The organism is Streptomyces sp. NPDC005393 (genome assembly GCF_040606675.1).
In the GTDB taxonomy this organism is placed as follows: Bacteria; Actinomycetota; Actinomycetes; order Streptomycetales; family Streptomycetaceae; genus Streptomyces.
This window is the reverse complement of sequence record NZ_JBEXFG010000004.1, coordinates 207,421-262,576: the sequence shown is the minus strand read 5'-3', so window position 1 is coordinate 262,576 and position 55,156 is coordinate 207,421. Positions and strand designations below refer to the sequence as shown.

55 protein-coding genes and 2 pseudogenes (1 of these 57 cut by a window edge) are annotated in these 55,156 nt (G+C 71.3%); 32 read left to right on the top strand and 25 right to left on the bottom strand.

The features are described 5' to 3' along the window. Window positions 1–25, top strand: partial view of an oxidoreductase gene (locus tag ABZS71_RS07160; protein ID WP_356208130.1) — the end only. The gene continues 905 nt to the left of window position 1, outside the view; only the last 25 of its 930 coding nucleotides appear in the window; its start codon lies beyond the left edge, outside the window; the stop codon is at window positions 23–25. Between the two features lie 232 nt (window positions 26–257). After that, window positions 258–1,076 (top strand): putative protein N(5)-glutamine methyltransferase, encoded by an 819-nt coding sequence (locus tag ABZS71_RS07155; protein ID WP_356208128.1) that lies wholly within the window; start codon window positions 258–260, stop codon window positions 1,074–1,076. A 205-nt stretch (window positions 1,077–1,281) separates the two neighbouring features. On the opposite strand, the gene ABZS71_RS07150 is transcribed toward ABZS71_RS07155, so the two are convergent. After that, window positions 1,282–1,722: a MarR family winged helix-turn-helix transcriptional regulator gene (locus ABZS71_RS07150; protein ID WP_355855675.1), complete on the bottom strand. Its 441-nt coding sequence runs from the start codon at window positions 1,720–1,722 to the stop codon at window positions 1,282–1,284. 200 nt (window positions 1,723–1,922) lie between these two features. Here ABZS71_RS07150 and ABZS71_RS07145 point away from each other — a divergent pair, with 200 nt between their 5' ends. From ABZS71_RS07145 to ABZS71_RS07095, 11 genes are all read left to right on the top strand, one after another. Continuing rightward, window positions 1,923–2,750, top strand: a complete 828-nt coding sequence (locus ABZS71_RS07145) for a CoA-transferase (protein ID WP_356208127.1) — start codon at window positions 1,923–1,925, stop codon at window positions 2,748–2,750. Continuing rightward, a complete protein-coding gene (locus ABZS71_RS07140; RefSeq protein ID WP_356208125.1) occupies window positions 2,750–3,532 on the top strand; it encodes a CoA-transferase in 783 nt (260 codons plus the stop codon). The genes ABZS71_RS07145 and ABZS71_RS07140 overlap by 1 nt, the downstream gene beginning before the upstream one ends. Then, window positions 3,533–4,729 carry a thiolase family protein gene (locus ABZS71_RS07135; protein WP_356208124.1) on the top strand — a complete coding sequence of 399 codons (1,197 nt, stop codon included), beginning with the start codon at window positions 3,533–3,535 and terminating at the stop codon, window positions 4,727–4,729. A 14-nt stretch (window positions 4,730–4,743) separates the two neighbouring features. Next, the gene (pcaH, locus tag ABZS71_RS07130; protein WP_356208122.1) at window positions 4,744–5,511 is read left to right on the top strand and encodes a protocatechuate 3,4-dioxygenase subunit beta; all 768 of its coding nucleotides are present in this window, start codon (window positions 4,744–4,746) and stop codon (window positions 5,509–5,511) included. Beyond that, entirely contained in the window at window positions 5,511–6,089 is a 579-nt protein-coding gene (gene pcaG / locus ABZS71_RS07125; RefSeq protein WP_356208120.1) for a protocatechuate 3,4-dioxygenase subunit alpha, read from the top strand. Before pcaH ends, pcaG begins: the two co-directional genes overlap by 1 nt. Before the next feature lie 211 nt (window positions 6,090–6,300). Then, a complete protein-coding gene (pcaB, locus tag ABZS71_RS07120) occupies window positions 6,301–7,680 on the top strand; it encodes a 3-carboxy-cis,cis-muconate cycloisomerase (protein ID WP_356208161.1) in 1,380 nt (459 codons plus the stop codon). Continuing rightward, complete coding sequence (gene pcaC, locus ABZS71_RS07115) at window positions 7,673–8,881, top strand: 4-carboxymuconolactone decarboxylase (protein WP_356208118.1); 1,209 nt, start codon at window positions 7,673–7,675, stop codon at window positions 8,879–8,881. Before pcaB ends, pcaC begins: the two co-directional genes overlap by 8 nt. A gap of 94 nt (window positions 8,882–8,975) precedes the next feature. Next, window positions 8,976–10,241 (top strand): sugar ABC transporter substrate-binding protein, encoded by a 1,266-nt coding sequence (locus tag ABZS71_RS07110; protein WP_356208116.1) that lies wholly within the window; start codon window positions 8,976–8,978, stop codon window positions 10,239–10,241. Continuing rightward, window positions 10,241–11,167 (top strand): sugar ABC transporter permease, encoded by a 927-nt coding sequence (locus tag ABZS71_RS07105; protein ID WP_355855651.1) that lies wholly within the window; start codon window positions 10,241–10,243, stop codon window positions 11,165–11,167. Before ABZS71_RS07110 ends, ABZS71_RS07105 begins: the two co-directional genes overlap by 1 nt. Window positions 11,168–11,199: 32 nt before the next feature. Beyond that, entirely contained in the window at window positions 11,200–12,036 is an 837-nt protein-coding gene (locus ABZS71_RS07100) for a carbohydrate ABC transporter permease (RefSeq protein WP_356208159.1), read from the top strand. A 30-nt stretch (window positions 12,037–12,066) separates the two neighbouring features. Then, window positions 12,067–13,239 carry an aminotransferase class V-fold PLP-dependent enzyme gene (locus ABZS71_RS07095; protein ID WP_356208114.1) on the top strand — a complete coding sequence of 391 codons (1,173 nt, stop codon included), beginning with the start codon at window positions 12,067–12,069 and terminating at the stop codon, window positions 13,237–13,239. 1 nt (window position 13,240) lies between these two features. Here ABZS71_RS07095 and ABZS71_RS07090 read toward each other — a convergent pair whose 3' ends face one another. Continuing rightward, the gene (locus tag ABZS71_RS07090; protein ID WP_356208113.1) at window positions 13,241–14,311 is read right to left on the bottom strand and encodes a helix-turn-helix domain-containing protein; all 1,071 of its coding nucleotides are present in this window, start codon (window positions 14,309–14,311) and stop codon (window positions 13,241–13,243) included. Window positions 14,312–14,742: 431 nt separating this feature from the next. Next, the gene (gene ppdK, locus ABZS71_RS07085) at window positions 14,743–17,469 is read right to left on the bottom strand and encodes a pyruvate, phosphate dikinase (protein ID WP_356208112.1); all 2,727 of its coding nucleotides are present in this window, start codon (window positions 17,467–17,469) and stop codon (window positions 14,743–14,745) included. 586 nt (window positions 17,470–18,055) lie between these two features. On the opposite strand from ppdK, the gene ABZS71_RS07080 reads away from it, so the two are divergent. Further along, on the top strand, window positions 18,056–19,381 hold the full coding sequence (locus ABZS71_RS07080) for a trehalase family glycosidase (RefSeq protein ID WP_356208110.1): 1,326 nt from the start codon (window positions 18,056–18,058) through the stop codon (window positions 19,379–19,381). A gap of 84 nt (window positions 19,382–19,465) precedes the next feature. Here the strand turns inward: ABZS71_RS07080 and dusB are convergent, their stop codons facing one another. Then, a complete protein-coding gene (gene dusB, locus ABZS71_RS07075; RefSeq protein ID WP_355855636.1) occupies window positions 19,466–20,602 on the bottom strand; it encodes a tRNA dihydrouridine synthase DusB in 1,137 nt (378 codons plus the stop codon). 131 nt (window positions 20,603–20,733) lie between these two features. Between dusB and ABZS71_RS07070 the strand changes: the two genes are divergently transcribed. After that, on the top strand, window positions 20,734–22,227 hold the full coding sequence (locus tag ABZS71_RS07070) for an MFS transporter (protein ID WP_355855633.1): 1,494 nt from the start codon (window positions 20,734–20,736) through the stop codon (window positions 22,225–22,227). A 39-nt stretch (window positions 22,228–22,266) separates the two neighbouring features. On the opposite strand, the gene ABZS71_RS07065 is transcribed toward ABZS71_RS07070, so the two are convergent. Next, window positions 22,267–23,151 carry a helix-turn-helix transcriptional regulator gene (locus tag ABZS71_RS07065; protein WP_355855630.1) on the bottom strand — a complete coding sequence of 295 codons (885 nt, stop codon included), beginning with the start codon at window positions 23,149–23,151 and terminating at the stop codon, window positions 22,267–22,269. A 177-nt stretch (window positions 23,152–23,328) separates the two neighbouring features. On the opposite strand from ABZS71_RS07065, the gene ABZS71_RS07060 reads away from it, so the two are divergent. Next, complete coding sequence (locus ABZS71_RS07060; RefSeq protein WP_356208158.1) at window positions 23,329–24,702, top strand: MFS transporter; 1,374 nt, start codon at window positions 23,329–23,331, stop codon at window positions 24,700–24,702. A gap of 114 nt (window positions 24,703–24,816) precedes the next feature. Here ABZS71_RS07060 and ABZS71_RS07055 read toward each other — a convergent pair whose 3' ends face one another. Together ABZS71_RS07055 and ABZS71_RS07050 are read right to left on the bottom strand one after the other, a co-directional pair. Beyond that, complete coding sequence (locus ABZS71_RS07055) at window positions 24,817–25,461, bottom strand: response regulator transcription factor (RefSeq protein ID WP_356208108.1); 645 nt, start codon at window positions 25,459–25,461, stop codon at window positions 24,817–24,819. Continuing rightward, window positions 25,449–26,672, bottom strand: a complete 1,224-nt coding sequence (locus tag ABZS71_RS07050) for a sensor histidine kinase (RefSeq protein ID WP_355855624.1) — start codon at window positions 26,670–26,672, stop codon at window positions 25,449–25,451. Before ABZS71_RS07050 ends, ABZS71_RS07055 begins: the two co-directional genes overlap by 13 nt. Before the next feature lie 172 nt (window positions 26,673–26,844). Between ABZS71_RS07050 and ABZS71_RS07045 the strand changes: the two genes are divergently transcribed. Beyond that, window positions 26,845–27,345, top strand: a complete 501-nt coding sequence (locus tag ABZS71_RS07045) for a hypothetical protein (protein WP_355855621.1) — start codon at window positions 26,845–26,847, stop codon at window positions 27,343–27,345. Here ABZS71_RS07045 and ABZS71_RS07040 read toward each other — a convergent pair. Continuing rightward, window positions 27,284–27,574, bottom strand: a complete 291-nt coding sequence (locus ABZS71_RS07040) for a hypothetical protein (RefSeq protein WP_355855618.1) — start codon at window positions 27,572–27,574, stop codon at window positions 27,284–27,286. The two genes, ABZS71_RS07045 and ABZS71_RS07040, sit on opposite strands and share 62 nt — an antisense overlap. A gap of 129 nt (window positions 27,575–27,703) precedes the next feature. Beyond that, a complete protein-coding gene (locus ABZS71_RS07035; RefSeq protein ID WP_355857980.1) occupies window positions 27,704–29,086 on the bottom strand; it encodes a glycine--tRNA ligase in 1,383 nt (460 codons plus the stop codon). 152 nt (window positions 29,087–29,238) lie between these two features. Between ABZS71_RS07035 and ABZS71_RS07030 the strand changes: the two genes are divergently transcribed. The 4 genes from ABZS71_RS07030 (at window position 29,239) to ABZS71_RS07015 (ending at window position 32,408) form a co-directional block, all read left to right on the top strand. Beyond that, window positions 29,239–30,204 (top strand): metal ABC transporter substrate-binding protein, encoded by a 966-nt coding sequence (locus tag ABZS71_RS07030; protein ID WP_356208106.1) that lies wholly within the window; start codon window positions 29,239–29,241, stop codon window positions 30,202–30,204. Window positions 30,205–30,215: 11 nt separating this feature from the next. Continuing rightward, window positions 30,216–31,028 (top strand): metal ABC transporter ATP-binding protein, encoded by an 813-nt coding sequence (locus ABZS71_RS07025; protein ID WP_356208105.1) that lies wholly within the window; start codon window positions 30,216–30,218, stop codon window positions 31,026–31,028. Between the two features lies 1 nt (window position 31,029). After that, window positions 31,030–31,908: a metal ABC transporter permease gene (locus ABZS71_RS07020; RefSeq protein WP_356208103.1), complete on the top strand. Its 879-nt coding sequence runs from the start codon at window positions 31,030–31,032 to the stop codon at window positions 31,906–31,908. Window positions 31,909–31,985: 77 nt separating this feature from the next. After that, window positions 31,986–32,408 carry a Fur family transcriptional regulator gene (locus tag ABZS71_RS07015; protein ID WP_355857968.1) on the top strand — a complete coding sequence of 141 codons (423 nt, stop codon included), beginning with the start codon at window positions 31,986–31,988 and terminating at the stop codon, window positions 32,406–32,408. A 43-nt stretch (window positions 32,409–32,451) separates the two neighbouring features. Here the strand turns inward: ABZS71_RS07015 and ABZS71_RS07010 are convergent, their stop codons facing one another. Genes ABZS71_RS07010 through ABZS71_RS06995 form a run of 4 tightly spaced genes read right to left on the bottom strand, consistent with a single transcriptional unit; the run spans window position 32,452 to window position 35,160 of the window. Further along, window positions 32,452–33,288, bottom strand: coding sequence for an isoprenyl transferase (locus tag ABZS71_RS07010; protein ID WP_355857965.1), 837 nt, complete (start codon window positions 33,286–33,288; stop codon window positions 32,452–32,454). Window positions 33,289–33,333: 45 nt separating this feature from the next. Continuing rightward, window positions 33,334–34,080, bottom strand: coding sequence for a DNA repair protein RecO (gene recO / locus ABZS71_RS07005; protein WP_355857962.1), 747 nt, complete (start codon window positions 34,078–34,080; stop codon window positions 33,334–33,336). A 14-nt stretch (window positions 34,081–34,094) separates the two neighbouring features. Then, window positions 34,095–34,301, bottom strand: coding sequence for a DUF397 domain-containing protein (locus ABZS71_RS07000; RefSeq protein WP_356208102.1), 207 nt, complete (start codon window positions 34,299–34,301; stop codon window positions 34,095–34,097). Window positions 34,302–34,311: 10 nt separating this feature from the next. Further along, the gene (locus tag ABZS71_RS06995) at window positions 34,312–35,160 is read right to left on the bottom strand and encodes a Scr1 family TA system antitoxin-like transcriptional regulator (RefSeq protein WP_356208100.1); all 849 of its coding nucleotides are present in this window, start codon (window positions 35,158–35,160) and stop codon (window positions 34,312–34,314) included. A 164-nt stretch (window positions 35,161–35,324) separates the two neighbouring features. Here ABZS71_RS06995 and ABZS71_RS06990 point away from each other — a divergent pair, with 164 nt between their 5' ends. Continuing rightward, window positions 35,325–35,744 (top strand): ATP-binding protein, encoded by a 420-nt coding sequence (locus ABZS71_RS06990; protein ID WP_356208099.1) that lies wholly within the window; start codon window positions 35,325–35,327, stop codon window positions 35,742–35,744. A 276-nt stretch (window positions 35,745–36,020) separates the two neighbouring features. Further along, on the top strand, window positions 36,021–37,172 hold the full coding sequence (locus ABZS71_RS06985) for a methyltransferase domain-containing protein (protein WP_356208098.1): 1,152 nt from the start codon (window positions 36,021–36,023) through the stop codon (window positions 37,170–37,172). 63 nt (window positions 37,173–37,235) lie between these two features. On the opposite strand, the gene ABZS71_RS06980 is transcribed toward ABZS71_RS06985, so the two are convergent. After that, window positions 37,236–37,892 carry a hypothetical protein gene (locus ABZS71_RS06980; protein ID WP_356208097.1) on the bottom strand — a complete coding sequence of 219 codons (657 nt, stop codon included), beginning with the start codon at window positions 37,890–37,892 and terminating at the stop codon, window positions 37,236–37,238. 262 nt (window positions 37,893–38,154) lie between these two features. On the opposite strand from ABZS71_RS06980, the gene ABZS71_RS06975 reads away from it, so the two are divergent. The 3 genes from ABZS71_RS06975 (at window position 38,155) to ABZS71_RS06965 (ending at window position 41,165) form a co-directional block, all read left to right on the top strand. After that, entirely contained in the window at window positions 38,155–39,498 is a 1,344-nt protein-coding gene (locus tag ABZS71_RS06975; RefSeq protein ID WP_356208095.1) for a S8 family serine peptidase, read from the top strand. Continuing rightward, window positions 39,495–39,761: a hypothetical protein gene (locus tag ABZS71_RS06970; protein ID WP_356208094.1), complete on the top strand. Its 267-nt coding sequence runs from the start codon at window positions 39,495–39,497 to the stop codon at window positions 39,759–39,761. The genes ABZS71_RS06975 and ABZS71_RS06970 overlap by 4 nt, the downstream gene beginning before the upstream one ends. A gap of 162 nt (window positions 39,762–39,923) precedes the next feature. Then, window positions 39,924–41,165 carry a serine hydrolase domain-containing protein gene (locus tag ABZS71_RS06965; RefSeq protein ID WP_356208092.1) on the top strand — a complete coding sequence of 414 codons (1,242 nt, stop codon included), beginning with the start codon at window positions 39,924–39,926 and terminating at the stop codon, window positions 41,163–41,165. Here the strand turns inward: ABZS71_RS06965 and ABZS71_RS06960 are convergent. The 3 genes from ABZS71_RS06960 to ABZS71_RS06950 all read right to left on the bottom strand — a co-directional run bounded on the left by ABZS71_RS06960 (window position 41,138) and on the right by ABZS71_RS06950 (window position 42,538). Next, a complete protein-coding gene (locus tag ABZS71_RS06960; protein ID WP_356208090.1) occupies window positions 41,138–41,659 on the bottom strand; it encodes an N-acetyltransferase in 522 nt (173 codons plus the stop codon). The genes ABZS71_RS06965 and ABZS71_RS06960 overlap by 28 nt on opposite strands. Before the next feature lie 103 nt (window positions 41,660–41,762). Next, entirely contained in the window at window positions 41,763–42,329 is a 567-nt protein-coding gene (locus ABZS71_RS06955; protein WP_356208089.1) for a Clp protease N-terminal domain-containing protein, read from the bottom strand. After that, a complete protein-coding gene (locus tag ABZS71_RS06950; protein WP_030081114.1) occupies window positions 42,329–42,538 on the bottom strand; it encodes a helix-turn-helix domain-containing protein in 210 nt (69 codons plus the stop codon). The genes ABZS71_RS06955 and ABZS71_RS06950 overlap by 1 nt, the downstream gene beginning before the upstream one ends. 101 nt (window positions 42,539–42,639) lie before the next feature. Here ABZS71_RS06950 and ABZS71_RS06945 point away from each other — a divergent pair. The 3 genes and pseudogenes from ABZS71_RS06945 to ABZS71_RS06935 all read left to right on the top strand — a co-directional run bounded on the left by ABZS71_RS06945 (window position 42,640) and on the right by ABZS71_RS06935 (window position 45,206). Further along, window positions 42,640–43,286, top strand: a pseudogene (locus tag ABZS71_RS06945) (GNAT family protein). 41 nt (window positions 43,287–43,327) lie between these two features. After that, window positions 43,328–44,086, top strand: a complete 759-nt coding sequence (locus tag ABZS71_RS06940) for a hypothetical protein (protein WP_356208088.1) — start codon at window positions 43,328–43,330, stop codon at window positions 44,084–44,086. A 127-nt stretch (window positions 44,087–44,213) separates the two neighbouring features. Then, a complete protein-coding gene (locus ABZS71_RS06935) occupies window positions 44,214–45,206 on the top strand; it encodes a hypothetical protein (RefSeq protein ID WP_356208157.1) in 993 nt (330 codons plus the stop codon). Window positions 45,207–45,252: 46 nt separating this feature from the next. Here ABZS71_RS06935 and ABZS71_RS06930 read toward each other — a convergent pair whose 3' ends face one another. Continuing rightward, window positions 45,253–45,720 carry a MarR family transcriptional regulator gene (locus ABZS71_RS06930; protein WP_356208087.1) on the bottom strand — a complete coding sequence of 156 codons (468 nt, stop codon included), beginning with the start codon at window positions 45,718–45,720 and terminating at the stop codon, window positions 45,253–45,255. Window positions 45,721–45,821: 101 nt separating this feature from the next. Here ABZS71_RS06930 and ABZS71_RS06925 point away from each other — a divergent pair, with 101 nt between their 5' ends. Then, window positions 45,822–46,376 (top strand): carboxymuconolactone decarboxylase family protein, encoded by a 555-nt coding sequence (locus tag ABZS71_RS06925; RefSeq protein ID WP_356208086.1) that lies wholly within the window; start codon window positions 45,822–45,824, stop codon window positions 46,374–46,376. Here the strand turns inward: ABZS71_RS06925 and ABZS71_RS06920 are convergent. The 3 genes and pseudogenes from ABZS71_RS06920 to leuA all read right to left on the bottom strand — a co-directional run. Continuing rightward, window positions 46,377–46,557, bottom strand: a pseudogene (locus tag ABZS71_RS06920) (LuxR C-terminal-related transcriptional regulator); the annotation flags it as partial. A 136-nt stretch (window positions 46,558–46,693) separates the two neighbouring features. After that, entirely contained in the window at window positions 46,694–47,407 is a 714-nt protein-coding gene (locus tag ABZS71_RS06915) for a TerB family tellurite resistance protein (protein ID WP_356208085.1), read from the bottom strand. A 164-nt stretch (window positions 47,408–47,571) separates the two neighbouring features. After that, window positions 47,572–49,347, bottom strand: coding sequence for a 2-isopropylmalate synthase (gene leuA / locus ABZS71_RS06910; protein ID WP_355857927.1), 1,776 nt, complete (start codon window positions 49,345–49,347; stop codon window positions 47,572–47,574). A 324-nt stretch (window positions 49,348–49,671) separates the two neighbouring features. Here leuA and ABZS71_RS06905 point away from each other — a divergent pair, with 324 nt between their 5' ends. After that, window positions 49,672–50,772, top strand: a complete 1,101-nt coding sequence (locus tag ABZS71_RS06905; protein ID WP_355857924.1) for a M4 family metallopeptidase — start codon at window positions 49,672–49,674, stop codon at window positions 50,770–50,772. 27 nt (window positions 50,773–50,799) lie between these two features. Beyond that, window positions 50,800–51,066, top strand: a complete 267-nt coding sequence (locus tag ABZS71_RS06900) for a protealysin inhibitor emfourin (RefSeq protein WP_356208084.1) — start codon at window positions 50,800–50,802, stop codon at window positions 51,064–51,066. A gap of 59 nt (window positions 51,067–51,125) precedes the next feature. Here ABZS71_RS06900 and era read toward each other — a convergent pair whose 3' ends face one another. The 4 genes from era to ABZS71_RS06880 form a co-directional block, all read right to left on the bottom strand. Next, window positions 51,126–52,082, bottom strand: a complete 957-nt coding sequence (era, locus tag ABZS71_RS06895; RefSeq protein ID WP_355857918.1) for a GTPase Era — start codon at window positions 52,080–52,082, stop codon at window positions 51,126–51,128. Between the two features lie 65 nt (window positions 52,083–52,147). Continuing rightward, window positions 52,148–52,573, bottom strand: coding sequence for a nitroreductase family deazaflavin-dependent oxidoreductase (locus ABZS71_RS06890; RefSeq protein ID WP_356208083.1), 426 nt, complete (start codon window positions 52,571–52,573; stop codon window positions 52,148–52,150). Window positions 52,574–52,762: 189 nt separating this feature from the next. Continuing rightward, window positions 52,763–53,125, bottom strand: coding sequence for a cytidine deaminase (locus ABZS71_RS06885; RefSeq protein WP_356208082.1), 363 nt, complete (start codon window positions 53,123–53,125; stop codon window positions 52,763–52,765). A gap of 436 nt (window positions 53,126–53,561) precedes the next feature. Further along, window positions 53,562–55,031 (bottom strand): Ig-like domain-containing protein, encoded by a 1,470-nt coding sequence (locus tag ABZS71_RS06880; RefSeq protein ID WP_356208156.1) that lies wholly within the window; start codon window positions 55,029–55,031, stop codon window positions 53,562–53,564. Between the last annotated feature and the right edge of the window lie 125 nt (window positions 55,032–55,156).

Genomic DNA, 55,156 nt, shown 5'->3' with positions numbered 1-55,156 from the left:
GCGGTTCGCGGCGCTGGAGACATGATCGGTTTGTGCGGTCCTCACCGCTGGGGGCACGGGCTCTCGGGCCGTATGCGATGTGGGGACCTGAGCCGTCGGGGGCGTCGGTGGAATCGGGTAGTGTTGCCGTCACCCGTACGGATCGAGGAGGCGAGACTCATTAACGCCAGGTCAGGCTGGGTGCTCTCATCTCATGGCTGTGCGGTCGAACCGGCATAGGTGACCGCGGGAGCGCCCCAGGCATCCCGGAAGGCTCCATGTCGACTTCACCGTCATCATCTTCTCCTCTCTCTTTTTCCGCCGTCGTCGGCAGGCTGCGCGCCGCAGGGTGCGTTTTCGCCGAGGACGAGGCGGAGTTGCTCATCACCACCGCAGGAAGCCCGGCCGAGCTCGACCGGATGGTGGATCGGCGTGTCGCCGGTGTGCCGTTGGAACATGTGCTCGGCTGGGCGGAGTTCTGCGGGCGGCGGATAGCCGTGGATCCGGGGGTTTTCGTACCCAGGCGGCGCACCGAGTTCCTGGTCCGGCAGGCCGCGGGGCTCGCGCCCGCGGGGGCGGGGGCGGTAGTCGTGGATCTGTGCTGCGGATCGGGGGCGCTCGGGGCCGCGCTGGGCGCCGCGCTGGACCGGGTCGAGCTGTACGCGGCCGATATCGACCCGGCCGCGGTGCGGTGCGCGCGCCGCAATGTGGGCGCGGCCGGCGGCCGGGTGTACGAGGGCGATCTCTATGAGCCACTGCCGGCCCCGCTGCGCGGACGCGTCGACTTACTGCTCGCCAATGTGCCGTACGTACCCACCGAGGAGGTGGGGCTGCTGCCGCCGGAGGCCCGGGTCCATGAGGCGCGGGTGGCGCTGGACGGCGGGGCGGACGGGCTCGATGTGCTGCGCAGGGTGACCGCCGCGGCGGCCGGGTGGCTGGCGCCGGGCGGCTGTCTGCTGTTCGAGACCAGTGAGCGGCAGGCGCCGTCGGCCGTCGATATCGTCGCCCGCGACGGGCTGGTCCCACGGGTGGCGGAGTGCGATGAGCTGGACGCCACGGTCGTCATCGGGCGCGGGGCACGGCTCTTGTCGACGTAGTGCCGTCCGCCCGCGGGGCGGGCCCCACGCAGGGCGGAGGGTCGCACGCGTGGCGGAGGGTCGTCCTCGTGGTGGGCCGTACGAGCGAGCCACCGAGGCAACTCAGCCCGGACAACCCCACCGTGAGGGCAAGCCCCCGAGCAGGGCGGCGTTACGGTGGGGGGTCACCTCCCCTTCCTTATCTCCTGTCCCGCCCGGCGGGCCCCTACGCGCGCAGCTCTTCGGCCGCGTCCGCCACCCGTCCGAGCAGCCGCAGCAGCGTCTCGCGCTCGCCTTCGTCGAGCGGCGCCAGGAAGACCCTGTTCATCCGCGCCGTCCGCGTGACCAGCTTCCGGTGCACCCGTACGCCCTCGTCCGTCAGCTTGAGGACATTGCGCCGGCCGTCCCGCGGATCCCGCACCCGCTCCAGCAGGCCGCGCCGGCCCAGCCGGGCGACCAGGTCGGCGATGGTCGACCGGTCGAGGTGGACGTGCTCGCCCAGCGTCCGCTGGTCGATGTCCGGCTTCTCCACCAGCGCGTTGACCACCGCGAACTGCGGCGACGTGGTCTCCTCCGAGACCATCGCGCCCCACAGCACGGAGTGCGCCTGCTGGAACCGGCGGGCCAGATGCCCCGGGTGGGTGCTCAGATCGACCGCGCCGCCCATGCCGTTGACCTCCCTGTCACCGACGACCCATTGATTCGTGTACTGAGCGATTCTGCCCTGTGGAAGCACCGGTGTCGAGCGGCAAACATTCGTCCTACACTCGCTTGACGAGCGCACCCTGCGATGGCAGCGTTCGGGAACGGCAGAAAATAATCAGTACACTGAGCATCTTCGAAAACGAAGATCACCGCGGAGTGACGATGGCCGACATCCGTAGCCTGCACGACGCCGTGGCGGACCTCATCCACGACGGGGACACCGTCGCGATGGAGGGTTTCACCCACCTGATCCCGTACGCGGCCGCGCACGAGATCATCCGCCGGGGCGTCACCGACCTCACCCTCGTCCGGATGACCCCGGATGTCATCTACGACCAGCTCATCGGCGCCGGGCTGGTGCGGAAGCTGGTCTTCTCCTGGGGCGGCAACCCCGGCGTCGGCTCGCTGCACCGCTTCCGTGACGCCGTCGAGAACGGCTGGCCGCGCCCGCTGGAGCTGGATGAGCACAGCCACGCGGGTATGGCCAACCGCTATGTGGCGGGGGCGTCCAAGCTGCCGTTCGCCGTGTTGCGCGGCTATCGCGGAAGCGACATCCCGACCCGTACGGACACCGTCTCCACCGTCGTCTGCCCCTTCACCGGGGAGGAGCTGGCCGCGGTCGCCGCGCTCAACCCCGATGTCACCGTCATCCATGCCCAGCAGGCCGACCGCGCCGGCAATGTCCAGCTGTGGGGTCTGACCGGCGTCCAGAAGGAGGCGGCGCTCGCGGCGGACCGGGTGCTGGTGACCGTGGAGGAGGTCGTCGAGGAGCTGGAGCCGCGGCCGGGCGGGATCGTTCTGCCGACGTGGGTCATCGACGCGGTGTCCGTCGTCCCCGGCGGTGCGCACCCCTCCTACGCCACCGGGTACTCGGTCCGCGCCAACGGATTCTACCAGGCATGGGACCCGATCGCCCGCGACCGCGAGGCGTTCACGCGATGGATCGAGGAGAACGTGCGGACCGTGCGCGACGGAAAGGCCGCGGTGTGATGACCGCCCACGCCGCGACCCCAGGCTTCACCCGCGACGAGCTGATGGAGGTCAACGCGGCCCGTGCCCTCGCCGGCGCCAAGACCTGCTTCGTCGGCATCGGACTGCCCAGCACCGCCGCCAACCTCGCCCGCAATACGGTCAACCCGGGTCTCGTCCTGATCTACGAGTCGGGCACCATCGGCTCCAAGCCCATCCGGCTCCCCCTCTCCATCGGTGACGGCGAGCTCGCCGAGACCGCCGACGCGGTCGTCCCGGTGCCCGAGATGTTCAACTACTGGCTGCAGGGCGGCCGGATCGACGTCGGCTTTCTCGGCGCCGCCCAGGTCGACCGCTACGCCAACATCAACACCACCGTCGTGGGCCGCGGCCCGGACAAGCCCGAGGCCCGCCTCCCCGGCGCCGGCGGGGCCCCCGAGATCGCTTCGAACTGCGGCAAGGTACTGATGGTGCTCCGCCACTCCACCCGCAACTTCGTGGAGCGGCTCGACTTCGTGACCACCCTGGGCCACGGCAGCGGCCCCGGCGACCGTAAGAAGCTCGGGATGCCCGGCGCCGGCCCGGTCGCCGTCATCACCGACCTCGGCGTCCTCCGCCCCGACCCGGCCACCGCCGAGCTGGTGCTGACGGAGCTGCACCCGGGTGTCAGCGTCGAGCAGGTCCGGGCCGCCACCGGCTGGGAATTGACGGTGAGCGACGAACTCGGCGCCACCGAGCCGCCGACGCCCGAGGAACTGGCCGCCCTGCGCGCCCTCAAGGCCGCCGGAAAGAAGGATGACTGAATGAGCCACAACAGCCTGCGTGACGTCTATATTGTCGACGCCGTCCGCACCCCCGTCGGCAAGTACGGCGGCGCGCTCGCGGGCGTCCGCCCCGACGACCTCGCCGCCCATGTCGTCCGCGGCCTCCTCGCCCGTACGCCCGGCCTCGACCCGTCCCGTATCGACGACGTGTACTTCGGCAACGCCAACGGCGCCGGCGAGGACAATCGCGACGTCGCCCGGATGGCCGTACTGCTCGCCGGGCTTCCCGTCACCGTGCCCGGCGCCACCGTCAACCGGCTCTGCGCCTCGGGCCTGGAGGCCGTCCTCCAGGCCGCCCGCGCCATCGCCACCGGCGACGCGCATATCGCCCTCGCGGGCGGCGTCGAGTCGATGAGCCGCGCCCCCTGGGTGCTCCAGAAGCCCGAGCGCTCCTTCCCCGCCGGGCATCAGCAGCTGTACTCCACGACCCTCGGCTGGCGGATGACCAACCCCGACATGCCGCCCGAGTGGACCGTCGCCCTCGGCGAGGGCGCCGAGCTGATCGCCGACAAGCACGGCATCACCCGCGAGGCGCAGGACGCGTTCGCGCTCGCCAGCCATGAGAAGGCGGCGCGGGCGTGGAAGGACGGGGCATACGACGCCGAGGTCCTGCCGTACGAGGGAGTCGACCTCGTCCGCGACGAGACCATCCGCGACACGACGTCGATGGAGTCCCTCGCCAAGCTGAAGCCCGCCTTCCGGAAGGACGGCGGTACGGTCACCGCCGGCAACTCCTCGCCCCTCAACGACGGCGCGGCGGCGCTGCTGCTCGTCGACGAGGAGGGCCTCAAGGCCACCGGGCGCGAGCCGCTGGCCCGGATCGGCGCCTCCGCCGTCACCGGCATCGAGCCGCAGTACTTCGGGCTCGGCCCGGTCGAGGCCGTGCGCCGCGCCCTCGCCAAGGCGGGCCGTACCTTCGCCGGTCTGGCCACCCTGGAGCTGAACGAGGCGTTCGCCGCCCAGACCCTGGGCTGCCTCGCCGAATGGCCGGACCTCGACCCCGCCATCGTCAACCCGCGCGGCGGCGCCATCGCCATCGGCCACCCGCTCGGCTGCTCCGGCGCCCGCCTCACCGGAGCCGTCGCCCACCAGCTGGCCGCCCGCGGCTCGGGGACCGGCCTCGCCACCCTGTGCATCGGCGTCGGACAGGGCCTCGCCCTCGTCCTCGAAAGGTAAGGCTGACGACAGACATGGCGCTCACCCAGGCCGACATCGACCGCGAACTCGCCGTGATCCGCGAAACCTACGACACGGCGCGTTCCGCCGGCGCCCCCGCCGCCGATCACCCCCCGCGCGACTTCCCGCCCTACCGCAGCAGTGTCCTGCGCCATCCGCGGCAGCCGCTGGTCGCGGTCCACGGCGACCCGGAGACCGTCGAGCTGCACACCCCCGTCTTCGGCCGCACCGATATCACCGACACCGACAACGACCTCACGGTGCAGCACCAGGGCGAGCCGCTCGGCGAGCGCATCACCGTCTCCGGGCGGCTCCTGGACAGCCGGGGGCGGGCGATCCGGGGGCAGCTCATCGAGCTGTGGCAGGCCAACGCGGCCGGCCGCTACGCCCATCTGCGCGATCAGCACCCCGCGCCGCTCGACCCCAACTTCACCGGGGTGGGGCGCGTGTTGACCGGCGACGACGGCTCGTACAGCTTCACCACCATCAAGCCGGGCGCCTATCCCTGGCGCAACCACGAGAACGCCTGGCGGCCCGCGCACATCCACTTCTCCCTCTTCGGCACGGCCTTCACCCAGCGCCTCGTCACCCAGATGTACTTCCCCGGCGACCCGCTCTTCGCCCACGACCCGATCCTGCAGTCGGTGACGGACGAGTCGGCTCGGCAGCGGCTGATCGCCCGTTACGACCCCACGCTGTCGAAGCCAGAGTGGTCGCTGGGCTACCGGTGGGACATCGTGCTGGACGGACCGTCGGCGACGTGGACAGAGGAAGGCCGCTGATGACCGAGCTGTCCCCCACCCCCTCCCACACCGTGGGCCCCTTCTACGGCTATGCGCTGCCCTTCCCCGGCGGCGGCGAGATGGCCCCGGCGGGGCACGCAGACGCCATCACCCTGCACGGGTATGTGTACGACGGCGCGGGCGCGCCGGTGCCGGACGCCCTCGTCGAGCTGTGGCAGGCGGCCCCGGACGGATCGCTGGCCGGCGCCCCCGGCTCGATGCGGCGCTCCCCGGTGACCGGCGGCTTCCTCGGCCGCAACGGGGTGGACTTCACCGGCTTCGGCCGCGTCGCCACGGACGCGGACGGCCACTGGTCGGCGCGCACGCTGCCGCCGGGCGCCCCCGCCGCTCCGTATGTGAGCGTGTGTCTGCACGCCCGCGGGTTGCTGCACCACCTGTTCACGCGCGTCTACTTCCCCGAGAACGCCGAGGCCAACGCCACCGACCCGCTCCTCGCCTCGCTGGACCCATCCCGACGGGAGACCCTGGTGGCGAGGCCGGGGTCCCAGCCGGGGACGTACCGCTTCGACATCCGCCTGCAGGGCGAGGGAGAGACGGTCTTCCTTGAGTTCCGGTAGCCCCCACGATGACCCGGCCTGCCACACGCGGCCGGCGGGCGGCGCGGAGTCGGCCCGTGCGGCGAGCACGGGCGACTCGGCGGGCGCGAGTGGCGCCGCCGATGTGGGTGGCGCCGCCGGCACGGGTGCCGTCGCAGGGGTAGGCGGCCCCGCAGGCGCCGGTGCCGCAGGCGCGAGTGGCACCGGTGGCGCGCGCGGCGCCGACGTCGGGCTGCTGGCGCCCGTTCGGGCCGGGACGGCGGTCGAGGACGCCACCGGGGATGTCGCCTTCCTTCAGGGCATGCTCGACGCCGAGGCCGCGCTGACCCGGACGTTGGTCGCGGTCGGGCAGGCCCCCGCGGGCGCGGCCGAGGCCGTGGGGGCGGCGGCTCGCGCCAAGCTGTACGACGTACGCGATCTCGCCCTGCGCGCCCGTTCCGGCGGCAACCCGGTCATCCCGCTGGTCACCGACCTCACCGCGGCGGTGGCCCGTACGGACGGCGACGCCGCGCCGTACGTCCACCGGGGCGCGACCAGCCAGGACATCCTCGATACGGCCGCGATGCTGGTTACCGCCCGCACCCTGCCGCTGATCGTGGCCGACCTCGACCGTACGGCGGCGGCCCTGACGCGGCTCGCCGCCGCGCACCGCGGCACCCCGATGCCCGGCCGTACCCTCACCCAGCACGCCGTCCCCACCACCTTCGGGCTGAAGGCGGCGGGGTGGCGGGCGCTCACGCTCGACGCCCACGACCGGCTCGCGGCGCTGCGGCCTCCCGCCCAACTGGGCGGTGCGGCAGGCACGTTGGCCGCGTTCGACGAGGGGATCGCGCTCCTGTCCCGCTTCGCCGACGAGACCGGGCTCGCCGAACCCGCCCTCCCCTGGCACACCCTGCGCACCCCCGTCGCCGACCTCGGCACCGCGCTCGCCTTCGCCGTGGGCGCGCTCGGGAAGGTGGCGGCGGATGTGCTGGTGCTCTCGCGTACGGAGATCGGCGAGGTCGCGGAGGGCAGCGGGGGCGGCTCGTCCGCCATGCCGCACAAGAGCAACCCCGTGCGTGCCACGCTCATCGCGGCCGCGGCCCGCCAGGCACCGCTGCTCGCCGCCACCTTGCTCGGGTCGCTGGTCGCGGAGGACGAGCGCCCGGCCGGGGCCTGGCACGCCGAGTGGCAGACGCTACGGGAGCTGCTGCGGCTGGCCGGCGGGGCGGCGCGGGACGCGGCCGAGCTGACGGAGGGCCTGAGGGTCTTCCCGGACCGGATGGCCGAACACCTCCAGCTCACGGATGGCCTGATCGTCAGCGAGCGCATCGCCGCCGCCCTCGCCCCCCTCGTGGGCCGCGCCCGCGCGAAGGAGCTGCTGACGGAGGCGTCGCGGCGGGCGGCGGAGAAGGGCGTCGGGCTGGCCGATGCCCTGGCCGCGGAGGAGCAGGTGGCCGAGGCGCTGCCGAGTGAGCGGCTGCGCGAGCTGACGGACCCCACCCAGTACGTGGGCTCGGCCCCCGCCTTGGTGGACCGCGCCCTGACCCGCCGGGGCTCCGCCCCGCACCCCGCTCCTCGATCGCCGGAGGCGCTGGGTTTCCCACCCACCGGAGAGCCCACCCGTGACTGACGAGCAACTCCACCACGACCTCACCGGCCCCACCACCGCCCCGCCCCTCATCCTCGGCCCCTCCCTCGGCACGTCGCTCGCCGTCTGGGAGCCGCAACTGCCCGCCCTCGCCCGTGCCCACCGCGTGCTGCGCTGGGATCTGCCGGGGCACGGCGGGTCCCCCGCCGCGCTGCTCCCCTCCGACGGCAGCGCCACCGTCGCCGATCTCGCCACCCTCGTGCTGCGCCTCGCCGACGCCCATCAGTGGGACCGGTTCGCGTACGCGGGTATCTCGATCGGCGGGGCGGTCGGGCTGTATCTGGCCGCGCACCAGCCCGACCGCGTCACATCCCTCGCCGTCGTCTGCTCCTCGGCCCACTTCGCGGAGCCCGCCGTCTGGCGTGAGCGAGCGAAGCTCGTACGGGAGGAGGGGACGGAGGCGATGGCGGCGAGCCGCCCCGGGCTGTGGTTCTCACACGACTTCGCCGCCACACCGCGCGGTCGCGCGCTCCTCCAGGACCTCCGCGACACCGACCGCGCGGGCTATGCCGCCTGCTGCGACGTCCTCGCCGACTACGACCTACGGGACGAGCTGGCCTCCATCGCCGCCCCCACCCTGGTCGTGGCGGGCCGCGACGACCCCGCCACCCCGCCCCCGCACGCCCGCGAGATCGCGGACGCCGTCCTGGGCGCCAGTCTGCTGGAGCTCGCGGGGGCGGCGCATCTCGCGGGGGTGGAGCGGCCGGAGGCCGTGACCCCCGCGCTGCTCGCGCACTTCACCCGGACGTCAGCGGACTCCCCCGACGACGCCTCCCGCCACGCCGCCGGAATGACGGTGCGCCGCGCCGTCCTCGGGGACACCCATGTGGACCGCGCGGCGGCCCGTACGACGCCGTTCACCGCCCGCTTCCAGGACTTCATCACCCGCTACGCCTGGGGCGAGATCTGGACCGGGGACGGCCTGGACCGGCGGATGCGCAGCGCCATCACCCTCACCGCGCTCATCGCCCACGGCCACGACGCCGAACTGGCCATGCACATCCGGGCCGCCCTCACCAACGGTCTGACCCGCGAGGAGATCGGCGAGGTGCTGCTGCAGAGCGCGATCTACTGCGGCGTCCCGGCGGCCAACGCCGCCTTCGCCACCGCCCAGCGCGTCTTCGACGAGATCGACGAGACGGACGAGACCGACCCGGCGTCACATTCCGATACCGACAGCTGACATACCGCAGCAATACCCCTGTCGCAATCCGCCCCCATCGTTGATCGTTAGGTCTACGGTGACCCAACGACGAGGGAGCGAGGGGGCGCACACCATGTCCATCAGCCGCAGAAGACTGCTGGGTACGGGCGGAGGGCTCGCCCTGACCGGGGCGCTGGCCGCCGCGTGCGGGTCCAATACCGGTCGCGATGACGGGGATTCGGGCGGTGAGCCGGTCATCTCGCAGTGGTACCACCAGTACGGCGAGCCGGGCACCGAGCAGGCCGTGAAGCGGTACGCCGACGCGTACGACAAGGCCGACGTCAACGTCCAGTGGCGGCCGGGGGCCTACGACCAGCAGACCGCCGCCGCGCTGCTCACCGCGTCCGGCCCCGATGTCTTCGAGGTCAACGGCCCGACGCTGGACCAGATCCGGGGCGGTCAGGTCGTCGATCTCTCCGACCTCCTCAGCGAGGCGAAGGACGACATCAACCCGGCCGTGCTCGCCCCGAAGACGTATCAGGGCAAGATCTGGGCCATTCCGCAGGTCGTCGACATGCAGCTGCTCTACTACCGCATCAGCATGCTGAAGGACGCGGGGGTCGAGCCGCCCCGGACGCTCGACGCGCTGGTCGACGCGGCGAAGAAGCTCACCACGAAGAACGTCAAGGGGCTCTTCCTCGGCAATGACGGCGGTCCCGGCGTCCTCGGCGGCACCCCGCTCAATGCCGCCGGCCTCGACCTGGTCACCGAGGACGGCAAGGCCGGCTTCGACGATCCGGTCGCCGCCCGGACGCTCGGCAAGCTGCGTCAGCTCTACGCCGAGAAGTCCCTGCTGCTCGGGGCGCCCTCCGACTGGTCGGATCCGGCCGCGTTCACCCAGGGGCTCACCGCCATGCAGTGGTCGGGGCTGTGGGCGCTGCCGCAGATCACGAAGGCGCTGGGGGACGACTTCGGGGTGCTGCCGTTCCCCAAGGACGGGGCGGACGGCAGGCCCGCGGTGCCGGTCGGCGCGTACGGGGCGGCGGTCAGCGCCCGCAGCAAGCACAAGGACGCGGCGAAGGCGTATGTGAAGTGGCTGTGGGTGGAGAAGACGGAGTATCAGGAGGACTTCGCGCTGACCTACGGCTTCCATATCCCGGCCCGGATCTCGCTCGCGAAGAAGGCCGCCAAGCTGCGGGAGGGCGCGGCCGGTGAGGCGGTGCGCTACGCCACGGACTACGGGCATGCCGAGCCGCTGTTGTGGACCCCCGCGAGCAAGTCCGCCTACCAGGACGCGCTGAGCCGCATCATCAAGAGCGGCGCCAACCCGGAGAGCGAGCTGAAGGCGGTCGTGCGCAAGACCAATGCGGAGCTGCGGCGCGTACAGAAGAAGAGCTGATGCGACGGCCGCTGATGCGCAGTCCGCTGGGCCCGCAGAACCGGACCCTCTGGTTCTGGATCTTTGTCGGCCCCTTTGTCGTCGGCCTCACCCTCTTCACCTACGTGCCGCTGGCCTGGAGCGCCTATCTCAGCTTCTTCGACGCGCACAACACCGTGTCGCCGACGGAGTTCGTCGGGCTGGACAACTACACGGCGATGCTGGGCGACGACGCCTTCACCGACTCCCTGCTGACCTTCCTGGTGTTCACGGCGTTCATCGTCCCGGCGACCTATGTGCTCTCGCTCGCGCTCGCGCTGATGGTCAACCGGCTGCGCTGGGCGCAGGCGTTCTTCCGGTCGGTGTTCTTTCTGCCCGTGGCGTGCTCGTATGTCGTGGCCGCGCTGATCTGGAAGATGTCGATCTTCAACGGGGTGCGCTTCGGGCTGGCCAACACCGTCCTCGGCTGGTTCGGCGCCGATCAGATCGCCTGGCTGTCGACGACCGATCCGCCCTGGTACTGGCTGGTCATCGTGACCGTACGGCTGTGGCTGCAAGCGGGCTTCTACATGGTGCTCTTCCTGGCCGGGCTGCAGCGCATCTCACCACGGCTCTATGAGGCGGCGGCCGTGGACGGGGCGCGGCCGGGGTGGCAGGTCTTCCGGCACATCACCTTTCCGCAGCTGCGGGCGGTCTCGGTCGCCGTCGTCCTGCTGCTGGTGATCAACGCCTTCCAGGCATTCGACGAGTTCTACAACCTGCTGTCCGACTCGCGGGGCTATCCGCCGTACGCCCGCCCGCCGCTGGTCTACCTCTACTACACGGCGCTGGGGCAGGGGCAGAACCTCGGCCTCGGCAGCGCGGGCGCGGTGATCCTGGCGCTGATCATCGCCGTGGTGACGGTGGTGCAGGCGCGCTGGTTCGGCCTCGGCCGGAAGGAGGAGTGAGCCGGATGCGGGACTCCCGGAAGCCGGGTGATGTGCGGGACGCTCTGGTCGCCGTCGGGCGCGCGGTGCGGCTGGTGTTGCTGATCGCGCTCGCGCTGCTCTTTCTCATCCCCTTCTATCTCCTCGTACGCAACGGGCTGTCGAGCGAGGCGGACATCACCTCGCCCGAGTGGACCTTCTTCCCGAGCGAGCTGCACTGGTCGCACATCGGCGAGCTGTTCGACGACCCCAATGTGCCGATGGCGCACGCGCTGCTCAACTCCTCGCTGATCGCCGTCCTCACCACGCTCGGCACGCTGCTGCCGGCCTCGCTCGCCGGCTACGGGCTGGCCCGCATTCCGTACCGCCACGCCAATGTGGTCTTCTACTGGATCCTCGGCACCCTCATGGTCCCGGCGGCGGTCACCTTCGTGCCCAGCTTTGTGCTGGTCAGCTCGCTCGGCTGGATCTCCACACTGCGCGGTCTGGTGGTGCCCACGCTCTTCAGCTCGGTCGCGGCGTTCATCTTCCGCCAGTACTTCCTGGGCTTCCCCCGAGAGCTGGAGGACGCGGCGCGGGTGGACGGGCTCGGCTACTGGCGTACGTACTGGCGGGTCGTGGTGCCGAACTCGCGCCCGGTCTTCGCGGCGGTCGGCACCATCGTCTTCATCGGCGCCTGGAACGCCTTTCTGTGGCCGCTGGTCATCGGCCAGGACCGGGACGCGTGGACGGTCCAGGTCGCGCTGTCGACGTTCACCACCGCCCAGAGCGTCAACATCCATGAGCTGTTCGTGGCGTCGGCGGTGTCGATCGTGCCGCTGCTGGTGGTCTTCCTCTTCCTGCAGCGCTATATCGTCGCGGGCGTCGAGCGCTCGGGCATCGACGACTGACCTTGAGGCACACACGGGAACGAGGGGCCTATGACTGACCAGCCGCTGACCGACCAGCCACACTGGACCTTGGACCCCTCCGTCGTCCATCTCAACCACGGCTCGTTCGGCGCGGTCCCCCGCACCGTCCAGGCCGCCCAGCGGGCGCTGCGCGAGGAGATGGAGGCCAACCCGGACACGTGGTTCCGGGAGCTGCCCGGGCGGGTGGGGCGCGCGCGGGCCGCCGTGGGGCGCTTTCTGCGGGTCCCGGCGGACCGCACCGCCCTGGTGCCCAACGCCAGCGCCGGGGTGAGCACCGTCCTGGCCGGCCTCGCGCTGCCGCGCGGCGGCGAGGTGCTGCTGACCGACCATGCGTACGGCGCCGTGGCCATGGGCGCGGCGCGGGCCGCCGAGCGGGCGGGCGCCCGGGTCCGTACGCTCCACATCCCGCTGGAGGCGACCGCCGGGGAGATCGCGGCCGTCTTCGACGGCGCGCTGTCCGGCGCCACCGCGCTGGTCGTCGTCGACCAGATCACCTCGGCCACCGCCCGGCTCTTCCCGGTCGCGGAGATCACCCGGCTCGCCCACGCCGCCGGGGCGCGGGTCCTGGTGGACGGCGCGCACGCGCCCGGCATGCTGGCCGACCCGGTCGGCCTGGCCGGGGGTGCCGACTTCTGGGTCGGCAATCTGCACAAGTGGTGCTGTGCCCCGCGCGGTACGGCGGCGCTGGTGGCGCGCGGGCCGGAGGCCCAGAGTCTGTGGCCGCTCACCGACTCCTGGGGCTTCCCGCACCCCTTCCCGCGCCGCTTCGACGAGCAGGGCACCGGGGACCACACCGCCTGGCTCGCGGCGCCGCGCTCGCTGGAGTTCATCGACGAGGCCTACGGCTGGGACGCGGCGCGCGACCGGATGACGAAGCTGGCCGAGGTGGCGCAGGGGCTGCTGGCCGACGCCCTGCACGCGGACCTCACCGCGGTCGGGGGCAGTGAGGCCCCGGCGATGCGGCTGGTCCCGCTGCCGGCGGGTCTCGCCACCGACCACCCGACGGCCCAAGCGCTGCAGCGCCGTATCGCGGCCGGGACCGGCTGCGAGACGGCGATCACCTCCTGGAACGGGCGCGGCTTTCTGCGGCTCTCGGCCCATCTCTATAACACCGTCACCGACTACGCGCACCTGGCCGAGCGCCTCCCGGGCGTGCTCACGGCGGCCTCGCCCCCGCGCTGACTCAGCCACGGGCCGACGGCCCCCGCCCGCTCGTGGCGACCACCGGGAATGCCGTCGGCGTGCCGAAGACCCGCTCCCCCGGCGCGGCGCCACCACGCAGCAGGGCGGCGCCCAGCGGGGTCAGGGTGTGCAGTACGGCGCTGCCCTGGCGCAGGGTGTGCACCAGGCCCGCCTCGCGCAGCACGCTGGCGTGCTGGCTGGCCGAGGCGAGCGAGACGCCGACCCGGCGGGCGAGTTCGCTGGTCGTACAGCCGCCGCCGACCTCCAGCAGCACCTCCGAGCGGGTCTGCCCGACGAGCTTGCCGAGCGAGCGGGGGCAGCCGGAGGCGGCGGCGGGCCGCTGCTGGGGGCGCGGCGGGGCGCCGCGCCGGGCGTGTTCGACCGGGTAGACCAGCACCGGGGCAAGTTCCGGGTTCCGGAAGGTCACCGGGGTCCCCCGGCAGAAGAAGGACGGCAGGAGCAGCAGCCCCCGTCCGCGCAGATGCAGATCGCGGTCGACCGGGTAGTCCACCTCCAGCACGGGCGACCGCCAGCGCATCGTCGGCGGCAGCGAGGCCAGCAGCCCGTCGGCTCCCCCGTCCAGCAGGGCGCGGCCCCGGGCGGCCCGGTCGGCCTCGATCCGGGCCTGGATATGCGCCCAGTACGGGGCGACGGCGGCCCGGTGGTAGGCGCGCAGGGTGGTGATGAGCCGGTCCAGGGGCCGCGCCTCGCCCTGTGCCAGCTCGCGTATCCAGCCCGGGAGCGAGCGGGCCGCCGGGAGCCGGGATATCTCGGAGTGCAAGCGCTCTCCCGGGGTGGCGCGCAGCGCGTCCATGGCACTGTCGCAACCGATTACCCCTTCTGCGGGTGTCAGGAAGTCCGGGAAATAGCCGCGCGAGGGAATGAGCGGCGCGAGCAGCCGCGCCTCGCCGTTGAGCCGGTTACGCGCTTCCGAACGCCATTCCCCGTATACGTTCTCCGCTCGGTTCTCGCGTAGGCGATGGAAACTTAAAACGGTTTCCCAGAGCACATCCGGGCGGATAGCCATCCGCAGCCGGGCCAGATCGAGTTCACTGAAATGAACACGTAGCACCAGACCCTCACAAGTGACATGCTGATCGCCCCCCGATCACCGATGAGTATGCACGCTTACACCGTCAGTCACCACGCCCTTTTGGCCAGATGTGAAACGGGGCGCGATGCGGGGGGCAGAAGAGGAAAGCTGTTCAACGTGAAAGCCGGGGGCCGCCGGTAAAGACTTACGGGGGCCGTCCGGAATTCAACAGGCGGTGCTCAGAGCCCGATTGCTCGTTCCCGTGGGGGGTGACGAGTACGTTACGGCGACTGGGCACCTGTGTTGCCGCGCGTAGCCGATGCGAGCGGCAACAGCTCCCGTGGGGGGAGTGAGAGGGGGCGGCACCTCCGCACAAGGTGCCGCCCCCTTTGAGAGCCGGAGCCGCTGCCGGGCTGAGGGTCGGGGTTCCCGGCTGCGCCCCCGGTGGCCTTATCGGCTGGCGATCGTCCTCATCCGCCGTTCACGGCCGCGCGGCCGGCCTCCAGGCGCGCGACGGGGATGCGGAACGGGGAGCAGGAGACGTAGTCCAGCCCCACCTCGTGGAAGAAGTGGACGGACTCCGGGTCGCCGCCGTGTTCGCCGCAGACCCCGAGCTTGAGGTCGGGGCGGGTGGCGCGACCGGCCTGTGCGGCGTCGCGCACGAGGGCGCCGACGCCGTCCCTGTCGATGGTCTCGAACGGGCTGACGCCGAAGATGCCCTTCTCCAGGTACGCGGTGAAGAAGCTTGCCTCCACATCGTCGCGGGAGAAGCCCCAGACCGTCTGGGTGAGGTCGTTGGTGCCGAAGGAGAAGAAGTCGGCGGATTCGGCGATCTGAGCGGCGGTCAGGGCGGCCCTGGGCAGCTCGATCATGGTGCCGAGGGTGAGCTTGAGGTCCACGCCCCGGGCCCGCTCGACCTCCTCGATAATCTGCTCGGCCTCCTCGCGGACGATCTCCAGCTCCTGGACCGTTCCGACCAGCGGAATCATGATCTCGGCACGCGGATCGGCCTTGGCGTTCATGCGCTCGGCGGCGGCCTCGGCGATGGCCCGTACCTGCATGGCGAACAGGCCGGGGATGACGAGCCCGAGGCGCACTCCGCGCAGACCCAGCATCGGGTTCTGCTCATGCAGCCGGTGCACGGCCTGGAGCAGCCGCAGATCGTTCTCGTTGTGGTCCTTGCGGGACTCGGCGAGCGCGACCCGCACCGACAGCTCGGTGATGTCGGGCAGGAACTCGTGCAGCGGCGGGTCGAGCAGCCGTACGGTGACGGGCAGCCCGTCCATCGCCTCGAACAGCTCCACGAAGTCGTTCTTCTGCAGCGGCAGCAGCTGGTCGAGGGCGGCCTCGCGCTCCTCGTCGGTGTGAGCGAGGATCAGGTGCTCGACCATCTCGCGGCGCTCGCCGAGGAACATGTGCTCGGTGCGGCACAGGCCGATGCCCTGCGCCCCGAACCGCCGGGCGCGGGCCGCGTCCTCGGCGTTGTCCGCGTTGGCCCTGACCCGCAGCCGGCGCACGCGGTCCGCGTACGCCATGATCCGGTGCACGGCGCCCACCAGCTCGTCGGCGTCGTCGGCACCCGCGTGCATCCGGCCCTCGAAGTACTCGACGACCGGGGACGGCACGACCGGGACCTCGCCGAGGTAGACCTTGCCGGAGGAGCCGTCGATCGAGACGACGTCGCCCTCCTCGATCACCAGCCCGTCCTTGCCGTCCCGGCCGGGCACCGTCATCCGGCGCCGCTTGGTGTCGACTTCGAGCTCCTCGGCGCCGCATACGCACGTCTTGCCCATGCCGCGGGCGACGACGGCGGCGTGCGAGGTCTTGCCGCCGCGGGAGGTCAGAATGCCCTCGGCCGCGATCATGCCGTCGAGGTCGTCGGGGTTGGTCTCGCGGCGGATGAGAATGACCTTCTCACCGGACCGGGACCACTTGACGGCGGTGTACGAGTCGAAGACGGCCTTGCCGACGGCGGCGCCCGGGGAGGCGGCGATGCCCCGCCCGATCTTCCGCACGGAGTCGCCCGCGGCCGCCTCCTCGTCGAAGCGCGGGAACATCAGCTGCGCGAGCTGCGCCCCGTTGACCCGGCGCAGCGCCTCGGCCTCGTCGATCAGACCCTGGTCGACCAGCTGGGTGGCGATCCGGAAGGCGGCACCGGCGGTGCGCTTGCCGACGCGGGTCTGCAGCATCCACAGCTTGCCGCGCTCGATGGTGAACTCGATGTCGCACAGGTCCTTGTAGTGCGTCTCGAGGGTTTCCATGATCTGCATCAGTTGGTCGTACGACTGCTTGTCGATCCGCTCGAGCTCGGCCAGCGGGACCGTGTTGCGGATGCCCGCGACGACGTCCTCGCCCTGGGCGTTCTGCAGGTAGTCGCCGTAGACGCCCTGGTGGCCGCTGGCGGGGTCGCGGGTGAAGGCCACACCGGTGCCCGAGTCGGGGCCGAGGTTGCCGAAGACCATGGAGCAGATGTTGACCGCGGTGCCGAGGTCGTGGGGGATGCGCTCCTGACGGCGGTAGAGCTTGGCGCGGTCGCCGTTCCAGGAGTCGAACACGGCCCGGATCGCGAGGTCCATCTGCTCGCGCGGCTCCTGCGGGAAGGTCCGGCCGGTCTCCTCGGCGACGATCTCCTTGAACTCGCCGACCAGCCGCTTGAGGTCGTCCGCGTCCAGATCCACATCGACGGTGACGCCCTTGGCGCGCTTGGCCTCCTCGATCGCCTCCTCGAAGAGATCGCCGTCCACGCCCAGCACGGTCTTGCCGAACATCTGGATGAGGCGGCGGTAGGAGTCCCAGGCGAACCGGTCGTCACCCGCCTGCGCGGCGAGCCCCGCCACGGAGTCGTCGGAGAGGCCGATGTTGAGGACGGTGTCCATCATCCCGGGCATCGAGAACTTGGCGCCGGAGCGTACGGATACCAGCAGTGGATCGTCCGGCTGGCCCAGCTTTTTGCCCATCTTCCCTTCGAGGGCTTCGAGGTGCGCGCTCACCTCGTCGCGCAGGGCAGGGGGCTCCACACCGCTGTCGAGGTAGACCTTGCATGCCTCGGTGGTGATCGTGAAGCCCGGTGGCACGGGGAGACCGAGGTTGGTCATCTCGGCGAGATTGGCCCCCTTCCCGCCGAGCAGGTCCTTGAGATCCTTGTTGCCCTCGGTGAAGTCGTAAACGAACTTCCGATGATCTTGTGTTTCCGGCACGGGACTCGATCTCCTCGGCTCGGCTGCCCTGACGGCGGGGAGCGTACCCAGATCAAAGGCGCCTGAGCATGTCCACTCCACCGTCATTCGGCTGTAACCACCCGCCTGCCACGTGTTCGAAAGTGCGGCGCCCGAGTGAGGACATTTCGGCAACCCTTCAAGACTCGAACGCACACCCACCCTCCGCCCTCGGACACCTCGGAATTCTCACCCTGCGTAACCGATGGTTCGAGGTGTCGAACATCAAGGGCGTGGCACTGAGTGTCACGCATTGGAGAGGTGAGTGCAGCTCCAGCGTGGAGGGCCAGGCCTTGGCGTGTGCTCATCTGAGCGAGGGGCTGATCAGAGTGGCGAGAATCACGCCCATATGGAGGACACCATCTCGCCTTTTGGATACAACGAGAGGCCTTCCGCTCAGATGAGCGAAGCGCAGGTGGGCGACCTCGGGGGTACCCGGCTCGCACGGGTGCGGCCGGGACGGTGCCCGCGCCTGCCGTCGGCCTCGGCGCCGGTTCCCGCCCACGCCCGCCGTGGACACCGTGCGGTGCGGGTATGTTGACGTCGCATGCCATCAGGAGGAGGGCTCTTGACCAGCGCACGGCCCGCGTCGGCCACCTGGGCGAGCGACGCGCGGCGGGTCCTCGACGAAAACTGGACCGGCTCCTCCACGGTCCCCTCCCGCGGCCTGTACCCCCACCAGTGGAGCTGGGATTCGGCGTTCATCGCGATCGGATCGCGCCATCTTTCGGTGCGGCGCGCCCAGCGGGAGCTGGAAACCCTGCTCGCGGCCCAGTGGGGCGACGGCCGGATCCCGCATATCGTCTTCAACCCCTCGCTGCCGCAGGGCGCGTACTTCCCGAGCCCCGACTTCTGGCGCTCCTCCACCGCAGGCGCGCCCGCCGGCGCCCCGGCGGGGATCGAGACCTCGGGGATCGTCCAGCCCCCGGTCCACGCGCTCGCCGCTCTGCTGGTGCACCAGGCCGATCCGGCCGCCTCGGCACGCCATGGCTTCCTCACCCGGACGTACCCACGGCTCGCCGCCTGGCACCGCTATCTGACCGATGCCCGTGACCTGGGCGGGCAAGGTCTGGTGTCCGTGGTCCACCCCTGGGAGCCCGGCATGGACAACAGCCCCTGCTGGGACGCCCCGCTGGCGCGCGTCGAGCCGGTGGCGCCGGGGACGTTCCAGCGCGCCGACCTCGACCACGGCGCGGCCTCCGACCGGCCGACCGACCTGGACTACGGGCGGTACGTACGGCTCGCGGCGGACTACCGGGACGGTGGCTACCGGGACCAGTGGGACACGCTGGCCTTTGTGGTGGAGGACCCGGGCGTCAACGCGCTGCTGATCGCCTCCGAGCACGCCCTGGCCGAGATCGCGGCGCTGGTCGGCGCCGACCCGTCGCCCCATCGGGCACGCGCCGCCCGCCTCACGGCCACCCTGGTGGACAGGTTGTGGGACCCCACCGCCGGGCTGTTCCTGTGCCGCGACGTACGCGCCGACACGCTGGTGCCCGAGCTCAGCGCGGCGGGCCTGCTGCCCCTGCTCGTCCCGGACCTGCCTCCCGAGACCGCCGCCGCGCTCATCCGTACGGCCTGCGGTGAGCACTTCGGGCTGGGGTCCGCCGTACGGCTGGTGCCCAGCTACGACCTGCTGGGCCCCGCCTTCGACCCGTCCCGCTACTGGCGCGGTCCCGCCTGGCTCAACGTCAACTGGCTGCTGGAGCGCGGCCTGCGGCTCCACGGCGAGGCGTCCCGGGCCGACGCGCTACGCTCCGCCGCCCTGGAGACGGCGGCCTCCTCGGACTTCGCCGAGTACGTCGACCCGTACACGGGCGAGGCGCGCGGCACCCGCGACTTCAGCTGGACGGCGGCGCTGGCGCTGGACCTGGCGGTGGCGGCGGGTCACTGAGGACGCGGCGCGACCCGATCAGCCGAACCCCGATCAGCCGAAGACTCCGATCAGCCGAAGACCCCGATCAGCCGAACGCCGCGCTCAGCCGCCCGAGGTGTCCAGCTCCGCGTCCGCGCTCACGCCCGCGCAGTCGTTCGGGTCGTCCAGCCAGCCGTCCGGCAGGACCACGCGGTTGCGGCCCGAGGTGCGGCCGCGGGGGCCGTCGGCGCCGGGGGGCCACTCCTGGTCCAGGTCCAGCTCGGCCAGCAGGGCGTCCAACTCGGCCAGGGACGAGGTGATCGCGAGCCGCTTGCGCATCTCGGAGCCGACCGAGAAGCCCTTGGTGTACCAGGCGACATGCTTACGGAAGTCGATCACGCCGCGCTCCTCGTCCTCCAGCCACTGGGCGAGCAGCTCGGCGTGGCGGCGCATGACGGCCGCGACGTCCCGCAGGGTCGGCCGGGCGCAGGCGGCGGGGCCCGGCTCGAACGCGGCCACCAGGTCGCCGAAGAGCCACGGCCGCCCCAGGCAGCCGCGCCCCACGACCACGCCGTCGCAGCCGGTCTCGCGCATCATCCGCACCGCGTCGTCGGCCGACCAGATGTCGCCGTTGCCCAGCACCGGGATCTCGGGGACGGTCTCCTTCAGCCGCGCGATCGCGTCCCAGTCGGCGGTGCCGCCGTAGTGCTGGGCCGCCGTGCGCCCGTGCAGTGCGATCGCGGTCACGCCCTCCTCGGCGGCGATCCGGCCGGCGTCCAGATAGGTGATGTGATCGTCGTCGATGCCCTTGCGCATCTTCATGGTCACCGGCAGCGGCCCCGCGCCCGTCACGGCCTCGCGCAGGATCGAGCGCAGCAGGTTCCGCTTGTACGGGAGGGCCGAGCCGCCGCCCTTACGGGTCACCTTGGGCACCGGGCAGCCGAAATTGAGGTCGATGTGGTCGGCCAGATCCTCGTCCACGATCATCCGGACGGCCTTGCCGACGGTCACCGGATCGACCCCGTAGAGCTGAATGGAGCGCGGCTTCTCGGTGCCGTCGAAATGGATCAGCCGCATGGTCTTGGCGTCGCGCTCGACCAGCGCCCGCGTGGTGATCATCTCGCTGACGAACAGCCCCTTGCCCCCGCTGAACTCCCGGCAGAGGGTGCGGAACGGCGCGTTGGTGATCCCGGCCATCGGTGCCAGGACGACCGGTGGCTGAACCGTATGCGGTCCGATCTGCAGCTGCGTCTGCGTCATGGAGTGAGCTTCCTTGGGGTATGGCGTGGTGCGTGCGTGGGGGCCGACCTCTTATTGTCCCGCACTCGCGAGGGGGAACCGACAGAGCGGTTCTCACAGCCGCGCGGACGATATCGATGTAGCGTTCAACCATGCCTGAGCTCAGCCATCGGCGGCGCATGCTCGTGCTGGCGATCTGCTGCATGAGCCTGCTGCTCGTCAGCCTCGACAACACCGTCCTCAATGTCGCCCTGCCCTCGATGCGGAGCGATCTGCACGCCTCCGTCTCCGGGATGCAGTGGACGATCGACGCGTACACCCTCGTCCTCGCCGCGCTGCTGATGCTCGCGGGCTCGACGGCCGACCGGGTCGGGCGCAAACGCACCTTCCAGACCGGCCTGGTGATCTTCACCCTCGGCTCGGCGCTGTGCAGCCTCGCGCCCAATCTCGAAGCGCTCGTCGGCTTCCGTATGGTGCAGGCGATCGGCGGGTCGATGCTCAACCCCGTCGCCATGTCGATCATCACCAACACCTTCACCGAGCCCAGGGAGCGGGCCCGGGCGATCGGGGTGTGGGGCGGGGTCGTCGGCATCAGCATGGCGGCCGGGCCGATCGTCGGCGGGGTGCTGGTGGAGTCGGTCGGCTGGCGTTCGATCTTCTGGATAAACCTTCCGGTCGGGATCGCGGCGCTGGCGCTGACCGCGCGCTACGTACCGGAGTCGCGGGCTCCGAGGCCGCGCCGGGCCGACCCCGTCGGTCAGCTGCTGGTCATCGCGGTGCTCGGCTCCCTCACGTACGCGATCATCGAGGCGCCGGACCGGGGCTGGGGCTCACCGCTGATCGCGGCCTGCACGGCGGTCGCCGTCGTCGCGCTCGCCGGGCTGATCCGCTACGAGCGCCGGCGCGTCGAACCGCTGATCGATCTGCGCTTCTTCCACAGCGCGCCGTTCAGCGGGGCGACGGTCGTCGCGATGAGCGCCTTCGCGGCGCTCGGCGGCTTCCTCTTCATGAACACGCTGTATCTGCAGGACGTGCGGGGGCTCAGCGCGCTGCACGCCGGGCTGTGGATGCTGCCCATGGCGCTGATGTGCTTCGTGTGCGCGCCGCTGTCGGGGCGGCTGGTCGGCGCCCGGGGGCCACGGCTGCCGCTCCTGCTCGCCGGGGTGATGATGACGGCCAGCGGGGTGCTGTTCGCGGTTTTCGACGCCCAGTCCACCAATGCGCTGCTGCTGATCGGCTATGTGCTGTTCGGCATCGGCTTCGGCCTGGTCAATGCCCCGATCACCAATACGGCCGTCTCGGGGATGCCCCGCTCCCAGGCCGGGGTCGCGTCGGCCGTCGCCTCGACCAGCCGCCAGGTCGGCCAGTCGCTCGGCGTCGCGGTCATCGGCGCGGTGCTGGCGGGAGGCGCCGCGTCGGCGGCGGGGGCGGGGGCGGCCGGGCACGCCGCCTCGGCCGGGGCCGCGGCGGCCTTCATCGACTCCGCCCGCCCCGCGTGGTGGATCATCGCCGGATGCGGTGCCGTCATCCTGCTGCTGGGGCTGGGGACCACCGGCCGCTGGGCGCAGCGCACCACACGCCATGCGGCCGCCCTCTTCGAGGAGGGAGCGCCGAGCGGTCAGACATCCGCGACCGCCAAGGCGTGAGCCGTGTGAGGGAGGGGGCGCCGACCAGTCAGGCCCCGGCTACCGCTGGGAGGTGCCCCCGGCGAGCGCCAAGGCGTGAAGCCTCTCCAGGCGCTCGCGGGTCTCCGCGTCCGCCGGGGTGTAGGTGAGCAGCTTGGGCCCCTGGTTCGGACCCGTCCACAGCCCGGTGGAGGTCAGCCTGACGATGCCCACGTGCGACTGGCGGAAGACCTTGATCTTGTCGCCGGGCCGTACCACCTCATGCCGCGCCCAGATCTCCCGGAACTCCGGTGAGGCGTCCTCAAGCCGCTTCACCAGCGCCTTCCAGGCGGGCTCGGCGACATGCTGGGCCATCGCGGCGCGGAACTTGGCCGCCATCAGCCGGATCGTCTCCTCCCGTTCGACGAGGCTCGCGCGCCAGTCGTCGTCGGTGAAGGCCAGCCACAGGCAGTTGCGGTCCTCCGGCGGCAGCGCGTCCAGATCGCACATCAGCAGCCGGTAGGTGCGGTTGTAGGCGAGGATGTCGAACCGGCTGTTCTGGACGCAGGCCGGGAACGGCTCCAGCTGGTCGAGCATGAGCTGCAGCGCCTGCGGAACGCCGGTGCACTCGCTCCCGGGGCTCGGATCGACGGTCCCGGCGAGCGCGAAGAGATGGGCGCGCTCGCTGCGGTCCAGCAGCAGGGCGCGGGCGATGGCGTCGAGGACCTGCGCCGAGACATGGATGTCGCGGGCCTGCTCCAGCCAGGTGTACCAGGTGACGCCGACGGTCGAGAGATGGGCGACCTCCTCGCGGCGCAGACCGGGCGTACGCCGACGGCGGCCACGGACCAGCCCGACCTGCTCGGGGGTGATCCGCTCGCGTCGGCTGCGCAGAAACGCGGCCAGTTCGCTCCGTCTGATCTCGGCCCCGGTACCGGCCGCGGCATCCCGCACCATCGTGGTCATGGGTCCAGAGTGCCCCAGCGGCTCAGCCAGTTGCCAGGTACTTCTTGTACCAGGATAAAGACACTCTGGTACCCGTCTGAGCCGGCCGCGATCGTCGTTACCGTGACCGAAACCGAGATACGAACCAGAGCCGCCGCCCCGGAGACCGCGGGCCGGCCGACGGCCGCCGAACGGGCGCTGAGCCCGCTCGGGCTGTTCACCGTACTGCTGGGTGCGGCGCTTCCCCTGATCGACTTCTTTATCGTCAACGTCGCCCTGCCCACCATGGATCGCGATCTGAACGCGGGCCCGGCCGTGCTGGAACTCATCGTCGCCGGATACGGCGTGGCGTACGCCGTACTGCTGGTGCTCGGCGGCCGGCTGGGCGACTCCTTCGGACGGCGCCGGCTCTTCCTCGCCGGGATGGCGGCCTTCGGGCTGACGTCGCTGGCCTGCGGGCTCGCGCCGACCGCGTGGAGCCTGGTCGGCGCCCGGGTGGCGCAGGGCGCCGCCGCCGCGCTGATGCTCCCCCAGGTGCTCGCCACCATCCACTCCGCCACCACCGGCGCGCGCCGCGCCCGCGCGCTGAGCATGTACGGCGCGACGGCCGGTCTGTCCATGGTGGCGGGCCAGATCCTGGGCGGTGTGCTGGTGGCCGCCGATATCGCGGGCACCGGATGGCGCGCGGTCTTCCTGGTCAATGTGCCGGTCGCGCTGATCGGGCTGGCCCTCGCGGTGCGTACGGTCCCGGAGACCCGCTCGGAGCGGCCCGCCCCGGTGGATGTGCCGGGCACCGTGCTGCTGGCGCTCTCGCTGATCACCCTGATGGTGCCGCTGACCGAGGGGCGGGCGGCGGGCTGGCCGCTGTGGACCTGGCTGCTGCTGGGCGCGTTCCCGTTCGTGGCCGCCGCGTTCTACGCGGTGGAGCGGCGCGCCGACCGGGCAGGCCGCACCCCGCTGCTGCCGCCGAGTCTGTTCGCGCTGCGCGGGCTGCGGCGCGGGCTGCCGATGGTGGTGCCGTTCTCGATCGGCTTCGGCGGATTCATGTTCGTCATCGCGGTCGCGCTGCAGCAGGGGCTGGGGTACGGGCCGATCGCGGCCGGAACGGCGCTGGTGCCGATGGCCGCCGCGTTCTTCGTGGCGTCGCTGATGGGGCCGCGGCTGGTGGGCCGGTACGGCAGCCGTGTGGTCACCGCCGGCGGGGTGGTGCAGGCGGTGGGCCTCGCGCTGCTGATGCCGGCCGTGTGGCGCGACTGGCCGGACCTGTCCCTGGCGGGGCTGCTGCCCGGGGTTGCGCTGGCCGGTTTCGGGCAGGGACTGCAACTGCCCGTGCTGTTCCGGATCGTGCTGGCCGATGTGCCGACCGACCGGGCCGGAGTGGGGAGCGGTGTGATGGTCACGACCCAGCAGTCCTCGCTGGCGCTGGGCGTGGCGACGCTCGGGACGCTCTTCCTGTCCCTGGCGCCGTCGGTGGGGATGGGTCATGCGCTGGTCATCACGCTCGCGGCGCAGCTGGCCGCGGTGGCGGTGACCCTGCTGCTGAGTCTGCGGCTGCCGCGCGTGGTGGTGTGAGCGGGGGAAGCGAGGGGACGCGGGGGGTGACAGGTATCGCGTAGCGGGTCCCTGGGCGCCCTTCTCGCGTGTTCTCGTGAACGCCGGGGTCCGCGGCGGAGCCCGAGCGCGGGGTCAGCGCACGCCGAGGAAGCGCAACACCGCCAGCACCCTCCGGTGGTCCGCGTCAGCGACCGGCAGGTCCAGCTTCACGAAGAGGGAGTTGATGTGCTTCGCCACCGCGCTCTCGCTGATCACCAGCGCGCCCGCGATCCCCGCGTTCGACCGCCCGCCGGCCATCAGCTCCAGCACATCCCGCTCCCGCGGCGTCAGCCGGTCCAGCGGGTCGCTGTGCCGCCGTACCAGCAGCTGGGCGACGACCTGCGGATCCAGCGCCGTACCGCCGCCCGCCACCCTCCGCAGCGCGTCGATGAACTCCTCCACGTCCGCGACCCGCTGCTTGAGCAGATACCCGATCCCGCTCGTGTGCGCCGTCAGCAGATCCGCCGCGTACCGCTCCTCCACGTACTGCGAGAGCAGCAGCACCGCCGTGTCCGGCCACTGCTGCCGGATGAGCAGCGCGGCCCGTACCCCCTCATCGGTGAAGCCCGGCGGCATCCGGACGTCCACCACCGCGACATCCGGGCGGTGTTCCTCCACCGCCGTCAGCAGACCGTCCGCGTCGGCGGTCTCCGCCACGACCTCGAACCCCGCGGTCTGCACGACTTTGACGAGGCCGATCCGCAGCAGGACCGAATCCTCGGCGATCACAGCACGCACGGCAGCTCCACGGTGATGACGGTCGGGCCCCCGCGGGGGCTGCGGATGTCGAACGTGCCGTCCACCGAGCCCGCCCGCTTCGCGAGCCCGGTCAGGCCGCTCCCCCGGGACGCGTCGGCGCCGCCGACCCCGTCGTCGGAGATGACGACCCGCAGCGAGTCCCCGGTCCGTACGACCGTGACGTCGGCGCGCGTCGCCTGCGCGTGCTTGGCGATGTTGGCGAGGGCTTCGGAGACCACGAAGTAGGCGACCGCCTCGACGGTCGGGGCGGCACGTTCGGGCAGATGGACATGCAGCCGCACCGGCAGCGGCGCGCGCGCCGCGATGCCGGAGAGGGCGGCGTCCAGGCCGAGTTCGTCGAGAACGGCCGGGTGCAGACCGCGCACCAGATTGCTCAGCTCCTCCATGGCTCCCTTGGCCTCGCGGTGCGCCTCGTCGATGACCTGGCGCACCTCGTCCGGCACATCCTTGAGGGTCGCCTTGGCCAGGCCCAGGTTGACCGCCATGGAGACGAGCCGCTGCTGTGCGCCGTCGTGCAGATCGCGCTCGATACGGCGTCGTTCGGCGTCTGCCACGTCGACCGCGCCCGCGCGGCTCTCGGTCAGGTCCTCGACCCGGCGCTCCAGCTCCTTGGCGGGTACGGGCCCGAGCAGCACGGTGGCGGCGTAGGTGTCGAGGCGTACGAGGGCTCCGGTGAGCCAGTAGGCGAGGGCCAGCGCGAGCAGACCGCCGGCGGTGACGTACGCGGCCTTGGTCGAGTAGCCGACGTGATCCAGCCGCCAGGACAGCGGCAGGCCCCAGACCCAGATGTACACGGTCGTGGCCGCGAGACCGGCGAGCGCCAACGTGCCGGCCAGCATCCCGCCCCAGGCCACGGCCGGCCCCGCCAGCAGGTGGTACCACAGCTGCCGCCACGCCCTCGTGGGCCCGGTGATCCCGACGTCCAGCAGCGCGTCGAAACGGCGCCGCTGGACGCGCGTCAGCAGCGGCGTGGCCACGGCCGGGACGGCGAGGGGGACGGTGAGGGCAAGGACGACCTCCACCAGGGACGAGGAGTCTTCGTATATCAGCCACGGCACCGTCATCGGCGATAACCAGGCCACGAACTGCACCGCCATGCCCGCGACGCCGAAAACGAGATCGCGCCGCAGCCGCCTGGACACGGGCCGCAGCCGCTCGAGCGCGGGCCGCAACGCGGTGGGGAGTCTCATGCGATGACCCTAGATCCGCGACGGCGGCCTGCGCGCTGAAGCGCAGACCCGGAAAAGGGGTGCACCTGGTGCCACCCCGAGTCGGCAACTGCCGTGAACGACAAGGGCGGTGGCGCCGACGAGGCTGGTGGACATGCCCGATGAGCGGGCTGCCCGGAAGGAGACCCGACTGATGACCGCCCTGTACGCCCCCGCCCCGGCCGCCGCATCCGCCCGCACCGCACGAAGGGCGTGGCTCACCCGCGTACGGCCGGAGTCGGTGCTGTTGGTCTCGGGGGCGGCGCTGGTGCCCTGGCTGTTCGTGCTGGCGAAAACGCTGCCCTCCACGGCCCGGGTCACCCACTGGAACGCCGCGTGGGTGGGCCTGGACGCCCTCCAGGCGCTCGGGCTGCTCTCCACCGCCGCGCTGCGCAGGCGCCGCGACGACCGCCATCGCCTCACCGCGGCGGCCACCGGCGCGCTGCTGGTGGTGGACGCCTGGTTCGACACCGTGACGGCGGCGCCGGGCGGCGAGCTGGCCATGGCGGCCGCGATGGCGGTCTGCGCGGAGCTGCCGCTGGCCGCGGTGTGCGCGGCGCTGGCCCTCGGAGGAGAACGGCGATCCGGCACCGTCACCCCTGCGACGTCGCCCACCACAGCACGACCGCGGCCACCGCGAAGCACGCCAGCATGATCAGGACGGCCTGGCGCCGCGCCGCCGCGGCGGCGGTCATCCGCGGCGAGCCGAGGGCGCCATGCGCCTGCGCGAGGTGATCGAGGCCCTTGTGCCGGGCGCCGCCGTAGGTGATCCGCTCCGTCCAGTCACAGTGCCGGCAGCCGAGCAGCCGCCGCCCCGGGCCGTAGCCATAGCTCACCTCGAAGACGGTGCCGTCCTCGCGGGTGGCGGTGATGTGGTGCGTCACGCCTCGCACGATTGATGGACCCCCCCGTTCCTGCCGAGCCGACGGGCCCCGGCGCCGCGGCATTGTATCCGCGGGGCCGGAGCCCGTCGTCGTGTGTGTCCGGTGCCCGGTGACCCGGTCCGTAGCCGATCAGCAGCCGATCAGACGGCCGCCGAGGTAGGACTGGATCTGGTCGAGGGAGACCCGCTCCTGCTTCATCGTGTCGCGCTCGCGCACCGTGACGGCGTTGTCATCGAGCGTGTCGAAGTCGACGGTGACGCAGAAGGGCGTGCCGATCTCGTCCTGGCGGCGGTAGCGACGGCCGATCGCGCCCGCGTCGTCGAACTCGATGTTCCAGTGCTTGCGCAGGTCCGCCGCGAGCCCCTTGGCCTTCGGCGAGAGCTGCGGGTTGCGGGACAGCGGCAGCACGGCGACCTTGACCGGCGCGAGGCGCGGGTCGAGCCGCATGACGGTGCGCTTCTCCATCTTGCCCTTGGCGTTGGGCGCCTCGTCCTCCACGTACGCGTCGAGCATGAAGGCCAGCATGGCGCGGCCCACGCCCGCCGCCGGCTCGATGACGTAGGGGGTCCAGCGCTCGCCGGCCTCCTGGTCGAAGTACGACAGGTCCTGGCCGGACGCCGCGGAGTGCGCCTTCAGGTCGTAGTCGGTGCGGTTGGCCAGACCCTCCAGCTCGCCCCACTCGGAGCCGCCGAAGTTGAAGCGGTACTCGATGTCAGCGGTGCGCTTCGAGTAGTGGGAGAGCTTCTCCTTCGGGTGGTCGTACCACCGGATGTTCGCGTCCTGGATACCGAGGTCGCGGTACCAGTTCCAGCGCTGCTCCATCCAGTACTCGTGCCACTTCTCGTCCTCGCCCGGCTTGACGAAGAACTCCATCTCCATCTGCTCGAATTCGCGCGTACGGAAGATGAAGTTGCCCGGCGTGATCTCGTTACGGAAGGACTTGCCGACCTGCGCGATACCGAACGGCGGCTTCTTGCGCGAGGTCTGCTGCACGGCCAGGAAGTTGGTGAAGATGCCCTGGGCGGTCTCGGGGCGCAGATACGCGACCGAGCCGGAGTCCTGGGTCGGGCCGAGTTGGGTGGAGAGGAGCCCGGAGAACTGCTTGGGCTCGGTGAAGCTGCCCTTGTTGCCGCAGTGCGGGCAGTTGAGGTCGGCCAGACCGTTCTCGGGGAGCCGGCCGTGCTTGGCCTCGTACGCCTCCTCCAGGTGGTCCGCGCGGAACCGCTTGTGGCAGGAGGTGCACTCGGTGAGCGGGTCCGTGAAGGTGGCGACGTGGCCGGACGCCTCCCACACCTCACGGGCCAGGATCACGGACGAGTCGAGTCCGACGACGTCGTCGCGGGAGGTGACCATGGCACGCCACCACTGCCGCTTGATGTTCTCCTTCAGCTCCACACCAAGCGGTCCGTAGTCCCAGGCGGCGCGCTGGCCGCCGTAGATCTCGCTGGACGGGTAGACGAAGCCACGGCGCTTGCTCAGGCTGACGATGGTGTCGATCTTGTCGGCGGCCACGGTGCTCTCTTCATTGATGACGACATGAGGACGACGAAGCGAATGCTTCAGGTTACCGGCGGCGGCACCCCCTGGATCAAATCGATACCGGAAGTGATCGCCGAGGGGCTACTTGTTGACAATCGTTTCCACCTTTGTTGAAAATGAGAGTCATGAACATACGCCGCTTGAGCTCCGCTACAGCCCTGGCCGGGGCTGCCGCGATGAGCTTGACCACGCTCACAGCCTGCTCCTCCGACGCCGGAGACGGAAGGACGGACGGCAAGCTCGATGTGGTGGCGTCGTTCTATCCCATGCAGTTCCTCGCCCAGCGGATCGGCGGGGACAAGGTCCATGTCTCCAGTCTGACCAAACCCGGCGTCGAACCCCACGACCTGGAGATCAGCCCCCGGCAGACGGCAGACCTCAGCAAGGCCGGTCTGGTGGTCTACCTCAAGGGGCTGCAGCCCTCCGTCGACCGGGCCATCGGCCAGGCCGAGCCCCGGCACGTCGCCGACGCCGCCTCGTACACCACCCTGGAGGACCACGGCACGGAGGTGGAAGGCGAAGAGGGGCACGCGGGGCACGAGGACCACGCGGCGCACTCCGGCGACGCCGCCGCCGACCCCCATATCTGGCTGGATCCGGTGCGCTACGCCCAGGTCGCCCGGGGCGTCGGCAAGGCCCTCGAGAAGGCCGACCCCGACCATGCCGCCGTCTACAAGAAGAACACCGCGGCCCTGGTCAAGCAGCTGGAGACCCTCGATCAGGACTTCCGGAACGGTTTGAAGGACCGCACTTCGGACACCTTCATGACCACCCACGCCGCCTTCGGCTATCTCTCCGAGCGCTACGGCCTGAGGCAGGAGGCCATATCCGGCCTCGACCCCGAGTCCGAGCCCAGCCCGGCCCGGGTCAGGGCGCTGCACTCGGTCGCGAAGAAGGACAAGGTCAACACCGTCTTCTTCGAGACGCTGGTCAGCGACAAGACAGCGAAGACCCTGGCAGGCGATCTTCATCTGAAGACCGATGTGCTCGACCCCATCGAGGGCATCGGCGATACGTCCAAGGGCCATGACTACCTCGAGGTCATGCGGTCGAACCTCAAGGCCCTGCAGCAGGCACTGGGCACCAAGTGACGGAGGACCCCATGGAAGCCGCAGCCGCAGCCGCAGAGCCCGCACCCCCCGCCGACGAGGCCGAAGCGGCCATATCCCTGCGCGGCGCCACCGCCTCCCTCGGCGGCCGCCCCGTGCTGCGCGGTATCGATCTGGCCGTACGCCGCGGCGAGGTCGTCGCCCTGCTCGGCGCCAACGGCTCGGGCAAGTCCACCGCCGTCCGCGCCGTCGTCGGACAGGTCCCGCTGACCGGCGGCGAGCTGACCCTCTTCGGCACCCCCGGCCGCCGCTTCCGCGACTGGGCCCGGATCGGCTACGTACCGCAGCGCACGACCGCCGCCAGTGGCGTCCCCGCCACCGTCCGCGAGGTCGTCGCCGCGGGCCGGCTGGCCCGCCGCAGGCTCGGCCCGCCGCGCAAGGCCGACCGTGCGGCCGTCCACCGGGCGCTGGACCTCGTCGACATGGCCGACCGTGCCCGGGACTCGGTGAGCGCCCTGTCCGGCGGTCAGCACCAGCGCGTGCTGATCGCCCGCGCCCTCGCGGGCGAACCCGAGCTGCTGATCATGGACGAGCCGATGGCCGGGGTCGATCTCGCCAGCCAGGAGATCCTCGCCGGGACACTGCGCGAGCAGGTGGCCGAGGGCACCACGGTCCTCCTCGTCCTCCATGAACTCGGCCCGCTGGAGCCCCTGATCGACCGCGCGGTGGTGCTCCGCGACGGCTGTGTGGTCCACGACGGACCACCGCCCCAGGCCGTCGGCCAGCATGCGCTGCCCGGCCATGACCACGTCCACCCCCATGCGGCGCCCGACGCCGAACCGATCCGGACAGGGTTGCTGACCTGAGATGCTCGAGATCCTCGACTACGCCTTTATGCAGCGGGCCCTGCTCGCAGCCGTCCTGGTCGGCATCACCGCCCCCGCCGTCGGCATCTACCTCGTCCAGCGCCGACAGGCGATCATGGGCGACGGCATCGGCCATGTCGCGCTCACCGGCGTCGCCCTCGGCTTCCTGACCGGCACCAACCCCGTATGGACCGCCGTCGCCGTCTCCGCCCTCGGCGCCGTCCTGATGGAGCTCATCCGCTGGTACGGCAAGACCCGCGGCGATCTCGCGCTCGCGATGCTCTTCTACGGCGGTATGGCGGGCGGCGTGCTGCTGATCAACCTCTCGCCGACCGGCTCCAACGCCAACCTCACCACCTACCTCTTCGGCTCCATCACCACGGTCTCCCGCGAGGACGTCGTGGCGATCTCGCTCCTGGCGGCCTTCGTCGTGCTGATCACCCTCGGCCTGCGCCGCCAGCTGTTCGCCGTATGCCAGGACGAGGAGTTCGCCCGGGTGACCGGCCTGCCCGTACGGACGCTCAATCTGCTGCTGGCCGTCACCGCCGCCGTCACCGTCACCGTCGCCATGCGCGTCGTCGGGCTGCTCCTGGTCAGCGCCCTGATGGTGGTCCCGGTCGCCGCCGCCCAGCAGGCCACCCGGGGCTTCGCGATGACCCTCGCGCTGGCGATCTCCATCGGCGTCGTGGTGACCCTGTCCGGAACGGTCTTCTCCTTCTACCGAAACGTCCCGCCCGGTGCGAGCATCGTCGTCCTCGCCATCGGCGTCTTCGCCGTGATCACGGCCCTGGCCGCGCCGTTGGCGAAAAAACGCGCCGCGCGGACCGCCGCCGCCGAGGAACGGTGCACCCTGAAGGACGATGTGCTGGTCCAGTCGTAGCCAGCCCGTAGCCAAGGCGTTAACTGGCACAATGGCCGGGCAAGGAGCGACGAGCATGCGAGGTTGAGGAGGCAGCTGTGGTGACCGCGGGTCCCCCGGTACGCGGCCGGTCCACCAGACAGCGCGCCGCGGTAGCGGCGGCGCTGGACGAGGTGGACGAGTTCCGCAGCGCGCAGGAGCTGCACGACATGCTCAAGCACCGAGGCGACTCGGTCGGCCTGACCACTGTCTATCGCACGCTCCAGTCCCTCGCCGACGCCGGCGAGGTCGACGTCCTCCGCACCACGGAGGGCGAAGCGGTCTACCGCCGCTGTAGCAGCGAGGAACACCACCACCATCTGGTCTGCCGCGCGTGCGGCAAGGCGGTCGAGGTGGAGGGCCCCGCCGTGGAGAAGTGGGCCGACGCGATCGCCGCCGAACACGGCTTTGTGGACGTGGCCCACACGATCGAAATCTTCGGCACCTGCGGCGACTGCGCGGCGTCGAGCAACCAGCCCTGACGGGGCCTGGCGGACTCCCCTCGGGACGCCAGGCCCCGTTCGGTTACGCGGGCTGAGACCCGTCCTTCTTCAGCTGCTCCTCGTTGGGGATCGCCCCGCCGAAGCGGCGGTCCCGGGAGGCGTACTCCAGACAGGCCCGCCACAGGTCGCGGCGGTCGAAGTCCGGCCAGAGCACGTCCTGGTAGACCATCTCGGCGTACGCGCTCTGCCAGATCAGATAGTTCGACGTCCGCTGCTCCCCCGACGGCCGCAGGAAGAGATCCACATCCGGCATGTCCGGGTAGTAGAGGTACTTCGCGAAGGTCTTCTCGTTCACCTTCGACGGGTCGAGCCGGCCCGCCCGGATGTCCTCGGCGAGCGCCTTGGCCGCGTCGGCGATCTCCGCCCGGCCGCCGTAGTTCATGCAGAAGTACATCGTCATGGCGTCGTTGTCCTTGGTCTGCTCCTGCGCGACCTGGAGCTCCTGGGCCACCGACTTCCACAGCTTCGGCATCCGGCCCGCCCAGCGGATCCGGATGCCCATCTCGTCCATCTCATCGCGGCGGCGCCGGATGACATCGCGGTTGAAGTTCATCAGGAAGCGCACCTCGTCGGGCGAGCGCTTCCAGTTCTCGGTCGAGAAGGCGAAGAGGGAGAGGTTCTTGACGCCCATCTCCAGGCAGCCCTTGAGCACGTCGAGGACGACGCCCTCGCCGACCTTGTGCCCCTCGGTGCGGGGCAGGCCGCGATCCTTGGCCCAGCGGCCGTTTCCGTCCATCACGACGGCCACATGGGCCGGCACCAGCTCCCCGGGGATCTTCGGCGGCCGGGCGCCGGACGGATGCGGGTCCGGCGCCCGGTACTCGCGCCGCTGTCGGCCCAGAAACCCGCGTCGTGCCATGCCTGCCACGTCTCCCTCTGCCTTCCGCTCTTGCTTGTTGTGGGGCTACTTCTCTACGTACCGCAGCGACCGCAGTCCCCGCTCCAGATGCCAGTGCAAATACGCCGCCACCAGCCCGCTGCCCTCCCGGGCATGACGCAGCTCACACGCGTCCGCCGTCTCCCAGTCCCCGGTCAGCAGCGCGCCCAGCAGCGTCAGCGACTCCGCCGAGGGTACGACGCTTCCCGGCACCCGGCACTCTCCGCAGATGACCCCGCCGGCCCCGACCGAGAAGAACCGGTTCGGACCGGGCATCCCGCACTTCGCGCAGTCGTCGAAGCTCGGCGCGTAGCCGTTGACGGCGAGGGAGCGGAGAAGAAACGCGTCAAGGACCAGATGCGGCTCGTGCTCCCCGGAGGCCAGGGTGCGCAGGGCGCCGACGAGCAGGAGGTACTGCTGCACGGCGGGCTCGCCCTCATGGTCGGTGAACCGCTCGGCCGTCTCCAGCATCGCCGTACCGGCGGTGTAGCGGGCGTAGTCCGTGACGATCGCGCCACCGTACGGGGCGATCGTCTCACTCTGCGTACAGAGTGGCAGCCCGCGCCCGATCAGTTCGCCGCCGCGGGCGAAGAACTGCACGTCGACATGGGAGAAGGGTTCAAGGCGCGCGCCGAACTTGGACTTCGTACGCCGCACCCCGCGCGCCACGGCGCGGACCCGGCCGTGGTTGCGGGTGAGGATGGTGATGATCCGGTCCGCCTCGCCCAGCTTCTGGGTGCGCAGCACGATGCCGTCGTCGCGGAACAGACTCATGACGTCATTGTCCCTCAGGGGGACACATGATCGAACCGTCCGGCCTTGACGGCCCGCGTGAACGCGTGGAGGGCGGCGGGGGTGGTGGCGATCACGGTCTGGGGTTCGTCGCTCTCCCGGAGGAGGATCGCGGCGGCGTCGGGGGCATGGGCCAACTCGACGCAGGCGTTGCCCTCGGCGTCAGCCGAGTAGGAGGACTTCTGCCACTGTATGTCGGACATCTCCATGCCTTCAAAATCGACGGGCGATGGCGTGAACGAAGTCACGGGTCTCATCAGGAGACAGGGCCATCGCTTCGGTCCGGTCGAGAACTCTCCGATAGTTGGCCAGGTACGTATCCGCATCCAGGAGGGCACTGCCGTTCGGCGAGTCGAGCTGCACCGTATCCAATTGCGGCACAGGCCCGGTCACGTACGTCGTGGAAGACCCCGCGTTCGGGAATCCTCCAGCGGAGAACGGGATCACGCGTACGGTCACGTTGTCCCGCTCTGACGCCTCCACAACGTACTCCAGTTGCCGCTGGGCCACCCTGGCCCCGCCGAACTGAAGCCTCAACGCGGCCTCATGGATGAGGAAGGTGCACTGCGGCGGATCTTCGCGGTCCAGCACATCGCGGCGCCGCAGGCGGTGGGACAGCCTGCAACGGAGTTGGGTCGGCGTCGGCTCGGGCTCAGCTGTGGAGAAGACGGCCTGCGCATAGTCCTCCGTCTGCAAGAGGCCGGGCATATGCATGATCTGCACCAACCGCAGACCGACAGCGTGATGTTCCAACTCGGCCAGATCCAGGGCGCCGGCGGAGAGCTTTCCTCGGTATTCCTCCCACCAGCCTTGGCCACGTTCTGTGGCCATAGCCGCAAGGGCATCGACGTACGCCTGATCGCCGCATGAGTAGATCTCGGCGAGCGCCCTCACTCGTTCCTCACTCACGCCGAAGCGACCAGCTTCGGTATTGCTGATCCGGGTCCGATCCACTCCTAACTGCTGGGCGGCTTGGGCCACGTTCATCCCGGCGTGCTCGCGCAACTTGCGTAGCTCCGCACCAAGGCGTCGCTGCCGCGCAGTCGTGGCCGTCCTCGGCATGCACCCTCCCCATTGCTCCCGAACACAGTGTTGCGTGGGACGTTCCCACACATCCATCTAGAGCACCAATTCTATTGAGTGATAGCACGAGTGCTCTTCGATGCTCTATCGTCTTGCTAGCGCAGCGCATCGATTCAGTCACGCGCCGCGTTGGGAGAACCGCCATGCCCGAAGTCGCCGAACCCCCACACGCATACCGGCTCAGCGCCCCCAACTCCCCCAGGAGCCCCAGGGTCTGCCGCGACGCCATCGCCGCCCTCCTCCAGGCCAACGACCTGCATGACCTCGCGGACACGGCGAGGCTGCTCGTCTCCGAGGCGGTCACCAACGTCAACCAGCACACCAACACCACGCTGATTCACATTGACACCCTCGTACGCGACCGCATCGCGACCATCGCCGTACGCGACAGCTCGCCGGACCGCCACCCCTACCCGCGCGACGCAGGGCCCGACGAGGAGGGCGGGCGGGGGTTGTTACTGATGCAGGAGCTGGCCTACGCCTGGGGCGTCACCTGGGAGAACGGGCTCCAACCGACCGCCAAGCACATCTGGTTCGAGCTGCGCGAACCGGTCGCCGAGTGATCAACTCCGAGCCAGGCCACCGGTGACGATCTGCCGGATCGACGGCCTGTCACGAACTTCACCGGGAGACACCTGCACCGCTGTTCCTGGTGCAGGAGCGTGCACCCGTGCGCCCTGTCGCTCGGCCTGACGCCACGTCACCATAGTCGCACCCGGCCCGGAGGGAGATCACATGGGAAAGCACGGAGGCAAGCCGGACCCGGCCGAGAGCGACGGGCACAAGCCGGACAAGCCCGTCCCGCCGCCCGACCCGAAGCGGCCGGAGCCGCCGAAGCGATGACCGGCACCGACACGGGCGCCCTTGTCCGGCAGCTCGTGGACGGCGGCCACCTCCCGGCCGCATGGGTGGACGCCTTCCGCCGCGTCGACCGTGCGGCGTTCCTCCCCGATCGCATCTGGGTCCGCGCCGCCGACGGATACGAGCCCGTTGACCGCACCGCCGAGCCGGAACAATGGCGGGAGCTGGCCTACAGCGACCAGGCTCTCGTCACGCAGGTAGATGATCCGCCCGGCACCGCAGGCGCCACGGCAGCGCGCACGCCGTCCAGCTCGGCGAGCATGCCGAGGGTCGTCGCGACCATGCTCCAGGCCCTCGACGTCCGCCCCGGACAGCGCCTACTGGAGATCGGTGCGGGCACCGGATACAACGCCGCGCTCCTCTCCGCCAGGCTCGGAAGCGAGCAGGTGACCACTATCGAGGTCGATCCCGCGCTCGCTGACAGGGCGCGCGCCGCCTTGGGGGCCGCGGGCCACCGGCCCGCGGTGATCACCGGAGACGGTGCCGTGGGATGGCCCGCGAACGCGCCGTATGACCGCGTCATCGCCACCTGCGCCGTACACGATGTGCCCCGCGCCTGGATCGAGCAGACCGCGCCCGGGGGGCTGATCGTCCTCCCCTGGGGAACGGTCCTGCGTAACGGCGTCCTGCTGCGGCTCACCGTCGAGTACGGCTCCGACGGAGCCGTGGCCTGCGGTCCGGTCGTCGGCGACAGCGCGTTCATGTGGTTGCGGGCGCAGGCACCCGAGCGGGACGTCATGGCCGTCATCCAGGGAGAAGCCGACAGCGGCAGAACGCGCCTCGATCCCGGCTTCCTCGGCGACGACGACGCCTGGTTCGCCGCCGGAGTCCTGGTCCCGGGCTGCCAGTGGGTCGTGGGCCCAGGGCCCGGCGGTGAGTGGACTCTCTGGCTCACCGACTCGACCAGCGGCTCATGGGCGTCTGTTGACTACGAGCCGGACGCCACCGAGTACGAGGTGCGGCAGCGCGGGCCTCGGCTGCTCTGGAACGAGCTGGAGGCGGCGCACGCCTGGTGGGTGCGCGCCGGGCGGCCGGCCCGCACCCGCTTCGGGCTCACCGTCACCTCCGCCGGTCAGCGGGTGTGGCTCGACCATCCGGAGAAGGTCATTGCTGCTGACCCGCGCGAGTAGTCAGGTCACACGTTTCGCTCCCCGATCCCCGTGGCGTCCCGTCACAGCGCAGGACCGCCCGGCTCAACCAGCGGCTTTGGCGATTTTCTCCGTCTGCTTGTCCACGATCCGCTGTGGCACATCGACGGCCTTCGTAAAGGCGGAGTCAGCCCCGCCGAAGCTGATCAGGGTGGAGCCCTTGCGGGCGATCACATAGTTCAGCTTCCACGACGGGCCCTCCAGCAGAACGCCGATGGCCTCGTCGCCGCCCGTTGCCTTCTTCTGCCGGACTCCCGTGGTCTGTTGCAGCATGCTCTCCGTCGGCGTGTTGAAGCCGGAGCCGCACGCCTTGATCGCATCCCTCAGGTCGCTCATGGCCTTCTTGGCATCCGGCTCCTTGAACCCGGCGAGAATGACGGAGTATTGGCTGCCGTCCCCCGACTCGGTCGGCGGATGTGCCGTGGAGAGCGTACGCGCCGTCGAGCTCTTGGCCTTCCGGCTCGCCCCGGGCGCTATGGCGTCCAGGATCGGCTGGCACTTGGCGTCGTCGGCCTCGATCCGGGAGTCACGGGGACCGGCTTGGTGGCTCACCTTGTACCCGGGCAGGTCCTTGCCTGTGACGGCCGCCTTGCCGAGCTGCGCCTTGGACAGGGCCGGGTGATCGGCGTTCCCACCGCCGCCACCGCACGCCGTGGCCAGCAGCAGGAGCCCCGCTGCCGAGACAGCCCTCACCGTTCGCACGTCACACGCCTCGCTTCAGTTATCGGTTCGTCGGGTCTAGCGTCCGCATCATGACACGGTCACTCCCCCCAGACCTCGTCGAGGCGTCAGGTGACCCCGAGTTGCGTGGCGTCGCGAGCGGCGGGACGGTGGACGTGGGGGTGGGTGAAAAAGCGACGGGACCGCGCCGGTGCGCGGCAGAACCGGGCTGTCGTCCTTGGGTTTTCCGCGCACTGGCGCGCGTCCGCGATCCGGCGGGGAGCGCACAGAAGCGGAGAAGCCAATGACGAACGGACTCAACGGACCGATGGGCAGGGGCCACAACGGGGAGCGGCCCATGCGGGGTGAGTCGCCGCTCGGGCGGCAGGTCACGGAGTACACCGGGCGGTATGTGGTACTGCTCGACCAGCAGGAGCCGGAGCGTGGCATGGACGCGTTGCGGTCCTCGGTCGGCATCGCGTCCGTCGAACGCGTCCGCGGCGCGGAGGCCAGGGGCGCCGCCGAGCTGCTGCAACGGCCGGATGTCTCGGTGCTCTTCGACGAGCTCGGCGTCGCCGTCGTCGATGTGCAGCCGGATCAGCGGCATGCGCTGGTGACCACGGCGGAGGCGGAGCCCACGATCATCGCGTCGGAGCCGGAGCGGATGGTCTACGCGTCGGTGATCACTGAGCCGCAGCGGACGCTGACCGGGTTCTTCCCGACGTACCGCAGTGACGACGACGAGGTGACCCGCCACACCAGGGCAGAGCTGGCGTCGTCGCTGGGTCCGGCCTGGGACGAGCAGAACACGACCTGGGGGCTTCAGGCGATCCGGGCCAACTGGTCGACGCTGACCGGGCGCGGGGTGAAGATCGCCGTCCTGGACACCGGTGTGGACACCGATCACCCGGATCTGACCGGGTGCGTCGACGAGACGGCGTCCTTCGTGCCGGGCGCGAGCCCGGAGGACGGTCATGGTCATGGCACGCACTGCATCGGCACGGTGGCCGGTCCGGCGAAGCCCGAGCACGCGCCGCGCTACGGCGTGGCCGGTGAGGCCCGGATACTGGCCGGCAAGGTGCTGAGCGACCGCGGCAGCGGCACCGACGGCCAGATCCTGGCGGGCATGGCCTGGGCGGTCTCGCGCGGGGCGCGGGTGATCTCCATGTCGCTCGGCGCCACGGTCGAGCCGGGTGAGCTGTTCCCGCAGACGTACGAGAACGTGGCCCGGCGCGCGCTGCAGCGCGGCACGGTGATCGTGGCCGCGGCGGGGAACGAGAGCTCGCGGCCCCGGTTCATCGCGCCCGTCGGCCGGCCCGCCAACTGCCCTTCCATCCTCGCGGTGGCGGCTCTGGGCAAGGATCTGGCGACCGCGTTCTTCTCCAACGGCGCCATCAACGGCGCGGGCGGCGAGGTCAATGTCGCCGCGCCCGGTGTCGACATCTTCTCGGCGGCACCGGACGGCACGTACCAGACGATGAGCGGCACCAGCATGGCCACGCCGCACACCGCCGGCGTCCTCGGGCTGCTCGCCCAGGCGAACCCCGACGCCTCGGCGGCCGACCTCCAAGCCCGACTGCTGTCCGGGGCGTACCCACTGGCGCAGCCCGCCACGGACATCGGCGCGGGTCTGCTCCAGGCCCCATGAGCCAGAACCAGGGCCAGGGCCAGGCGTCGGGGTCCGGTCCGGTCCCGGTGATCCTCTCCATCGACCCGGACCGGTTCGCGGAGGCGGTGGAGGCCGTGCGGCGGGCCGGGCTGACGGTGACCGGGGAGTATCCGGTGCTCGGCTCACTGGCCGGGACCATCGCCGAGGACCGGATCCCGGCCCTGGAGGCGATCGACGGCGTCGAGTCCGTCGACCGGGAGCGCATCGTCGGGATTCCGCCGCCGGACTCGCCGATCCAGTGAGCGGTCGTCGGGGTGATCCCCGAGGCGCGGGGCGGGGGTGGGCCGGGGGTGGGCCAGGGCTGTCCCGGAGGCCGGGTGCGTACCGCGCCAGAAGACTGGTCGTCAGGCCGGAGAGACCGGCCGGACGATCAGTCACCTGGAGACCACACCGTGATCCGTGCCTTGTCTCGGCCCCGTTGGAAAGCCCTCGCCGCGGCCACCGCGCTGCTGGCCGCCGTGGCGGGCGGGGCAGCCGCACCGGCGCTTGCCGCCGCCCCCGCCCAAGCCGCCGCCCACGCGTCGTCGCCGCCTCCGCTGGACGCGGCGGCGCTGCGGGGCGTCGTCGACGGGTTACCGGGCGACGACCTGACCGGTGTGCTGGTCCGCATCACCGGAAGCGCCGGGCAGTGGTCGGGCACGTCGGGCGCCGGGGATCTGAGCACCGGGGCACCGGTGCGCGCCGACGGGTCGTTCCGGATCGGCAGCATCTCCAAGGTGTTCACCGCCACGGTGGTGCTCCAACTGGCCGCCGAGCACCGGCTGGACGTGGACGACGCCGTGCAGTCGTATCTGCCCGGTCTGTTGCCTGCCGCATACCCGAAGATCACCATCGGCCAGCTGCTGAACCACACCAGCGGACTGCCGTCCAGGGGCGGGGAGGAGTTCTGGGGCGACGGGACGAACCAGTGGTTCGTGGACCACCGCTTCGAGAGCTGGTCGCCCGAGCGCATCGTCACCACCCTGGTCCGGGGCCGGGAGATGGAGTATCCGCCCGGCACCGCGCAGACCTACAGCGGGATCAACACCTTCGTCGCCGGGCTGATCGTCGAGAAGGTCACCGGGCACTCGTTCGCCCGGGAGGTACGGGACCGGATCGCGCGGCCGCTCGGGCTGCGCCACACCTACGTCCCCGCGATCGACGACGCCCGGCTGCCGGGGCCGGCCGCCCATGGCTATCTGACGGTCACGGCGAAGGACGGTACGGCCGCGAGGGCCGATGTGACCCAGCAGGCGGCCTGGCCGTGGGCGGAGGGCGGCATGATCTCGACCGCCGCCGAGCTGGACCGCTTCATGGGCGCGCTCTACCGGGGGCGGCTGCTGCCGCCGGCACAGCAGCGGCTGCTGTTCAGCGTTCCCGATGTGCCCAACCACCGGAACAAGAACTGCGAGTACGGCGACAACCGCGCCTGTTTCAGCATGGGCCTGATACGGGGCGCGCTCGAGGACGGCACCGAGGTCTGGGGCAAGACCGGCTCCCGCCCGGGCTACACCAGCGGCATGTTCGCCACCCGGGACCTGAGCCGCCGTCTGGTGTACTCGGTCAACCCGACCGGGCTGGGCGGCGCGGAGTCCTCGTCGGTCATGAAGCTGGTCACCACCGTCTTCGGCCCCCTCGCTCAGACGCGGTCGAACGGCTCGGCGTAGGCGAAGACCCCCTTGAGGGTGGGCTGATACGCGGTCAGGGTCCGGACCTGGAAGAAGTCGCCCCAGGCCGGATCCGGGGCCGTGATGCCGTAGGCGGTCGCGGGGCGGAAGCCGAACCGGCCGTAGTAGGCGGGGCTGCCGAGCAGCGCGACCAGTGATTCCCCGAAGGCGTCCGCGGCACCGAGCACCGCGTGCACGAGCGCCTGGCCCACGCCGCGGCGCTGGTGGCCGGGGTGGACGCTGAGCGGGCCGAGGCCGAGGCCGAGGGCCGGATCGGGGCCCACATGGCCACGGGTGCACAGCACATGTCCGATCACCTCGCCCCGGTCGCCGGTGGCCACGAAGGACAGCGCGGGCAGCCAGGCATCGCAGAGGCGGAGCTCGTCGAGAAGGGTCGCCTCGACCGGGACCGTGGTGCCCGACTTGGCGAACGCGGCCGAGGTGACGGCACGTACCGCGTCGATGTCGGCTGGGGTCTCTCGTCGGATCAACACCGGCACAGGATGCGCGGCGGATCGCGGCGCGGGCAACCGAATTGCGCGCCTGCGCTCAAGCGCACGCTCAGGGGGCGTTCATGGGGCGCCGCGTGTGTCCGCGCTAGCGTTCCGCGCGGGCGGCGAGGGCCCGTTCGATCTGGACGTAGGTCACGTCGTGGTCGGCGAGGACATGTGCGGCGACGCCCGGCCGGGCGGTGAGCGAGAGCAGCAGATGCTCGTCGCCGATGTGCTTGTCGCCGCGCGCGAGCGCGATCCGCAGCGACCGCTCCAGCACCGACTTGGCCTCCCGGGCGAAGGGGCGGCGCAGCGGGCGCTTGCCGCGCCGCGGGCGCCCGGGTGTGCCTCCGGTGGCCAGGGCGCCCACGCCGTGGGCCTCTTCCACCCGGGCGACGATCTCCCCGACGTCGATGCCGAGGCCGGCCAGCGCCTCGGCGTCGGCGTTCGAGATGCCGCCGCGGCGGCGCACCTCGGCCAGGGCGCGCGCGATCGAGTCGCGGCGGCCGTGCGCCCCGAGGGCGGCGAGGGCGTCGGCGGCGGGGCTGCCCGTACGGTCCAGGAGCGCGAGCAGCAGCTCCGCCTCGCCGACCGTGTCGCTGCCGGTGTCCTCCGCGTGGCGGACGGCGCCGCGGACGACCTCGCGGCCACTGGTGGTGAACCTCTCGAACATCAACGCCTCCCGTGCTTCTTGTGGACCGCCTGCCTGCTGACGCCCAGCTCGGCGGCGATCTCCTGCCACGACCAGCCCTTCGCGCGGGCGCTGCGCACCTGCACGGCCTCCAGCTGCTCCAGCAGCCGGCGCAGCGCGGCGACGGCGCGCAGCCCGATGCGCGGGTCCCGGTCGCCCGCCCGCTCGGCGAGATCGGTTGCTTCCGTCATGATGTCAACGTAGATTGACAGCCCGCAGCCGTCAACCCTGATTGACACTCCGGGGCGTAATTGGCTCGACGCGGCGGGGACACGTCCGGCAACCTCCCGTTATGGACCCCCATTTCTGGCCCCTGCACGGGCTACGCCTCCGCACGCCGCGCCTGGAGCTGCGGCTTCCCGGCATCCCCCTGCTCGACGAGCTGTGCGCGGTCGCGGCGGGCGGGGTGCACGACCCGGCGGAGATGCCGTTCGGCGTGCCCTGGACCGACGCCACCCCGGACGAGGTAGGGCGCGGGGCCTTCCAGCACGTCCTGAGAACGATCGCGGAGTGGCGGCCCGAGAAGTGGACAATGAGCTTCGCGGTGCTGCACGAGGGCGCGGTGGTCGGGCGTCAGGACCTCTCCGCGACCGACTTCGCGGTGACGAGGGAGGCCGGGACCGGGTCCTGGCTGGGCCTGGCCCACCAGGGCAAGGGCCTCGGAACGGAGATGCGGGCGGCGGTGGCACATCTGGCGTTCGAGGGGCTGGGGGCGCGGTCGCTGACCTCGAGCGCGATGGTCGAGAACGACCGCTCGCTCGGGGTGTCGCGACGGCTCGGCTACCGCCCCGACGGAATGTCCGTACTCGCCGTATGCGGGCAGGCCCGCACCCTGCAGCGGCTGCGGCTGGACCGCGCGTCCTGGGAGGAGCACCGCGCGACCCCGGTCGAGATGTCCGGACTGGAGCCGTGCGGGCGCTGTTCGGGGCGACACCTTAGGGTGGTCGCTCCACTGTACGTTCGAAACCGGGGGAGTCGCCGTGCGAGCGGCCGTACGCACCAGAATCGCGGGCCCTGCCGTCATGCTGACGGCCCTTCTCACCGGATGCGGCAGCACACAGGGGCCGCCCGATCCGGGGCGCCCCGCCGCATCGGGGAACCCCTCGACGGCGCCCGGCGTCGACGGCAAGGCCGACCGGGACCGGGTCTTCACCGACCCCGATCTGGAGGCCGCGCTCCTTCCCGCCGGGGCATTCGGCGGGCGCGCCCGGGTCACCAGGACGGACCTGGGGCTCTTCGGCCGGTACGGGGGCGACGACTGGGTCGGTTGCGAGCCCGGCAACGCCCTGCGCGAGGAGCTGACCGGCTTCGAGGGAACCAGCGCCCAGCAGACCGTGCGCATCACGCCCGCCGCCGGAGGTGGCCGGACCGTCACCGTCCAGCTGGTGTCGATGCCCGCCGGGCGCACCGAGCGCTATCTGGAGGTCCGGCGCCTGCTCCACCAGGTCTGCCCCGATGTCGCCGTCGACACGGAGGCCGCCCCCGTCCTCGAGCACCACAAGGCCCGCGAGCTCGCAGCCCTCGGCGACGACGCGCTGCTGGAGATCTCGCGGCAGACCGGCGGTGACGGCGACGGCACGCCGTCGTACGCCGTGGAGGTCCGCGTCGGCGGCGTGCTCGCCATCGTGCGGGCCGGCGGCGACAAGGACACCGCCGTCTCGCTCGCCGCACGCGCCGCCCTGCGGATCCGTACCGAGCTGTACGGTGCCCGGCCTCGTGCCGTCACGAGCCGCCCGTAGAACGCTGGTTACGCTCCCTTCCGTGAAGAGACCCCGGATAGTCCCGGCCACCGCTTCCTCGCTGCGGCGGGCGCGCCGCACCCTCGTACGCGGCTGGCGCCATCCCCGGCTGAAGTGGCCCAAGCGCATCACGGCGGGCCTGGCAGGGTGCCTGGCGCTCGCCGTCCTCGCCGGCGGGATCTCGCTGCGGCTGCTGTACGCGGGCGACCCGAAGCCCGGGACGCTGACCCGCGGCCGGGACGCGGTGTGGCTCGGCCACGCATGGGTGGACGGCCGCAACGGCGAGCCGGAGCTCGCCACGCTGGCGCGGCGGGTGCGCGGCACCGGGATCCGCGATCTCTACGTCCACGCGGGCCCCTTGGAGCACAACGGCACGCTGCCCGCCGCCCGCTACCCCAGGGCCGCCTGGCTGCTGAAGACCGTGCACCGCGAACTGCCCGGCGTTCGCGTCCAGGCGTGGCTCGGCGACAAGCTGGCCACCGAGGGCCCGACGGGGCTCCGGCTGGGCGACCGGGACAGCCGGGCGCATATCGTCCGCTCCGCCCGGCAGGTGCTGGACGCGGGCTTCGACGGGGTGCACTTCGACCTGGAGCCGATGCACTCCGGCGACCGTGACTTCCTCTCCCTGCTCGACGACCTGCACGCCCTCACCCGCTCCCGCCATGTCCCCCTGTCGGTGGCCGCCCATCAGATCGACCCGCTGCCCGGCCTGCACTCGGTCGCGGGCTTCGTCGCCAACCACCCGAAGTGGTGGTCGCAGAAGTACTTCGGTCAGGTGGCGCGGCGGGTCGACCAGATCGCGGTGATGTCGTACGACACCTCGATGCCGCTGGAGAGCCTGTACGGGGGCTATGTGGCCCAGCAGACGGAACTGGCCCTCGAAGCCACCCCGCCGGACACGGATCTGCTCATGGGGCTGCCCGGCTACCACACCGACAACTTCGGCCGCCACGCCTGGGCCGAGACGGTGGCGGCCGCGGTCCGCGGCACCCGTCTCGGCCTCGGCCGCGAGGACCGGGGGCGCGAGCGGTTCGGGGTGGCGCTGTACGTGGACTTCGCCGCGACGCCCGGCGACTGGACGGCGTACCGGAGGGGCTGGGGCGCGCCGACCGCGGAGTGACACGGACCCGAGCCGACGCGCTCGGGCGGGGCGACGGGGCGGACGCTCAGGCGCCGAACCACCCGGCGACGTCGAGGCGGAAGCCGCTGAGGGGCGCCATCGCGCGCAGGTCCGCCTCCATCGCGCGCACCCGTTCCGCCCCGAGCGCATCGGCCCATCGCTTCCGCAGCTCCTCGAAGATGACGGCCGAGCGGGCCAGCGCGTCGATACCGCGCGGGGTCAGCCGGATCACCTTGCGCCGGGCGTCGGCCGGGTCGTCGGCCCGGACCACGTAGCCCAGCGCCGCCAGCCGGTCGGCCGTCTTGCCCGCGGCCTGTTTGGAGACGCCGAGCCGCCGGCCCAGCTCGCTGGCGGTGGCGCCGTCGCGCCCGATGGCCTGCATGGCGAAGCCGTACGCCGGGCGGACATCGGGGTGTCCCCGGCGGGCCAGCTCGGCGTGCAACTGGTCGATGAGCGAGCGGAAACCGGCGAAGAGCAGCAGCGGCAGTTCAAAGCCGGGGGTCTCCTCAGCCATCGCGACGCCCCTCGCCCTTGCCCCATTCGACAACCTGGTTTACGTTTTCGACAACCACGTTGTCGATAATAGCGTCGATAACAGCCCAGGGGGGACGCACCATGCCCATCGACATGTTCACCGACCACACCCCGGACTCCGCGCCGCCCGCCGCGCGCCGGTCCATGGAGACGACGGTCCGGCGCCTCGGCTACCTTCCGGCGCCCGTGGCGCGGATGGCCGGATCGCCGGAGCTGCTGGATGGATTCCTCAAGCTCAGCGGGGCGTTCGAGACGGCCACGCTGGAACCGCTGGACCGCGAGGTCGTCATCATGACCATCGCGACCCGCAACGCCTGCCACGTCTGCGTGGCCATGCACACCGCGAAGCTCACCGCACTGGGCGCCGACGCCGGGCTCGTCACCGCACTGCGGGAGCAGCGGGCCCTGGACGATGAACGGCTCGACGCCCTGCGCGACTTCACGCTCACCGTCCTGGAGACCGCGGGCGCGGCGAGCGACACGGCCCTCAAAGCCTTCCTCGGCCAGGGCTACACCCGCCGCAACGCCCTGGAGGTGGTGCTGGGCATCGGCACCTACACCATGTCCACCCTGGCCAACCGGCTCACCCGGGCGCCACTGGACGAGTCGCTCGCGCGCTTCTCCTGGACCGCCTGATCAGGAATGCCCCGTACGGGACGGGGTGACCAGCCCCGACTCGTAGGCCGCGATGACCAGTTGCGCGCGGTCGCGGGCGCCCAGCTTGCCCATGATGCGGCTGACGTGGGTCTTGGCGGTGAGGGGCGAGAGACCCAGCGCCCGGGCGGCCCTCGGCGTTGTTCAGACCGCGGGCGACGAGCGCGGCGGCTACTGCGACGGTGGCGGCGGGGCGGGGCCGATCACTCCCTGGGGAGTACGGAGGCGCAGACCGGGCTTCCGGGTGCCCCGGCTACCGCTGGGCCCCAGCGGTAGCCGGGGGCGAGCCGAGCCTCTGATCAAAAGGCCGCCCGGGTGGCGGCCAGGAGGCGGGCCGTGTCGTCGGGGCAGATCATCAGGGCCCGGCCGACGGTCTCCAGGACCGCTCGCTCGGCCGGGCGGTACGGGCCGTCGGCGACCGCGATCCGGGCGCCCTGGAGCAGGATGGCCTCCCGGCCCGTCGGGGCCAGATGCGGAGCCAGCGGCTCCAGGGCCTCGTGGAGCTCGATGGCGAGCGCCGTACCGCAGGGGTCGAGGCCGTCGCGCTCACCGGAGCACGCGCCGGGCAGCCGCCCGGTGTCGGCGGCGAGCGCCTCGATGAGGGCGAGCAGCTGGTCCTCGCTGCAGTCGGTGAACCCGGCGGCCCGCACCGCGCCGACCGCGACCTGCCGGACCGCTACCGCGTCGGTGCCGCCCGCGGCGAGGACCGCGAGGGCGACGGTGTGCACGGCGTCGCGCAGCATCGCGGAGAAGCGGGTGGTGGTCGGGTGGTCGAGCACCTCGGTGCCGAACCGGCCGGTGCAGGCGGCGCATTCGACGACGGGCGCGACCGGCCCGCGGGGCAGGAGCGGAAGGCCGAGCACCACGATGCGGCGGCGGCCGGTGCGGCGGCGGTAGTTGCGGTCGCCTCCGCAGTCGGGGCAGAAGAACTCACCATCGCCGACGGTCCGCCACAGAGTGCGTACGCCTACCACACACAGGTCCCGGTCACGGCGGGCTCGCGCATGCACCACGTCACACCTCCATAACGCTTCGGCGACGTTGCCGCGTTGACGTGATGCTAGCCACATCAGTGATGTGCCGTCAGTACCCCGAACGGAGACAACAGGCCAAACCCGAGGCCCTGCCCACCTCACGCGGTGAACGGGGCCCATGTGGGTGACGGGTCAAGCGGCCCTTACCGGCGCGCCCGGTTGACCGCGGAGACGACCGCCTTGAGGGAGGCGCGCACGATGTTGGCGTCGATCCCGATGCCCCACAGCACCTTGCCGTCGATCGCGCATTCGATGTACGCGGCGGCCTGCGCGGCCGCGCCCTCGCTCAGGGTGTGCTCGGAGTAGTCCAGCAGCCTGACGTCCACATCGATCCCGGCCAGGGCATCGAAGAAGGCCGCCAGCGGACCGTTGCCGGTGCCGGTCAGCACGGTCTCGACGCCGTCCACGACGGCCTCGACGGTGAGCGCGTCGGTGCCCTCGCTGGTCGTCGAGGTCTGTGCGGTGCGCAGCGCGATCCGGCCCCACTGGTTGTCGGCGGTCGGCAGGTACTCGTCCTGGAAGACCGACCAGATCTGGCCCGGGGTGACCTCGCCGCCCTCGGTATCGGTCTTGGCCTGAATCGTCTTGGAGAACTCGATCTGCATCCGGCGCGGCAGGTCCAGGTTGTGGCCGTTCTTCAGGACATAGGCGATGCCGCCCTTGCCGGACTGGGAGTTGACCCGGATGACGGCCTCGTAGGAGCGGCCGACGTCCTTGGGGTCGATGGGCAGGTACGGGACCGCCCACTCGATCTCGTCGACCGTCTTGCCCTGCTCGGCGGCGCTCGCCTCCAGCGCCTCGAACCCCTTCTTGATGGCGTCCTGGTGGGAGCCGGAGAAGGAGGTGTAGACCAGGTCGCCCGCGTAGGGGTGGCGCGGGTGGACCTCCATCTGGTTGCAGTACTCGGCGGTCCGCCGGATCTCGTCGATCTGCGAGAAGTCGATCTGCGGGTCGACGCCCTGGGAGAACAGGTTCATGCCCAGCGTCACCAGGTCGACATTGCCGGTGCGCTCGCCCTGCCCGAACAGACAGCCCTCGATCCGGTCCGCCCCGGCCATGATCGCCAGCTCGGCGGCGGCGACGGCCGTACCGCGGTCGTTGTGCGGGTGCGCGGACAGGCATACATGCTCACGCCGGGACAGGTGGCGCGACATCCACTCGAAGCGGTCCGCGTGCGTGGACGCGGTCGAGCGCTCGACGGTGGCCGGCAAATTGAGGATGATCTCGCGGCCGTCCTCCGGCTGCCAGACGTCCATGACGCCCTCGCAGACCTCCAGCGCGAAGTCCAGCTCGGTGTCGGTGAAGATCTCCGGGCTGTACTGGTAGCCGAAGGCCGTCTCGTCGCCCAGGAGCTTGTCGGCGTACTCCATCACCAGCCGGGTGCCGTCCACCGCGATCTGCTTGACCTGCTCCCTCGTCCCCCGGAAGACGACCCGGCGGAAGGTGGGGGCGGTGGCGTTGTAGAGGTGCACGGTGGCCCGGTGCGCGCCGCGCAGCGATTCGACGGTGCGCTCGATCAGCTCCTCGCGCGCCTGGGTGAGGACGGAGATCGTCACGTCCTCGGGGATCGCGCCGTCCTCGATGATCCACCGTACGAAGTCGAAGTCGGTCTGGCCGGAGGAGGGGAAGCCGACCTCGATCTCCTTGTAGCCCATGCGCACCAGCAGATCGAACATCTCGCGCTTACGGGCGGGGGACATCGGGTCGATCAGTGCCTGGTTGCCGTCCCGCAGATCGGTGGAGAGCCACCGCGGCGCGACGGTGATGCGGTTGTCGGGCCAGGTGCGGTCGGGGATGTCGACGGCCTCGTAGGGGCCGTACTTGTGGATCGGCATCCCGGACGGACGCTGGGTGACGGTCGCGGCGGTGATGGGCGTGGGGCGACCGATGGCATTACCGGGCGTAGCGGAGTTGGTCATGGTGTGCGGGGCTCCTCGTATCCGTTGGACGATCCGCTGTACGGGTGTCCACTGGGCGGCCGACGGGGCGTAATCACCGCAACACCGAACTCCGCGGGGAGGGGGTCGGCCTACGACTACAGGCCCTCGCCGCGGCAGCTAAGGAGAAGCAGCCCGAAACGCATGATGGGCAGCAGCCTAACCGAAACCTCCGGGACGGGGCGGGTCCGTATCACTATGCGGACCAGCACATCACGCGCGGAGGAATGCCCATCTACCACTCGATTTCATCAATCATGAGCGCAAGACGTGACAAGGGATTCACTCGGTGCCACATTGCCTGCCATGGACGCCAACGCGAATGCCCGCAGTCACCGCCACCGTGCCTTCTGCACGATCGTGCCGCCGCATGTCCTCGACAAACTGTCCCGCGCCGAGGACCCCGCCGTGGCCGAGCCCGCCCGCCGCACCCTGGAGCGGGACGCCCTGGAGCGCACCCGCCGCCGGATCACCACCGTCCGCGGCGTCACCGGCGCCGTGCCGTCTGCCGCGCCCTCCGACAAGCCCCGGCGCACGATCTACGACGCCAAGCACGAGACCCGGCTGCCGGGGAAGAAGGTGCGCGGCGAGGGCGACCAGGCGGGCCGGGACGCGTCGGTCAACCGCGCGTACGACGGGCTGGGCGCGACCTTCGAGCTGTTCCGCACGGCGTACGGCCGGCGCTCGATCGATGACTCGGGCCTGGCGCTGGACGCGAGCGTCCACTACAGCCAGGACTACAACAACGCCTTCTGGGACGGCGAGCAGATGGTCTTCGGCGACGGGGACGGCGAGATCTTCCTCGACTTCACCATCCCGGTCGATGTGATGGCCCACGAGCTGACCCACGGCGTCACGCAGTACACCGCCAATCTGGAGTACTTCGGCCAGTCCGGTGCGCTCAACGAGTCGATGTCCGATGTCTTCGGCTCGCTCGTCAAGCAGCACGCGCTCGGCCAGAGCGCCACCGAGGCCGACTGGCTGATCGGTGCCGGGCTGCTGGCGGAGCGGGTCACCGGAGAGGCGCTGCGCTCGATGAAGGCCCCGGGCACGGCGTACGACGACGACGTCCTCGGCAAGGACCCGCAGCCCGGCACGATGGACGACTACGTCCACACCTCACGCGACAACGGCGGCGTCCACATCAACTCCGGCATCCCCAACCACGCCTTCTACCTCGCCGCCACCGCCCTCGGCGGCAGCGCCTGGGAGCGCGCCGGACAGATCTGGTACGACGTGCTGACCGGCGGCGAACTGGCCTCCGACGCGGAGTTCGCCGACTTCGCCCAGCTCACGGTGGCCGCCGCGCACTCCCGCTACGGCGAGGGCGAGGAGCACTCGGCGGTGCTGGAGGCATGGGCGGGCGTGGGCATCACCGATCTGCGCACCCTCGTGGGCGCGCGCTAGGCCCCGCCTTCGGGTAGTGATGGAGCCATGCGCATCTCCGTCACCCGCACCGGCGGATTCGCCGGAATCGAGCGCCGGGCCGAGCTGGACACGGACAGCCGGCCCGACGCCACCCATCTGGCCGCCCTGGCCCACCAGGCCGTCGAAACCGGCCGCACCACCGCCACCCGCGGCGTGCCCGACGGCTTCCACTACGAGATCACCGTCGACGGCCGCACCATCCACGCCGCCGACCCCCACCTGAGCGACGCCCAGCGCGAGCTGATCCGCACCGTCCTCAAGGAGGGTGCGTAGGAGTCGTTCCCGGGCTTCGCACAGCTGGGCCGGCCTCCGGCCGTCGGTGCGGGATGGGCTCAGAACCCCAGCTTGCGGAGCTGCTTCGGATCGCGCTGCCAGTCCTTGGCCACCTTGACGTGGAGGTCGAGGAAGACCGGGGTGCCGAGCAGGGCCTCGATGTGTTTGCGGGACTTGGTGCCGACGTCCTTCAGGCGCCGCCCCTTGGGGCCGATGACGATGCCCTTCTGGCTGGGGCGCTCGATGTAGAGGTTGGCGTGGATGTCGAGGAGGGGCCTGTCCGCGGGGCGGTCCTCGCGGGGGAGCATCTCCTCGACGACCACCGCGATGGAGTGCGGCAGCTCGTCCCGTACGCCCTCCAGCGCGGCCTCGCGGATCAGCTCGGCGACCATGACCTGCTCGGGCTCGTCGGTGAGGTCGCCCTCGGGGTAGAGCGCCGGGCCCTCGGGGAGCAGCGGGACGAGCAGATCGGCCAGGAGTCCTACTTGCTGGTCGCCCACCGCCGAGACCGGGACGATCTCGGCCCATTCGATGCCCAGCTCCGTGCCGAGCCGGTCGATGGCGAGGAGCTGCTGGGCCAGCTGCTCGGGCTCGACCAGATCGGTCTTGGTGACGATCGCGACCTTGGGAGTCTTCTTGATCCCGGCGAGCTCGGTGGCGATATAGCGGTCGCCGGGGCCCAGCTTCTGGTCGGCGGGGACGCAGAAGCCGATGACGTCGACCTCGGCCCAGGTGGTGCGGACGACGTCGTTGAGGCGCTCACCGAGCAGCGTGCGCGGCTTGTGCAGTCCGGGGGTGTCGACGAGCACGAGCTGTGCGTCGGGCCGGTGCACGATGCCGCGGACGCTGTGGCGGGTGGTCTGCGGACGGGTGGAGGTGATCGCGACCTTCGTCCCCACCAGCGCGTTGGTCAGGGTCGACTTGCCCGCGTTGGGACGGCCGACGAAACAGGCGAAGCCCGAGCGGTGCGGGGTCTCCCGCTGCTCGGACGGGGACGAGGAAGTACCGGCAGTCATGGCGTCTATTCTCCCCGATGCCCCGGCCCATTCGGACCAGTCGTCCCGCCCCCGTCCCGCCGCCGTCAGACGCGACGCAACACCACGACCGGAATCTGCCGTTCCGTGGCCGCCTGGAAGTCCGCGAGGTACGGGGAGTGGGCCACCTGCGCGGCCCACAGCCGCTCCCGCTCCGCGCCCTCGGCGACGTGCCAGGCCGCCGCGTAGCGGTCGGTGCCGACCTCGACCTCGACCTCGGCCGCGGGGTCGGCGGCGAGGTTGTGGTACCAGCCGGGGGTGGAATCACTGCCGCCGTTGGCGGCGAAGACGACCAGCCGGTCGCCGTCGGCCAGATAGACCAGGGGGCTGATCCGGGGCTGTCCGGAGCGCGCGCCCGTGGTGGTCAGCAGGAGCAGCGGTATGCCCTCGAACTGACCGCCCACGGCCCCCTCGTTGGCCCGGAACTCCTCGATGACCTTGGTGTTCAGCGCACGCATCTCGGCCTGTTGCATGGAGGTCCTCTCGGTCCGGCTGGTGCGGTCTGGTCCCGCTTGGCCAGTCAAGCACGGTGCTGGTGCTTTCGGGGGTGAAACCGGGCAGCGCCGGGCCGGGCCGGGGTGGCCCCCCGCTGACCCTCAGCGCTCCGCATGCGCCCGTCCGCGTCCAAGAGGTGTGGTGTGGTGACAGCCGATGGCTCTCGGTCAGGCCGGGAGCGTGGCCCGCAGGGTGCCGCCCGGGGCGGCGACCAGGACGGGCGTGCCGGCGCCGCCCAGGTCCCGTACGGCCGCGCGGTCCTCCTCGGCCACGGTCTCGGCGTCGGTCACGACGGCCGCGGCCTCCAGCGACTTCGCACCGCTCGCGACGGCCATCGCCACGGCGGTCCGCAGCGCGCTCAGCTTCAGCGAGTCGAGGGCGACGGTGCCGGCGACATACGTACGCCCCGTCTCGTCGCGTACGGCGGCGCCCTCCGCCACGCTGTTACGGGCCCGCGCCGAGCGGGCCAGCGTGACGATCTTGCGGTCTTCGGGGTCCAGCTGCGCTGCATCGCTCATACGGATGAGCATATGCGGGGCGCTGACCGGCCGTTACGCCGGTGGGGCCGTGGAGGGCCCGCGTCATCCCGCGACCGAGTACATCCCGCCGCCCCTCCGGGGAGGTCAGCCGCTCCAGCCGGCCTCCTTCCTGATGGGCCGCGCCGCGCAGGGCCTGGGCGCGGCGGCCATCGTGCCGACCCGGTGCCGGGCTGCGGGCGGAGCCCGCTGCGCGACGGCGGAGCGGGGATCGCGGACTCGACGCTGGGCGGTATCAGGCTGGGGCTCGGCGTCGACGCGGCGGTCGTCGCGACGATCGCGGTCGCGGTGGGCCTGGGCCTGGGGCTACGCGGACGCGGACGTCCTGGACGCGACCGCGGATGAGCACACAGCGGCCTGCGCCGGGCCGCTCGGCGGCGGCCCGGCGCAGGCGCGTGAGGTGAGCCCTACAGATCTTTCCTTTCTGTCCCTACGGGAGCAGCGGCGTCGGCTGGAAGACCAGCGGGGCCGAGCCCGACGACGGGCTCAGCCCCGGGGCGCCCGCGAAGGATGCGGTGTACGTCGATGCGGTGAGCACCGTGGCCGGGACGGTGACGTTGGAGAGGGTCGCCGTTCCGCTGCCGTTGGTGACCGCGCTGCCCAGGGCGATCGGGCCCAGGGCGCTGTTGGCGACGAAGGTGATGGTCTGGCCGGGGACGGGGTTGTTGGACGCGTCCTTCAGCGTCGCGCTCAGGGTCGGGATGACCAGCGTGCCGTTGACCCGCAGCCGGATGGTGGCCGGGGCGGCGGTCAGGGTCGTGGTCGTCGCCGGCGGGTTCACGTTCTGGGTGATCGTCGGGGACGTCGAGCCGTTGTAGCAGGTGTCGCCGCCGTAGGTGGCGGTGACCGTGTGCGGGCCGGCGGTGAGCACGTTGGTGCTGGCCGTCGCCACTCCGAAGGCGTTGAGCGTCCCGGTGAGGGTGGGGCCGCCGCCGATCACGAAGGTCACGGTCCCGGTCGGGACGCCCGTCCCCGGCGCCACCGGGGCCACGGTGGAGGTGAAGGTCACCGTCTGGCCGGGGGTGGACGGGTTGGGCGAGGAGGTGAGCGTGGTGGTGGTGTTCGCCTTGATCACCGTGATCGTGCCGCTGGTCGACGAACCCGCGACGCCGGTGTTTCCCCCGTACGTGGCTGTCACCGGATACGAGCCCACGCCGAGCGCGTTGGTCGTCACGCACGCCTGACCACTGCCGTTGAGCGACCCGGTCAGGGTCGGCCCGCCGGTGATCACGAACGTGACCGTCCCGGTCGCGGTGCAGGTACCCGGCGACGCCACTGTCACCTGCGCGCACAACTGCACCGTCCCGCTGCACACGGGCGAGGGGGGCGTAATGGTCAACACCGTCGAGGAGGTCGCCTGGTTCACGGTGACCGTGGTGGTGTCCGACGAGCCCGATACGCCGGTGTTCCCCGAGTAGGTGGCCGTCACCCCATGCGTCCCCACCGAAATGGCACTCGTGGGCACGCAGGCGTTCCCGGCAGCGTCCACGGCCGCCGTCAGCGTCGGACCACCCGACACCACGAACGTCACCGTCCCCGGCATCACCGAACACGTACTCGGCGCCACCGTGGCCACGTGGGCGCACAGGATCACCTGCTGACCGCAGACCGATGTGGTCGGCGTGGCCGTGACCGTCGTCGTCGACGCCCCCTGACCCACCGTCACCGAACCAGTGCTGTCCACGGAACCCGCGATATCGGTGTTCCCCGAGTACGTGGCCGTCACCGCATGCGTCCCCACCGGGATCGCACTCGTCGACACACACGCCTGACCCGCCCCGTTCACCGAAGCCGTCAGCGTCGGACCACCCGCCACCACAAACTGCACCGTCCCCGGCTGCACCGGACACGAACTCGACGAGGTCACCTGCGCACACAACTGCACCGGCTGACCACACACCGGCGACACCGTCGGCGACGAGAACACCGTCGTCGACGCCCCCTGACCCACCGTCACCGAACCAGTGCTGTCCACGGAACCCGCGATATCGGTGTTCCCCGAGTACGTGGCCGTCACCGCATGGT

What these genes read in the sequence shown, in the direction of transcription:
- ABZS71_RS07155 (WP_356208128.1), top strand. Translation starts at nt 258, where the DNA reads ATGTCGACTTCACCGTCATCATCTTCTCCTCTCTCTTTTTCCGCCGTC.
- ABZS71_RS07150 (WP_355855675.1), bottom strand. Translation starts at nt 1,722, where the DNA reads ATGGGCGGCGCGGTCGATCTGAGCACCCACCCGGGGCATCTGGCCCGC.
- ABZS71_RS07145 (WP_356208127.1), top strand. Translation starts at nt 1,923, where the DNA reads ATGGCCGACATCCGTAGCCTGCACGACGCCGTGGCGGACCTCATCCAC.
- ABZS71_RS07140 (WP_356208125.1), top strand. Translation starts at nt 2,750, where the DNA reads ATGACCGCCCACGCCGCGACCCCAGGCTTCACCCGCGACGAGCTGATG.
- ABZS71_RS07135 (WP_356208124.1), top strand. Translation starts at nt 3,533, where the DNA reads ATGAGCCACAACAGCCTGCGTGACGTCTATATTGTCGACGCCGTCCGC.
- pcaH (WP_356208122.1), top strand. Translation starts at nt 4,744, where the DNA reads ATGGCGCTCACCCAGGCCGACATCGACCGCGAACTCGCCGTGATCCGC.
- pcaG (WP_356208120.1), top strand. Translation starts at nt 5,511, where the DNA reads ATGACCGAGCTGTCCCCCACCCCCTCCCACACCGTGGGCCCCTTCTAC.
- ABZS71_RS07110 (WP_356208116.1), top strand. Translation starts at nt 8,976, where the DNA reads ATGTCCATCAGCCGCAGAAGACTGCTGGGTACGGGCGGAGGGCTCGCC.
- ABZS71_RS07105 (WP_355855651.1), top strand. Translation starts at nt 10,241, where the DNA reads ATGCGACGGCCGCTGATGCGCAGTCCGCTGGGCCCGCAGAACCGGACC.
- ABZS71_RS07095 (WP_356208114.1), top strand. Translation starts at nt 12,067, where the DNA reads ATGACTGACCAGCCGCTGACCGACCAGCCACACTGGACCTTGGACCCC.
- dusB (WP_355855636.1), bottom strand. Translation starts at nt 20,602, where the DNA reads ATGACGCAGACGCAGCTGCAGATCGGACCGCATACGGTTCAGCCACCG.
- ABZS71_RS07070 (WP_355855633.1), top strand. Translation starts at nt 20,734, where the DNA reads ATGCCTGAGCTCAGCCATCGGCGGCGCATGCTCGTGCTGGCGATCTGC.
- ABZS71_RS07065 (WP_355855630.1), bottom strand. Translation starts at nt 23,151, where the DNA reads ATGACCACGATGGTGCGGGATGCCGCGGCCGGTACCGGGGCCGAGATC.
- ABZS71_RS07050 (WP_355855624.1), bottom strand. Translation starts at nt 26,672, where the DNA reads ATGAGACTCCCCACCGCGTTGCGGCCCGCGCTCGAGCGGCTGCGGCCC.
- ABZS71_RS07045 (WP_355855621.1), top strand. Translation starts at nt 26,845, where the DNA reads ATGACCGCCCTGTACGCCCCCGCCCCGGCCGCCGCATCCGCCCGCACC.
- ABZS71_RS07030 (WP_356208106.1), top strand. Translation starts at nt 29,239, where the DNA reads ATGAACATACGCCGCTTGAGCTCCGCTACAGCCCTGGCCGGGGCTGCC.
- ABZS71_RS07025 (WP_356208105.1), top strand. Translation starts at nt 30,216, where the DNA reads ATGGAAGCCGCAGCCGCAGCCGCAGAGCCCGCACCCCCCGCCGACGAG.
- ABZS71_RS07020 (WP_356208103.1), top strand. Translation starts at nt 31,030, where the DNA reads ATGCTCGAGATCCTCGACTACGCCTTTATGCAGCGGGCCCTGCTCGCA.
- ABZS71_RS07010 (WP_355857965.1), bottom strand. Translation starts at nt 33,288, where the DNA reads ATGGCACGACGCGGGTTTCTGGGCCGACAGCGGCGCGAGTACCGGGCG.
- recO (WP_355857962.1), bottom strand. Translation starts at nt 34,080, where the DNA reads ATGAGTCTGTTCCGCGACGACGGCATCGTGCTGCGCACCCAGAAGCTG.
- ABZS71_RS07000 (WP_356208102.1), bottom strand. Translation starts at nt 34,301, where the DNA reads ATGTCCGACATACAGTGGCAGAAGTCCTCCTACTCGGCTGACGCCGAG.
- ABZS71_RS06995 (WP_356208100.1), bottom strand. Translation starts at nt 35,160, where the DNA reads ATGCCGAGGACGGCCACGACTGCGCGGCAGCGACGCCTTGGTGCGGAG.
- ABZS71_RS06990 (WP_356208099.1), top strand. Translation starts at nt 35,325, where the DNA reads ATGCCCGAAGTCGCCGAACCCCCACACGCATACCGGCTCAGCGCCCCC.
- ABZS71_RS06985 (WP_356208098.1), top strand. Translation starts at nt 36,021, where the DNA reads ATGACCGGCACCGACACGGGCGCCCTTGTCCGGCAGCTCGTGGACGGC.
- ABZS71_RS06975 (WP_356208095.1), top strand. Translation starts at nt 38,155, where the DNA reads ATGACGAACGGACTCAACGGACCGATGGGCAGGGGCCACAACGGGGAG.
- ABZS71_RS06970 (WP_356208094.1), top strand. Translation starts at nt 39,495, where the DNA reads ATGAGCCAGAACCAGGGCCAGGGCCAGGCGTCGGGGTCCGGTCCGGTC.
- ABZS71_RS06955 (WP_356208089.1), bottom strand. Translation starts at nt 42,329, where the DNA reads ATGTTCGAGAGGTTCACCACCAGTGGCCGCGAGGTCGTCCGCGGCGCC.
- ABZS71_RS06950 (WP_030081114.1), bottom strand. Translation starts at nt 42,538, where the DNA reads ATGACGGAAGCAACCGATCTCGCCGAGCGGGCGGGCGACCGGGACCCG.
- ABZS71_RS06930 (WP_356208087.1), bottom strand. Translation starts at nt 45,720, where the DNA reads ATGGCTGAGGAGACCCCCGGCTTTGAACTGCCGCTGCTGCTCTTCGCC.
- ABZS71_RS06925 (WP_356208086.1), top strand. Translation starts at nt 45,822, where the DNA reads ATGCCCATCGACATGTTCACCGACCACACCCCGGACTCCGCGCCGCCC.
- leuA (WP_355857927.1), bottom strand. Translation starts at nt 49,347, where the DNA reads ATGACCAACTCCGCTACGCCCGGTAATGCCATCGGTCGCCCCACGCCC.
- ABZS71_RS06905 (WP_355857924.1), top strand. Translation starts at nt 49,672, where the DNA reads ATGGACGCCAACGCGAATGCCCGCAGTCACCGCCACCGTGCCTTCTGC.
- ABZS71_RS06900 (WP_356208084.1), top strand. Translation starts at nt 50,800, where the DNA reads ATGCGCATCTCCGTCACCCGCACCGGCGGATTCGCCGGAATCGAGCGC.
- era (WP_355857918.1), bottom strand. Translation starts at nt 52,082, where the DNA reads ATGACTGCCGGTACTTCCTCGTCCCCGTCCGAGCAGCGGGAGACCCCG.
- ABZS71_RS06890 (WP_356208083.1), bottom strand. Translation starts at nt 52,573, where the DNA reads ATGCAACAGGCCGAGATGCGTGCGCTGAACACCAAGGTCATCGAGGAG.
- ABZS71_RS06885 (WP_356208082.1), bottom strand. Translation starts at nt 53,125, where the DNA reads ATGCTCATCCGTATGAGCGATGCAGCGCAGCTGGACCCCGAAGACCGC.